The sequence below is a fragment of the Dactylosporangium sp. NPDC050588 genome (assembly GCF_040654975.1).
GTDB lineage: Bacteria > Actinomycetota > Actinomycetes > Mycobacteriales > Micromonosporaceae > Dactylosporangium > Dactylosporangium maewongense.
On the sequence record NZ_JBFAJA010000009.1, the window covers coordinates 1 to 57671 of the forward strand.

Below are 57671 nucleotides of genomic sequence, written 5' to 3' on the forward strand. Positions count from 1 at the left end.
GTAGAACGCCGCGGTGGCGCCGGGGACCCCGCCCGCGGTCGCGGCGCGGAAGCGCTCGCTGTCGGCGAGTTTCCCGCCGGTGCCGGCGGCGAACGTCTTCGTCCGCAGGACCACGTGCTCCTCGTGGACCTCGCACACCGTCCCGCCGGCCTTCAGCAGCGCGGCGAGGTCGGCCTGCAGCTGCTTGGCCGCGGCGGCGTCGGCGAGCCGCAGGTCGACCTGCAGCGGCTCGCCCAGCTCGTGCTCCTTGGGCTCCGGCCCGGCCACGGCGAACGTCACCGACGTCGCGGCGGCCATCGCCTTGTCCAGCGCCTGGATGGCCTTCTGGACCTCCTCCGAGCTGGGCTGGGTCGTTGTGACCGACCGCAGCACGGTGCCGTCGCCCAGCTCCGGGTGCTCCCGGAAGTACTTCTCGACCGCCGCCGGGTCGGTGAGGTCGACGCCCGGCGGGAGCATGATCACCTTCTTGGGATCGACGCCCGGCGGCGGGGGGAGGTCGGCCAGGTCGATGTCGTCGGCGAGGCCGGCGAACCGGGCGAGCGGGAACAGGGTCGAGGACAGGATCACGCCGGCGCCGCCGAGGAGCGACAGGTCGCCGAGCGGGCCGCCGGCCGCGCCTGCCGCGGTCGCGTCCGCCGGCAGCGCGCCCAGGAGGGCGAGCGCGTCGGTGCCGGCGGAGGTGGCGGTGAGCGGCAGGCCCGAGCCGCCCGACACGCGGGCCCGCAGCTCCAGACCGTCGTCACCGGCCTGGACGCCGACGACGAGCGTGCCCTTCAGCTCCGGCAGCGCGACCGGGGGGCCGGCGACCTCGGCGTCGGTCTCTTCGCCTTCTTCGCCTTCGACGTCGACGCCGAACGCGAGGAACTCCTGCGCCAGGTCGTCGGCGCGGGACAGGTCGGCCCACGCGAGGCCGGGCTGGCCGGCGGGGAGCTTCGCCACGGCGGCGGTGAACGCGGGATCCTTCGACAGCGGGGTCTTCGCCGCCGCGGCGGCCGCCGCGGTCGCGGCCTGCTGGAGGTCCTTGCCGTCGAACGCGAGCAGCACGTGTCCGTCGTCGACGACGAAGCCGAGGTCGTCGGTGCCGGCCTTCTGCTGGGCGGCGGTGAGCGCCTTGCGGGCCTTGGCGTCGTCGCGGGAGGAGGCGACGACGAGGGTGACGGCCTTGGCGCCCGGCTCCGGGGCGGCCCACGTGGCGACGCCGATCCGGTCGTCGAACCAGGAGGCCACGTCGTCGTAGCCGATGGGCGCCTCGAGGTCGGCGAAGACGTCGCGCTTCGTGTCGTCCAGGGTCTTCGGGCCGTTGCCGCCGGCCTTGCGCAGCAGCGCCTCGACCTTGACCCGCTGGCCGATGCCGGGGGAGAGGTCGATGCGGGCGAACGCGGCGACCGAGGCGGGCACGAGGTCCTCCGGCAGGGTGCCGGTCGGGCCGTTCCACATCCTGGCGAGCGCGAAGGCGCCGCCACCGAGCAGCACGGCGACCGCGACCGCCGCGGCGCTCAGGACCACGGCGAGCCGCCGCCGCGGCCGGATCGGCACCTCGGCGAGGTCGTCACCGGCCGCGAACGCCGGGGCGTCACCGTCGAGCGTCCGCGCGACGGTCTCAGGGTCCGCCTGGGACGCGTCGACGGTGACAGGGTCCGCCTGGGACGCGTCGGCGGTCTCAGCGTCCGCCTGGGAGGCGTCGACGGTGACAGGGTCCGCCTGGGACGCGTCGACGGTGATCTCCGTCCCGGCGTCCGCCGCCGGTAAGGGGTCCTGGGGCAGCAGGGAATCGTCGGATGATCGGGTGCTCTCGGACATGTGGCGTTCCTCCCCGTGGATGTCGTCGCGCATCGTAGCGGGAGGGCGGCGCCCGGGAGCACCCGATAAACCGGCTAGAACTGGGCGGCGATGCCCAGCAGCGCGGCGACCAGGACGATCAGGCCGAGCATGGCGGTCATGCAGCCGCCCCGCCCGCCGCTGCCGCCGCTCGGAGCCGGTGGCGCCGGCGCGGTCGGTGCGGTGGGGGTGTCGGGGCGCTGCGGGCCGTCCGGGGTCGGTGAGCCCGGCGCGTGCGACGGCCGGTCCGGGGCACCCGAGGGGGCGTGGCCGACGCCGGACCCCTCACCTTCCGGGGTGTCGGGTGCCTCGGAGAGGCCGTCGTCGATGGGCTCCGGGCTGGCGGGGGTGGACTCAGGCACGGGGGGCTCCTCAGTCAGACGGGCTCGATGTGCCGCAGGCTACAGGCCCCCGATGTGCCGCACGTTACAGGCCGGAGAGGCGCTGCCCGGCCCGCACCACGGCCATCGCGTGGCGGTCGCCGGGGCGCCGGCCGAGCCGCTCGATCGGGCCCGACACGCTGATCGCGGCGATGACCCGGCCGGTCCGGTCGCGGATCGGCGCGGAGACGCTGGCCACACCGGCCTCGCGCTCGGCGACGCTCTGCGCCCAGCCGCGGCGGCGGACCTCGGCGAGGGTGCGGCCGGTGAACTTGCAGCGCGGCAGCAGCGGCATCACCGCCTCCGGCGGCTCCCACGCGAGGAGCACCTGGGCGGCGGAGCCGGCGGTCATCGGCAGCACCGAGCCGATCGGCACCGTGTCGCGCAGCCCGCTGGCGCGCTCGGCGGCGGCCACGCAGAGCCGCTCGTCGGCGCGGCGGAGGTAGAGCTGCGCACTTTCGCCGGTCGCGTCGCGCAGCGCGGTGAGCATCGGCTCGGCCGCGGTCAGGAGAACGTCCGGTGCCGCGTTGGCGAGCTCGCCCAGACGCGGGCCCGGCCGCCAGCGTCCTTGCGCGTCACGAACAAGCAATCGGTGGATTTCCAGGGCCTGTGCGAGCCGGTGCGCCGTTGCCCGGGGAAGCTTGGTCCGGTCCACCAGTTCGGCAAGGCTGGCGCCGTCGACACAGGCGGCCAGAATGACCACCGCCTTGTCGAGCACGCCGACACCGCTCATACTGTGTCCCACAGACCGAAACATACCTCCCAAACTTTAGGATGTCCAGATGGTGGGAGAAGCACGACCGCGGACGCTCGCAGAGAAGGTGTGGGACGCACACGTCGTCCGTTCCGCCGCAGGCGAGCCGGATCTGCTGTACATCGACCTGCACCTGGTCCACGAGGTCACCAGCCCGCAGGCGTTCGACGGCCTGCGGATGAGCGGGCGGCAGGTGCGCCGTCCCGACCTGACGATCGCGACCGAGGACCACAACACGCCGACCGACAACCTGCTGACGATCAGCGACCCCGTGTCGCGCACCCAGATCGAGACGCTGCGGCGCAACTGCGACGAGTTCGGCGTGCGCCGGCACTCGCTCGGCGACGCACAGCAGGGCGTGGTCCACGTCATGGGACCGCAGCTGGGCCTGACCCAGCCGGGCATGACGATCGTGTGCGGCGACTCGCACACCTCCACGCACGGCGCGTTCGGCTCGATCGCGTTCGGCATCGGCACCAGCGAGGTCGAGCACGTCCTGGCGACCCAGACGCTGCCGCAGCCGCACCTCAAGACGATGGCGGTCAACGTCGTCGGTGAGCTCGCCCCCGGCGTCACGGCGAAGGACCTGGTGCTGGCGCTCATCACCCAGGTCGGCACCGGCGGCGGCCGCGGCCACGTGGTGGAGTACCGCGGGCCCGCGATCGAGAAGATGTCGATGGAGGGCCGGATGACGGTCTCCAACATGTCGATCGAGTGGGGCGCCAAGGCCGGCATGATCGCGCCGGACGAGACCACGTTCGCCTACGTCGAGGGCCGCGAGTACGCGCCGAAGGGCGAGGCGTGGGACCGCGCGAAGGCGTACTGGCAGACGCTGCGCACCGACGAGGGCGCGAAGTTCGACACCGAGGTGACGCTCGACATCACCCACCTCACCCCATTCGTCACCTGGGGCACCAACCCGGGCCAGGGGGCGCCGCTGGGCGCGAGCGTGCCGGACCCGGCCGACTTCGCCGAGGACGCCGACCGCGTCGCGGCGCAGAAGGCGCTGGAGTACATGGACCTGACGCCGGGCACGCCGCTGCGCGACGTCGCGGTGGACGTGGTCTTCCTCGGCTCGTGCACCAACGGCCGGCTCGAAGACCTGCGTGCCGCCGCCGACGTGCTGCGCGGGCGCAAGGTCGCCGACAGCGTGCGCATGCTCGTCGTGCCGGGGTCCGCGTCGGTCCGCGCCGCGGCCGAGGAAGAGGGCCTCGACGAGGTCTTCACCGCGGCCGGGGCCGAGTGGCGCTTCGCGGGCTGCTCGATGTGCCTGGGCATGAACCCGGACACGCTGAAGCCGGGCGAGCGCTCCGCCTCGACCTCCAACCGCAACTTCGAGGGCCGGCAGGGCCGTGGTGGGCGCACCCACCTGGTGTCGCCGCAGGTCGCCGCCGCAACCGCCGTCGTCGGCCGCCTGGCGGCCCCCGCGGACCTGAACTGACCGAGAAGACAGGCAGGAATCCGACATGGAGAAGTTCACCGTCCACACCGGCACGGCCGTCCCGCTGCGCCGGTCCAACGTGGACACCGACCAGATCATCCCCGCCGTCTACCTCAAGCGCGTCACCCGAACCGGGTTCGAAGACGGGTTGTTCAACGCGTGGCGCTCGGATCCCGCATTCGTGCTCAACAATCCCGCGTACACGGGCGCCTCGATCCTTGTCGCCGGGCCCGACTTCGGCACCGGATCGTCGCGCGAGCACGCCGTCTGGGCGCTGCAGAACTACGGCTTCAAGGCGGTCGTCGCGCCGCGTTTCGGCGACATCTTCCGGGGCAACGCGCTCAAGGCCGGGCTCCTGCCCGTCGAGCTGGACCTCAAACTCGTCGAGGAGCTGTGGGCCGCGATCGAAGCGGATCCGCAGTTGGCGGTAACGGTCGATCTGCAGGATCGGCAGTTGCGTGCGGGGGACCGTGAATGGGCCTTCCCGATCGACGATTTCAGCCGTTGGCGCCTGCTGGAAGGCCTGGACGACATCGGTCTGACGCTGCGCCACGAGGAGGCCATCACCGCCTTCGAACAAGGCCGTCCGGAGTGGACACCCGTCGTTCACTAGGCCCCGCCAGGGCGTCTCGATGAGCCACCGGCCGAATCCGTTGCTCCACAACGATTTCTTTTCCGTCTAATGTTTGTATTCTGTGAGCGTTGGGATACCTTGCCCACAGGGACTTCATTTCTGGTACGGGAGGAAACAACGTGAACAAGGCCGAGCTCATCGAGGCGCTCAGCGCTCGCCTGGGCGACAAGAAGTCGGCAAACGCGGCGCTGGACGCGGTGCTCGCCGAGATTCAGGCCGCCGTGACCAAGGGCGACAAGGTCGCCATCACCGGTTTCGGTGTCTTCGAGAAGCGCGTGCGTGGTGCGAGAACCGCGCGTAACCCGCGCACCGGTGAGGCCGTGAAGGTGAAGAAGACGTCGGTTCCCGCCTTCCGGGCCGGCGCCAGCTTCCGCGAGATGGTCGCCGCCGGCAAGGTGCCGAAGGCCGCGCCGGCAAAGAAGGCCGCCGCCGCCACGAAGACCGCCGCCGCGAAGGCGACGACCGCCAAGGCCACGACTGCCAAGGCCACCACCGCCAAGGCGACGACCGCCAAGGCCACGACGGCGAAGGCCACCACGGCGAAGGCCGCCCCGGCCAAGGCCGCCACCAAGGCGACCGCGACCAAGGCGGCGGCGAAGGCCGCTCCGGCCAAGGCCGCCGCGACCAAGGCCGCCCCCGCCAAGAAGGCCGCCGCGAAGACCACGCGCGCCGCCGCGTCGACGACCGCGCGCAAGACGGCCACCGCCACCACCACGACGGCCGCCAAGAAGGCGCCCGCCAAGAAGGCCGCCGCCAAGTGAGGTAAGGCAACGGAAAAGGGGCGGCGCCGCGAGTTCGCGGCGCCGCCCCTTCCGTATGTGCGTCAGACCCGCAGCGGGCGCACCGGATCCCAGCCGAGGAGCCGGTCACCGCTGAAGGTGAGCATCCAGCCGGTGCCCTTGCGGGTGTGGAAGTCCACATTGGTGCGTCCGGTCAATGCGGTCAGCAGCGGCGGCATCAGCTTGCCCTGGCTGCACACGACGCCCGCCCCGCCCCGCGCCGCGAGGGCCCGCAGCGCGGCCGCGGCCGCCTCGGGGGACCGGCCCTCGTCGAACGCGCCGTCCAGGTCGAACGGCAGCCCCAGCGGCTCCACCGTCTGCCGGCACCGCAAGGGGGTGGCCGACACCACCCACTCGGGGCGCAGGAGCCGCAGGAGGGCGCTCAGCGCCGCCGCGTGGCCCACGCCGGCCGTGTCCAGCGGGCGCTCCGCGTCCGGGCCGGCCCACTCCTTGCGCTTGCCGGCGTGCGCGTGGCGGACCAGGGCGACCACCGCCGTCACGGGCGGCAGGTCCAGGAACGCCTTCACCACACCCCGGTCGTGCGCGTAGCTCAGCAGCGCGGGCGCCTGCGCGACCGGCACCCAGCGCGCCTCCTCGATCTCGTCGTCCGCCGGCCGGTCCTGCCACAGCAGCGCCCGCATCGACCAGTAGTCGACGACCTTCTCCACGCCCGGCTCGCTGGTCAGGTAGCGGATCGAGGGCAGCCGGGCCTGCGGCACGCCCCGCACCAGCGTCTCCTCGTAGACCTCCCGCACCGCGGCGGCCAGCTCGTGCTCGCCGGGGTCGACCTTGCCCTTGGGCAGGGACCAGTCGTCGTACCGCGGGCGGTGCACCAGCACGATCTCGACACCGTCCCGCGCCGGGCGCCACACCACGCCACCCGCCGCGCGGACGACCGTGTTCACTTCAGCCATGCTGTGGTGTTCTCCTCGCAGACCGCGGCCCACACCGCCGGGAACGCGGCGCGTGCCCGGGTGACCGCGGCCCGCTCCCGCTCGAACAGTCTGCCCGCCGTGACGGCGAGACGGTGGTCGCCACGGTCGAGGAACCGCGCCACGAAGAGCCACGTGTCGGCCGCGGTCGCCGCGTCCTGGTGCTCGCCGAGCACCTTCTGCGCCTTCGCGACCCGCTTGGCGAGCACCGCGGCCTCGGGGCCGGGCACCCAGGAGAACGCGTACCGGGCCCGCTTGGCCAGCTTGCGCACCTCGTGCCAGTCGTCGTCGGGCAGCTCGGGGGTCAGCGCGTCAGCGCCGGCCACCAGCTGCCGCCACGGCTTGCGGACCAGACCCGGCAGCACCCGCCCGGCGGGTGCCCCGTGCCGGCCGACGAGCCTGGGCGGGCGGGTCAGCGCGCCGAGGAGCTGGACGTAGCGCGGCGAGCGCAGCGCCTCGTCCAGCGCAGACAGGGCCGTCTCCTGCCGCCCGGCGAGCGCGGCGTCGATCCGGCCCACCGACTCGGCGTCCACCGCCACGAGCGGGTCGGCGGCGGCGGTCACGTGCAGCCGGGCCCGCATCACCTCGATGTCGCGGGCACCGCCGAGCGCGCCGGCCAGCCGGCCCAGCTCCGCCCGCAGCGGCCGGCTCCAGGCCGGGTCGAGCAGCGCCTGGAACGTCTGCAGGTCGCTGCGCAGCCGCCGGGTGCCGACCCGCATCTGGTGCACGGGGGTGTCGCCGTTGGGCATCGTCTCGCGCAGCCGGGCGAACGCGTCGTGCCGCAGGATCCGCCCGACGCCGTCGCGCAGCGCCTCGGTGAGGACCGCGCCGGCGCTGCCGTCGGGCTCCGGCGGGGGCGCGGCGCCGTCCGGGTCGGGCACCGCGCCGGCCGCGGTCAGCGCGGCCGCGATGCGGGCCAGGTCCTCGGGCGTGCCGTCGACCGGCAGCACCTCGACCCGCCGGGGGCGGCGGCCCGTCCCGCGTTCGGACAGGAGGCGGACCTCAGCCAGTACACCACCCGCCGCCGAAGACACGTGCACGGCTGAGCGGACCGTCCTCACGGCGCCGAGGTCCGCGCCGCGGCGGAAGGCGGTCACCGCGTCGAGCAGGTCCGGCGGGACGACGCCGGCACCCGCGGCCTGGCTGTGCAGCTCCCGGCCCCGCCGGGGCAGCAGCAGCGTCCACGTGCCGTCGCGGTGCTGGCGCAGCGACACCCCGGCACGGGCGAGGGCGCCGTCCGGGGTGTCGTGGAAGGTGGCGTCGACGTCGCGGCCGTCCAGGTCGGGCAGCGTGAACCCGTCCTCGACAAGAAACCTCACGCCGCCGCCTCCGCTGCGCTCCGGCGCCGGCCTGAGCCACGCACTGTGCTGATGGTTCGCGGCCCTCCGCTGCGCTCCGGCCCGCTCACGCCGGCTCCACGCGGTCGACGATGCGGCGCAGCAGGGCCTCCTGCGGGTTCTTGCCCTGCCGGCGGTGCCAGGTGCCGTCCCCGGCCAGCTCGAACGCGCCGGTGTCGTCGCTCATCATCAGCTTCAGCACCCGGTCGAGCTCGCCGGCCGCGACCGGGTCGGTGACCTTGACCAGCGCCTCGACCCGGCGGTCGAGGTTGCGGTGCATGAGGTCCGCGGAGCCGATCCAGTACTCGGCGGAGGCGTCGCGGCCGAACCGGAACACCCGCGAGTGCTCCAGGAACCGGCCGAGCACCGACCGGACCCGGATGTTGTCCGACAGGCCCGGCACGCCCGGCCGCAGCGCGCAGATGCCGCGCACGATCAGGTCGACGCTCACCCCGGCCTGGCCGGCGCGGTAGAGCGAGTCGATGATCTCCTCGTCGACCAGCGAGTTGACCTTCAGCTGGATCAGGCCCTGCTCGCCGAGGGAGATCTCCCGGTCGATCCGGTCGATGATGCCGCGCCGGACGCCGTGCGGCGCGACCAGCAGACGGCGGTAGGAGGTCTGGCGGCTGTACCCGGTGAGCACGTTGAACAGGTCGGTGAGGTCGGCGCCGACCTCCGGGTCCGCGGTGAGCAGCCCGTAGTCCTCGTAGAGCCGGGCCGTCTTCGGGTGGTAGTTGCCGGTGCCGACGTGGCAGTACCGCCGGATGTGGTTGCCCTCCTGGCGCACCACGAGGGCCGTCTTCGTGTGGGTCTTGAGCCCGACGAGGCCGTAGACGACGTGGCAGCCGGCCCGCTCCAGCGTCCTCGCCCAGCCGATGTTGGCCTTCTCGTCGAACCTGGCCTTCACCTCGACCAGCACCACGACCTGCTTGCCGGCCTCGGCCGCGTCCACGAGCGCGTCCACGATCGGGGAGTCGCCGCTGGTCCGGTACAGCGTCAGCTTGATCGCCAGCACGTTGGGGTCGGCGGCGGCCTGCTCGACGAAGCGCTGCACGCTGGTCGAGAACGAGTGGTACGGGTGGTGCACCAGGATGTCGTGGTCGCGCAGCCGGGCGAAGACGCTGCGCGGGGTCTCGCCCTCGGCGAAGTGCGGGTGGGTCGCCGGCACGAACGGCTGGTCCTTCAGCGACGGCCGGTCCACGCCGTTGTAGATCTCCCACAGCGCGGTCAGGTCGAGCAGGCCCGGCACCCGAAGCACGTCGTGGGAGTCCATGTCGAGCTCGCGGACCAGCAGCTCCAGCACGTGGTCGGAGATCGAGGCGGCGACCTCCAGGCGCACCGGCGGACCGAAGCGGCGCCGCGCCAGCTCCCGCTCCAGGGCCTGCAGCAGGTCCTCGTCGCGGTCCTCGTCCAGCTCGACCTCGGCGTTGCGGGTCACCCGGAACAGGTGGTGCTCGACCACCTGCATCCCCGAGAACAGCTGCCCGAGGTGCGCGGCGATCAGCTCCTCCACCGGCAGGAACCGCACCGTGCGCACGCCGTCGCGGGTGGTCCGGTCCAGCGCGTAGAAGCGCGGCACGTTGTTGGGCACCTTGATCCGGGCGAACAGCTCGGGGCCGCCGTCGTGCTCCCGCACCACGACCGCCAGGTTGAGCGACAGGCCGGAGATGTAGGGGAACGGGTGCGCCGGGTCGACCGCCAGCGGCGTCAGCACCGGGAAGATCTGCTCGCGGAACGACGTGCGCATCCGCTCCCGCTCGGCCGGATCGAGGTCGCTCCACGGCACGATGTGGATGCGCTCCTCGGCCATCGCCGGTGCGATCTCCTCGGCGAAGACCCGCGACTGGCGCGCGACCAGCGCGGTGGTGCGCTCGGCGATCTGCTCCAGCTGCTCCGTCGGCGGCAGGAACCCGGGGCGGCGCACCGGGATGCCGGTCTGCAGCCGCCGCTTCAGGCCCGCGACCCGGACCATGTAGAACTCGTCGAGGTTGCTGGCGAAGATGGCGAGGAACTTCGCGCGCTCCAGCAGCGGGGTCGCGGGGTCCTCGGCCAGGGTCAGCACCCGGGCGTTGAAGTCCAGCCACGAGAGCTCCCGGTTGAGATACCGGTCCTCGGGCAGCGGTTTCTCGGATGGTACGACCAGCGCGTCGGACTCGGCGTGTGTCTCACCGGGGGACTTCTGGGTGGGGACCAGCGGGGGCTGCTCCGTCACCGTCTCGCTCATGGTGACCTCCTCGGGCTCGGCCTGATTCGCCTGCACGTCTTCACCGGGTGCTGGTGCCGCGGCCTTCGTCGCCCGCCGGACCCGTGGCGCGGTGCCGCCCGCCGGAGGGGCCGCCCGTCGCGGTGCCGCCTTGCGCGCGGCGGCCTTGGGAGGCGCGCTCTGCGGGTCGGTGCGTTGCGCTGCGTTACGGGGGCGGCTGCGACCGGTCGGCGTCTCGTCCACCGGATCATCATGGCCCGTTTGTGCCGGTCTGAACATGAACTTCCCGCTGCTTGGCCGCTACGGGAAGGTGGGCAGCGTGACCTTGACGACAGCCCCGGCGGCGTCCCGGTCGATGCGGACCCGCTGCCCCAGGCGGAGGTGGCGCAGGCCCGACGCGTCGAAGGCAGCAGCGGGGAATCGCAGCTCAGCACCGTCGTCGAGCAGCACCGTGCCGGTGCGGGTGTCGTCGTCGAACGTCGCCACGGTCCCCTGCATCAGTCCACGCTACCGCGCATCGATTTCCGGCGCGTGTCTCGCGTCACCGCGGCGCCGCCGCTGCCACCCGCGGCCTGCCTGCTCGACGGCACCGGGGTGCTCTTCGTCACTCACTGGTGCCGGGCCGTCCCGCGTCGGGGCGCCCGCCGGTCCTGCGCGGGGTGCCCTGCCGTCGTGCGGGGGGCGGCCATCGTGCGGGGTCGATCGTCAGGCGGGGATGGTCGTCAGGCGGGGATGGTCGTCAGGCGGGGATGGTCGTCAGGCGGGGGTGCAGAGGATCTCGCCGGTGTGGGGGCCGAGGCCGAGGCCGGTGGCGGCGTTGAGGTCGGCGGCGGTGTCGACGTCGCGGCGCAGGCTGGGCCAGTCGCCGTCGAGCCGGACCGCGCCCGAGCGCAGGTGCGCCGCCGCCGAGCCGGGCCCGAAGTGCGGGTCCAGGGCCACCCCGGCGGGCGCGGCGAGCAGCACGGTGCCGCTGCCCTCCAGGTCCGGCACGAACGCGCGGCGGCCCAGCGCCTCCGCCGCGGCCAGGGCGACCGCCAGGTCGGCGGGGCGCATCGCCGGCAGGTCGGCGGTCAGCGCGACGACAGGCGCGCCGCCCGCGGCCCGCGCCCCGAAGGCCAGCGCCGGGTTGAGTCCGGCGGCCGGGGTGTCGGGCAGGCAGGTGGCGCCGTCGGCGATGAGCTCCGCCCGCACCAGCGGGTCGTCGCAGACCGCGACGACCCCGGCCACCGACGGGCAGGCGAGCGCCGCCGCGACCGTGTCACGGGCCATGGCCAGCACCAGGCCGGGATGCGCGGGCCGCGGGACGGCGCCACGCAGCCGTGTCTTCGCCGCACCGAGCGGCTTGACAGGCACGACCGCCACCCAGGTGCTGAGCATGACCCATCCTGACACGGCGTCCCGGCGCCTGGCAGTGGCATGATTCGCAGCAGAACCGTGAGGGGAGGGTGAGATGAAGCGCCGGAGGCTCGGCTTCTGGCGGCGTTTCGCCGTCATGACCGTGAAGCCCACGATCCAGATGCTGACCCGCCGGACCTGGACGGGCATGGAGCACATCCCCGCCGATGGTGGGGTGATCATGGTCGTCAACCACATCTCCCATGCCGACCCGCTCGCAGTCGCGCACTACATCTACGACGCCGGTCGGTGGCCGTCGTTCCTGGCCAAGGCCAGCCTGTTCAAGGTGCCGGTGCTGGGTTACCTGCTGAGGGCCAACCACCAGATCCCGGTCCACCGCGGCACCACCGACGCCGTGAAGGCTCTGGAGGCCGCCCGGGCGGGCGTCCGCGGCGGCGAGGCCGTGGTGATCTACCCCGAGGGCACCACGACCCGCGAGCCCGACCTGTGGCCGATGCGGGGCAAGACCGGCGCCGCCCGCCTCTGGCTGGACACCCGCGCGCCGATGGTCCCGATCGTCATGTGGGGCCCCGAGCGGATCTACGACCCGCGCACCAGCAAGCTGAAGCTGCTGCCCCGCGCCGACGTGACGATCATCGCCGGCGCCCCGATCGACCTGTCCGCCTGGGACGAGGCGCAGCCGACCGCCCAGACGCTCAACGAGATCACCGACCACATCATGCTGCACCTCCGCGACATGCTCGTGGAGATCCGGGGCGGCACCCCGCCGCCGCTGTGGACACCGCGCAAGACGCTCGCATGAGCGCGCCGGAGCGCGGCGCACGATCGCACATGAGCATCACGGAGTGACGGAGGGCATATGAGCATTCGACGCGCCGCGGTGCTCGGGGCCGGGTCGTGGGGCACGGTGTTCGCCAAGCTGCTCGCCGACGCCGGCACCCCGGACGTCACCGTCTGGGCCCGCCGGCCCGCCGTGGCCGAGGCGATCCGCGAGCGGCACATGAACCCGGACTACCTGCCCGGCACGTGGCTGCCCGGCGCGATCACCGCGACCGACGACGCCGCCGAGGCCGTCGACGGCGCCGACCTGGTCGTGCTCGCCGTGCCGTCGCAGACGCTGCGCCACAACCTGGGCTCCTGGGCGGGCACGATCCGCTCCGACGCCACGCTCGTCAGCCTGATGAAGGGCATCGAGCTGGGCACGCTCAAGCGGATGAGCGAGGTGATCGTCGACTCCGCCGGCGTCGAGCCCGACCGCATCGCCGTCGTCACCGGGCCCAACCTCGCCCCCGAGATCGCCGCCGAGCAGCCCGCGGCCACCGTGGTGGCGTGCACCGACATCCGGCGCGCCGAGCTCGTCCAGCGCGCGATCAGCACGCGCTACCTCCGGCCGTACACCAACGACGACGTCATCGGGTGCGAGCTCGGCGGCGCCGTCAAGAACGCGATCGCGCTCGCCTACGGCATGGCCTCCGCGCTCGGCTTCGGCGACAACACCCGGGCGACGCTGATCACCCGCGGGCTCGCCGAGACCACCCGCCTCGGCGGGGCGCTCGGCGCCAACCTGATGACGTTCGCCGGGCTCGCCGGCCTCGGCGACCTCGTGGCGACGTGCTCCTCGCCGCTGTCGCGCAACCGCACGTTCGGCGAGCACCTCGGCCGCGGCGAGACCCTGGAGCAGGCGCAGGCAGCCACCCGGCAGACCGCCGAGGGTGTCAAGAGCTGCCTGTCGATCCGCGATCTGGCGCACAGCGTCGGTGTGGAGATGCCGATCACCGAGCAGGTCGAGCTGGTCTGCCACGAGGGCGTCGACCCGCTCAGGGCGCTCGCCGCGCTCATGTCCCGCGAGACCAAGCCCGAGCGGCCCGGCGTCCCGTCGACGGCGGAGCATCAGTAGGGTTTCCGCATGATCGGCATCGGGGGGCGTGGTCCCGACCCAGGGCGGTGCCGGAGCGCAGCGGAGGCGACGCGATGACTGGTGACGGCACGCGGGTCGTGCACGCCGGGGTGCCCGAGGCCGTGCCCGGCCGGCCCTTCCTGCCCGGTCCGGCCTTCGGCGCGCCGTACCACCTCGAGCCGGTGCTGGGGCCGCAGCCGGGCGTCGACGGTTACGGGCGCACCGACAACCCGACCTGGCGCGCGCTGGAAGGCGCGATCGGCGAGCTCGAGGGCGGCGAGTGTGTGACCTTCGCCTCGGGCATGGCCGCCATCAGCGCCGTGCTGCTGAGCGTGCTGCGCCCCGGCGACACCGTCGTCGTGCCCGCCGACGGCTACTACAAGACCAGGGCGTTCGCGGCGTCGTACCTCGGCGAACGCGGCGTCACCGTCGTCGAGGCGCCGACCGTGGGCCCTTACCCGGCCCTGGAGACCGTCCGGCTGCTGCTGGTGGAGACCCCCGCCAACCCGGGGCTCGACGTGTGCGACATCGCCGAGCTGGCCGCGCGCGTGCACGCCGGCGGCGGGCTGGTCGCCGTCGACAACACCGCGGCCACCCCGCTCGGGCAGCGCCCCCTCGACCTGGGCGCCGACATCTCCGTCGCGTCCGGCACCAAGGCCCTGACCGGCCACTCCGACATCCTGCTCGGCTACGCGTGCACCCGCGACCCGCAGCTCGCCGCGGCCCTCACCGGCTGGCGCGGCGCCACGGGCGCGGTGCCCGGCCCGTTCGAGGCGTGGCTCGCGCACCGCTCGATCGGCACCCTCGACCTGCGCCTGGCCCGCCAGACCGCCAACGCGGCCGCCGTCGCCGAGGTGCTCGCCGCGCACCCGGCGGTCGTCTCGGTGCGCTGGCCCGGCCGGCCCGAGGACCCCGCCCACGAGGTCGCGTCCCGGCAGATGCGCCGCGTCCCGGGCGTGGTCACGTTCACGCTCGCCGGCAAGGCCGCCGCCGACCAGTTCCTGCAGGCCGCGACCCTGGTGTTCGCCGCCACCTCGTTCGGCGGGCTGCACACCTCCGCCGACCGGCGGGCGCAGTGGGGCGACGACACCCCCGAGGGCCTGATCCGCCTCTCGTGCGGCGTCGAGGACACCGATGACCTGGTCGCCGATGTACGGAAGGCACTCGACGCGATCGGCGCCTGACGCAGCGTGGGATGCCGACCAGCCGGCAGCGCGAGCTTGACCTTGCGGTTAGGGTCGGCGGCGTGGAAACGCCAGAGAAGACCCGGGTCGCCGTCGTGTTCGGCGGCGGCAGCACCGAGCACGCCATGTCCAGCGTCGGCGCCGCCGACCTCCTCGACGCCCTCGACACCGACGAGTTCGAGATCGTGCCGATCGGGGTGACCCGGGAGGGTCGCTGGGTGCTCGGCGCGGCGGCGGGCTCCTCGCCGGCGTCCACGGATCTGGTGCCAGCCGGCGCCGCCGTCACCGTGGTCGACGCCCGCGACGGGGTGGCCCGGCTCGGCGGCGTCGACGTGGTGTTCCCCGTCCTGCAGGGCGTCTTCGGCGAGGAGGGCACGATCCAGGGCCTTCTCGAGATGGCGGACCTGCCCTACGTCGGCTCCGGCGTGCTCGCCGCGTCGGTGGCGATGGACCACGACTTCCTGCGCAAGCTGGCCGTGGCGTCGGGGCTGCCCGTCGCGCCCTACGTGGTGCTCAGGGACTCCTCGGACGTCGCCGGTGCCGACCGGGAGCGGCTCGGGCTGCCCGTCGTCGTCCGGCCCGCCCGCGGTGCCGGTGGCATGACGGAGATCACCGACTGGGCCGAGCTGCCCGCCGCGGTCGCCGCGGCCCGCGCCGTCGACGCGAAGGTGGTCGTCGCCGCCGCCCCCGCCGGCCGCAAGGTCACCGTCGGCGTCCTCGACACCTCGGGGCAGCCCGAGTCCAGCGTGCCCGGCGAGATCGTCGACGGCCGGGTGACCGCGCCGGCCGACCTCGACCGTGCCGTCGAGCGCCGCACCCGCGACCTCGCCGTGGAGGCGTTCGTCACCCTCGACTGCGCCGGGCTGGCCATGGTCGAGTGCACGGTCACCTCCGGCGGCGACGTCCTGTTCGACCGGATCGACACCATGCCCGGCTTCGACCCCGGAGCGGCGTTTCCCGTGGTGTGGCAGGCCAGCGGCGTCGCGTACACCACCCTGATCACGCAACTGGTCAAGGCGGCGGTGCGGCGTGGGACGGGCCTGCACTGACCTGAGTCGGGCGCTCAGCAGTGCGTCGTGCCCGGGTCCTCGTAGGGCACCGTCTCGGTGATCGGCGCCGACAGGTGTGACAGCCACGAACCGTCGGCCTTCTTCGGCACCACGACCCGCAGCGGGACCTGGCGGTCGATCGTCGTCCAGACGGTCTCCTGCTTGTGCTCCTCCGGATACCAGCAGACGCCGGAGACGCCCAGCAGCTGGGCGTCGCGCGGGACCGCCCGCTTACCGACCGTGCCGCAGGACAGCACGATCGCCGGGTCGCCGAAGGCCACGTGCTGCTCGGTGCCGGCGCTGACCGGACGCCGGTGCAGCCCGCCGAGGGTCTCCGGCATGCGTGCCACAAGCGCACGGCAGACCACCGTCGTGGCCTCGTCCATGGCCACGGCGTCGGTGCGGACGGTGCCGGTGGCCTCCGCCTTGGGGAAGCCGCCGAGCAGCCAGAACGCCAGGACGCCGACCAGCAGCGCGACGGGGATCGCGGCGACGGTGGCGATCCTGGCGGGGCTCTTCGCCGTCATCTATAAGTGCACCACCGAGCACGTCAGCGTGCGGGTGATGCCGGGCACCAACTGCACGTTGCTGACGATCAGTTTGCCCAGCTCGTCGACGCTGCGCGCCTCCGTGAGCACCACCACGTCATACGGCCCCGTGACCGCGTCCACCCGGACGACCCCGGTCAGCTCCTGGATGGCGGTCGCCACATCGCGTGCCTTGCCGACCTCTGTTTGGATCAGGATGTATGCCTGTACCACGACACGACTCCTTCCTGCGCCGCGCGAGCGCTGATCAGCGCTGAACCTACCGCACCATGGGATACAGCGGACCAGCAGCCGTGCGTGATCGTGCCACAACACGCTGCGTTACCCGCAACATCGCGCATTCAATGTTCAGCTTTCTGTTTGCTTTGGAGGACGGGTGACCGTTGCAACCGCCGGGGAGTTCGGGCTCATCTCACGGGTGACGGCCCGGCTCGGGGCGCCCTCGCCCGTGGTCCTGCTGGGGCCCGGCGACGACGCGGCCCTGGTCGCGGCGCCTGACGGCCGGGTCCTGGCCAGCACCGACGTGCTCGTGGACGGCCGGCACTTCCGCCGCGACTGGTCCTCCGCCCGCGACATCGGCCACCGCGCCGCCGCCGCCAACCTCGCCGACATCGCCGCCATGGGGGCCCGGCCGACGGCGCTGCTCGTCGCGCTCTGTACCCCTGCGAACCTGGAGATCACCTGGGCGGAGGAGCTCGCGGACGGTCTCGCCGCGGAGGCGGGCAAGGTCGGCGCGGTCGTCGTCGGCGGCGACATGTCCGCGAGCCCGACCCTGACCATCGCGGTGACGGCCCTGGGCCACCTGGAGGGCCGCGATCCCCTGGTGCGCACCGGCGCCCGCCCCGGCGACGTGGTCGCGGTGTGCGGCCGGATCGGGTACGCGGCAGCCGGGTACACCATCCTCTCCCGCGGCTTCCGCTCCCCGAAGCTGCTGGTGGAGGCGCACCGCCGGCCGCAGGTGCCGTACGCCGCCGGTCCGTCCGGCGCCCTCCTCGGCGCCACCTCCATGATCGACGTCTCCGACGGCCTGCTCGCCGACCTGGGCCACATCGCGACCGCCAGCGGCGTCGGGATCGACCTGCGCCGGTCCGCGTTCGTCGTGCCCGAGCAGATGCGTGACGCGGCGACGGCGCTCGGCGTCGACCCGTACGGCTGGATCCTCGCCGGCGGGGACGACCACGCGCTCGCCGCCACCTTCCCGTCGTCCGTGGAGCTTCCCGACGACTGGCGCGTCATCGGCGAGGTCCTACCGGCCAGCCTGTTCACCGCCGGTGACGGCGTGACCGTCGACGGTAGGCGGTACGCCGGTGGAGCCCCAGGCTGGGACCACTTCCGGTAACGAGTGATCGCTTCTATACCCTTTACGCGTGACTGAGCTCGACATTCGACTGACCCGCTACGGCTCGCGGGTCGCCACCGAACTCATCAGTGCCACGCTCGCCGACCTGAGCGTGCGCTACGGCGGATCGGGGGACACCACCCCCATCGAGCCCGGTGACTTCGACCCGCCGCTGGGCGGCTTCTTCGTCGCGTACGTCGACCACGCGCCGGCGGGGTGCTGCGGCTGGCGGACCTTCGCCGAGGACGAGAGCACCGCAGAGCTCAAGCGGCTCTACGTGGACCCGGCGTTCCGCGGGCTCGGCCTGGCCCGGCGGCTGATCACGGCGGTCGAGGACTCGGCCCGCGCGGCCGGGCGGAAGCGGGTCTGGCTGGAGACCGGCACGGCGCAGCCGGAGGCGATGGCCCTGTACGAGTCGGCCGGCTACGCGCTGATCCCCGACTTCGGGCACTACAAGGGCTATCCGAGCGTGCGGTCGTTCGGGCGGTCGCTGTAGCGCGTTGAAAAAGGCCCCGCCGATGGCGGGGCCTTTTTGCTGCTGGTGCTGTGCTTGTGGTGCTCTTGCTGCTGGTGCAGGCGATCAGCCGCGAACGACCTTGCCGGCCTTGAGGCAGGAGGTGCATGCCTGCACCTTCCGCGTGGTGCCGCCACCGGCCGGGGTGCGCACCGTCTGAATGTTGGGGTTCCAACGGCGGTTGGTCCGCCGGTGCGAGTGGGACACGTTGTGGCCGAAGCCCGGTCCCTTGCCGCAGACGTCGCACACGCTAGCCACGGGGATCTCCTGGGATTGATTGCGTCTCGGGCTGGACCCCTCCACCGGCCGGGCCGGGGGCGGGCTCCAGGTGTCGCCGACCGGTCGACCGGCGGGCAACCCCGCAAGGTTACCTGATGAGCCCCGCTGACTCCCAATCGGGCCTTGCCGGGGTCGCTTTCCTGGGGCTCGGGTGGTGAGCGGGGAAATTGTCGGTGGTCGCCGATAGGCTCGGCGCGTGCCAGTGAATGTCGATGCTGCTGCTGTTCGCCGGTGGTGTGCCGCCGGCCTCGACGCGCTGCGCCGGCACCGGTCCGAGATCGACGCCCTCAACGTCTATCCCGTGCCTGACGGCGACACGGGGACCAACCTGGCGTTGACCATGTCCGCCGCCACGGCTGCCGTGGAGGCCGCGCCCGGCTCCTCCAGCGCCGGGGAGCTGCTCGCGGTTGCGGCGAGGGGCGCGCTGCTGGGCGCCCGGGGCAATTCGGGCATCATCCTGGCCCAGCTGCTCAAGGGCCTCGCCACGTCCCTGGCCTCGACGCGGGCGATCGGGCCGGCCGAGCTGGCGGCGGCGCTGGAGCGGGCCGCGGCGTCGGCGTATGCGGCGGTGGCGGCCCCCGTGGAGGGCACGGTCCTGTCGGTGGCGTCGGCCGCGGCCCGGGCGGCTGCCGGCGCGTCGTCGCGGGTCTCGGCCGGCGGGTCGAGCGGTCCCGGCGGTGAGCCGTTGTCGGCCGGCGGTGAGCCGTCCGCGGCGGGTGGGTCGTCGCCTGGGGTCGGTGGCGGGTCGCCGGGGGCCGGGGGTGGGTCGCGGGGTTCCGGTGGATCATTGCGGGGTTCCGGGGGTGAGCTGGTGGGGTCCGGCGGGTTGTCGGCGCGGGTCGGTGGCGAGGCGGCGGGTTCCGGTGGGTCGTCGCGGGATTCCGGCGGTGAGCTGGTGGGCTCCGGGGCGTCGTCTGCGGGGTTCGGTGGTGAGCTGGGGAGCGTCGGCGGGTTGCCGGGGGGCGGTAGTGAGCCGGCGGGTTCCGGTGGGTCGTTGTCGGGGGTTGATGGTGAGGCGGCGGGTTCCGGTGGGTCGTTGTCGGGGGGCGGTGGTGAGGCGGCGGGCTCCGGTGGGTCGTCGGCGGGCTCCGCGGCCGGGGCGGCGTCGGTTGGTGCTGGCGGGGCGTTGTGGGAGCTCGGGGGCGGGGCGGGTCGGGGCGGAGTGGTGGAGGTGGCGCGGGCGGCGGCGGAAGGGGCCCGGGTGGCTCTCGCGCGCACGCCTGAGCAGCTGCCGGCGCTGGCCAGGGCGGGGGTGGTCGACGCCGGGGGGCGCGGGCTGGTGGTGCTGCTGGAGGCGTTCGTGACCTCGCTGACGGGGGAGACGCCGCCGGTTCCGGTCGACGTGCCGGCCCGGGTCGCCGATCCAGGTGGGGTGATGGAGCGTGAGGCGGGGTCGGTCGAGTTCGGCTATGAGGTGCAGTTCCTGCTGGACGCCCCGGCCGCCGCGATCGAGCCGCTGCGGGAGGTGCTGGGCGCCCTCGGTGACTCGCTGGTCGTCGTCGGTGACGAGCCGACCTGGCACGTGCACGTCCACGTCAACGACGTCGGGGCGGCGATCGAGGCCGGGATCGTGGCGGGGCGGCCCAGCAGGATCACCGTGACGCGGTTCGCCGAGCAGATCGCTGAGCGGCGGTCGGCCGACGCGGCAGCGCCGTCCGGTCCGGTGGGCGCGATCGGGTCGGAGGGCACCGTCCGTACGCCGGCCGCGACCGAAAACGAGAGTGCCGGCTCGGGGATCGTCGTCGTGTGCACCGGGCGAGGGCTCGCTGAGCTGCTCGCGGCCGAGGGGGCCACGGTGGTGACCGGGACGCCGTCGATGGCGGAGGTGCTCGCGGCGATCCGGGCGACGGGCGCGGGCAGGGTGGTCGTCCTGCCCAACGACGCCAACGTCCTCGCCGTCGCCACGGCGGCTGCGGCCGAGGCCAGGACGGCCGGGATCCGGGCGGGTGTCGTGCCGACCCGGTCGCCGGTGCAGGCGCTGGCGGCGATGGCGGTGCGGGACACCGGGCGCAGGTTCGAGGACGACGTGATCGCGATGGCGGAGGCCGCGGCCCGGTGCAGGTCGGCGGAGCTGACGGTCGCGGCCCGGGAGGCGCTCACCGTCGCCGGGCGGTGCCAGCTCGGTGACGTGCTCGCCATCGTCGACGGGGAGGTCAACCTCATCGGGCAGGACCTGGAGCGCACCGCGTGCCTGCTGCTCGACCGGATGCTGCTGGCCGGCGGGGAGCTGGTCACCCTCATCGCGGGGCAGGGGGCGCCGCCGGGGCTGGGGGAGACGCTGCGGCGGCATGTCGCGGGGGCGTGGCCGTTCGTCGAGGTGCAGTGCTATGAGGGAGACCAGCCGCACTATCCGCTGCTGGTCGGGGTGGAGTGAGACCGGTGACCGAGATCGACCTGACCACGCCGCTGCAGAAGGTGATCGGCAACGGCGCGAAGCTGCTCGCCGACAGCCTCAACCTGCACACCGTGGGTGACCTCGTGTATCACTTCCCGCGGCGGTACGAGGAACGCGGCGAGCACACCGACATCCGGTCCCTGGAGATGGACACCGAGGTCACGGTGTTCGGGCAGGTGAAGCGGGTGTCGTCGCGGACGTTCGTGCAGCAGCGGGGCAAGACCGCCGGCAAGCGCGGGTCGCTGCTGGAGGTCGTCGTCGGCGACGACAGCGGCGGCGAGCTGAGCGTGACGTTCTTCAACCAGCCGTGGCGGGAGTCGCAGCTGCGGCCCGGGCGGTGGGGGCTGTTCTCCGGCAAGGTCGGCCGGTTCCAGAGCAAGCTGCAGCTCAACCAGCCCGACTACATCCTGCTCGACGGCGCCGAGGGGGAGGAGAGCGTCGAGGAGTTCGCGGGCGCGATCATCCCGGTGTATCCGGCGACGGCGAAGGTGCCGACGTGGCGGATCGCGGCCGCCGTGCGCACCGTGCTGGACGTGCTGCCGCCCACGCCGGACCCCGTGCCGGCGACGGTGCGCGCCAAGCGGAAGCTCTCGTCCCTCGACAAGGCCCTCCGCGAGATCCACCGGCCGGAGTCCCGCGAGTCGCTGCACTTCGCCAGGCGCCGGCTGAAGTGGGACGAGGCGTTCGCGCTCCAGCTGACCCTGGTGCAGCGCAAGCACCGCGCCGCCGACTGGCCCGCCCGGGCCCGGCCGCTGCGCGACGACGGGCTGCTGGCGACGTTCGACGGGCTGTTGCCGTATGAGCTGACCCGCGGCCAGCGTGACGTCGGCAACGAGATCGCGGCCGACCTGGCCCGCCCCCATCCGATGCACCGGCTCCTGCAGGGCGAGGTCGGCTCCGGCAAGACCGTCTGCGCCCTGCGGGCCATGCTGCAGGTCGTCGACGCCGGCGGGCAGGCCGCGATGCTCGCCCCGACCGAGGTCCTCGCCGCCCAGCACCACCGCAACGTGATCAACCTGCTCGGCGGCATGGCCCGCGCCGGCGAGCTCGACGCCGCCCCCGACGCGACCCGGGTCGCGCTGCTGACCGGCTCGCTCGGCGCCGCCGCCAAGCGCAAGGTCCTGGAGGAGATCGGCTCCGGCGCCGCGGGCATCATCGTCGGCACGCACGCGCTGCTGTACGAGGGGGTCGCGTTCAAGGACCTGGGCCTCATCGTCGTCGACGAGCAGCACCGCTTCGGCGTCGAGCAGCGCGACGCGTTGCGCGCCAAGGCCGACCAGCCGCCGCACGTGCTGGTCATGACGGCGACGCCGATCCCGCGCACCGTGGCGATGACGGTCTTCGGCGACCTGGAGACCTCGGTGCTCAGCCAGCTGCCCAACGGCCGCTCCCCGATCGCCTCGCACGTCGTGCCGGCCACGGACAAGCCCGCGTTCCTGGACCGGGCGTGGCGCCGCATCCGCGAGGAGGTGGCGGCCGGCCACCAGGCGTATATCGTCTGCCCCCGCATCGGCGACGCCAAGTCCGACGGCGAGGACCTGGCCCTCGCACCCGGCGACGACGACCGCCGGGCGCCGCTGGCCGTGCTCGACGTCGCGCCGCAGCTGGCGGAGGGCCCGCTGCACGGCCTGCGGATCGGCATCCTGCACGGCCGCCTGCCCGCCGACGAGAAGGACGCGGTCATGCGCTCGTTCGCCGCCGGCGACCTGGACGTGCTGGTCGCCACCACGGTCATCGAGGTCGGCGTCGACGTCCCCAACTCGACCGTCATGATGATCCTCGACGCGGACCGCTTCGGCGTCTCCCAGCTGCACCAGCTCCGCGGCCGGGTCGGCCGGGGCAGCGCCGCCGGCCTGTGCCTCCTCGTCACCGAGTCCGTCGAGGGCACCCCGGCCCGCACCCGCCTGGACGCGGTGGCCTCCACGACGGACGGCTTCAAGCTCGCCGAGCTCGACCTCGAGCAACGCCGCGAGGGCGACGTCCTGGGCGCCACCCAGTCCGGCCGCCGCTCCCACCTGAAGCTCCTGTCGCTGCTCCGCGACGCCGAACTGATCGGCGACGCCCGCGCCGAGGCGTTCGAGCTGCTGGAGGACGACCGCGAGCTGACCCGCCACCCCGGCCTCGCCGCCACCGTCACCCAACTCGTCGACGAGGAGCGCGCCGAGTACCTCGAGAAGGGCTGACCCGCCCCTGCCCGCTCCCGCCGGAGCGGGGTGATCGGACGGTCGGGCCCGTGCCCCACCAGCCGACCACGCCGTCGCGAGCCTCCGGTGTCCGTGGCCGGCCCTCCGCTCGCGGTGTGGGTGGCGAGGTGTGCGTCCGGGGAGGGCGTGGCGGCGCGGTAGCTGTGGTGGTTGTGCCGGGGCGTTTGGGGCGTTTGGGGCGTTTGGGGCGTGGCGGGCTGTGGTTGTGGTCGGTGGCGTGCCTGCGATGTCCGTGGCGGGTGTGCTCGGGGGCGTGGTGGGGCTGCTCTGCAGTGCCCGAGCCGCCATGCGTCTGCGGTGTCTATGGCCGGCCTGCGCGTGCGGTGCTGGTGGCGGGGTGTCCGGGCAGGGATGACGGGGGCTGCGACTGCGATGCCCGGGCCGGTGCTGAGCCATGTGGTGTCGGCGAGGGCATCCGGGGTTGTGTCTGCGGTGCTCGTGGCCGGGCCTGTGCTTGCAGTAGCAGGGTGCGTCCGGGGACGGCGTGGCACAGGGGCGGGTCTGCCAGGGTCTGGATCTGCCGCCAGAATGGTCTGCCGAACGTGTGGGTGAGGCAGACGGTCGGGACCGCGCCGGTGGCGGTGCGGTGCTGTGGCCTCATCAGCGGCCATCCACATTGTGGTCCGGTACTTGGGCTCAGGTGGCCGCCGTGGACCGGGCCGGTCGGATCGGCGTGGTCGGGGTGGCTGTAGACGTTGGTCAATGCCCGGATCTGTGGCTTTTGGGAAATTGACGTTGCGCGATCCACCCACGAAATGATCTTCAAAGTGTGGGTGGATCGCGCGGTGTCTATGGAGGGAATGGGGCAATTCGGGGTATTGATCGACGTTTTTGTGGGGGCGGGTCAGGCGGCGTGGCGGCCGCGGTGGGGGCGGCGGCTGAGGAGGATCAGGCCGCCGCCGAACGCGATCATGAAGATGGCGGCGCCGCCGAGGACGGTGGCGTTGGAGCCGGTGACCGGGAGGCTGCTCGAGGTGGCGGGGGTGGTCGTGGTCGGGGTCACGGTGTTGCCGTTGCCGTTGCCGTTGCCGTTGCCGTTGCCGTTGCCGTTGGTGGGGGTGATCTCGGTGACGGTCTCGACCGGGTTGTTCGTCTGCGGGGCTGAGGTGGACGGGGATGCGGTCGGGAAGGTGGAGGTCGTCGCGGTGGGGGACGGTGTGGCCGGAGCGGTGGTGGTCTCGGACCCCGACGGTGAGGTGGGGGTCGACGTCGACGCGGAGGGTGTGGCGGTGGCCGGATCCGACGCGGTCGCCGAGGGGGCGACGGATGCCGGCGGAGAAGTGGGGATTGGAGCGGACGCCGACGGGGAGACGGACTCTGAGGTGGAAGGCGATGTGGTGGTCGGCTCGGAGGTGGACGGAGAGGTCGACGGGGAAGCGGAGGGGGAGGCGGACGGCGAGGTGGAGGGAGAGACGGACGGGGAGGTGGTGGGGGTGTCGCAGGAGGACGGGGCGGTCCAGGTGGCGGTCACCGTCTTGAACGTGTTGTCGCGGACCGTCACCTGCTTGGCGGCCACCGGCACGTCGCGGGTCGTGCCCGGGGCGACCCGGACGAGGCCGCCGGGGAGGTCGAAGACGGCGTCCACGTCGGCGGTGGGGGAGTTGGCGAGGTGGGCGGTCAGGGTGCCGTCGCAGTCGGCGGTGAAGGTCGCGGCCGGCTGGGGGGTGCAGGTCGTGGTGCCGCCGTTGTACCAGGCGCGCACGCCCGCCGAGCGGCTGCCGGGAGCGGCGGTGTCGCCGAGCTTCGTCGTGCCGTAGCGGGGGCCGCCGTCGACGATGGGGTTGATCACATTGGTGCCGAAGACGGTGTCGACCTGGGTGTAGCAGCCGGGGACGTCGACGCGGAGGGTGATCGACGGTGTGGTGGCGGTGATCGCGGCGGTGTCGGTGGCGTAGACGAACTGCGGGTTGCCGAAGGACTTCGACGGGGCGGTGTAGGAGACGAGCGTGAAGGCCTGCCGTTCGCCGGAGCACAGGGCAGCGGTCGAGGTGATCGTCGCGGTGCCGGCCGGGCCGTCGAACGTGTGCCGGTAGGTGGCCGAGGACGCCGGGGTGCAGGACGTGCCGGAGATGGCCGACGAGGCGAACGCGGTGCCGGCGAAGGCGCCGCCGAACAGCAGCGTGCTACCGAAAACGAGCAGGGTCTTACGCAAGACGTGCCCCCAACATCGCAATTCTGGGGGCGGTCTCACCACTGACTCCCCGGGCCGCAAAGCGGTGACCGATTGTGCTCGGCCCGGATCTACGTCTCCCCAATTCATGGGTAGTCGTGACGTTTTGTCGCGACTGCAATCAGCGTAAGATCAGCTACGCAACGCTGAAAAGCCCTGCTGGACGGCACATCACTCTCCGTGATCAAGCACGCAGAGTAGTCATGCCGGATTGAATCGCAGTACACAATGAAAAATCGGAAAAGTCCGAATTGGGAGTGGCGCGGGTCACGTCGACGGCGAGCCTAGGCTGGACGGCGTGACACGCATCGTGGCCGGCGCGCTCGGCGGCCGGCGCCTGACGGTCCCCGCGGGGCAGGGGACCCGGCCGACCTCCGACCGGGTCCGGGAGGCCCTCTTCAGCAGCCTGGAGGCCATGGTCGACCTCGACGGGTCCCGGTTCGCCGACCTGTACGCGGGATCCGGCGCCGTCGGGTTCGAGGCGTGCTCGCGCGGCGCCGCCCACGTGCTGCTCGCCGAGAGTGACGCCAAGGCCGCCAGGATCGTGCGGGCCAACATCGCCACCCTCGGCGTCGGCGGCACCGTGAAGCTGGTCGCGGACAAGGTCGAGCGGCTGCTCCAGCAGGAGCCCGACGAGCGCTACGACGTGGTGTTCGTCGACCCGCCGTACGCCGTGACCGACGAGAAGGTGGGTGCGGTCCTGGACGCGCTGGTCGCGCGATGGCTCGCTGCCAGCGCTGTCGTGGTGGTCGAGCGCAGCAGCCGCGGCGCCCCGATGCGCTGGCCCGAGGGCCTGCGGCAGCGCGCCGAGCGGCGCTACGGGGAGACGACGCTGTGGTATGCGGAACGCGAGCCGGGCACGTGAAGCGGGCGGCCGGGCGGCTTTGGTACGGTCCCCGCTCATGAGGCTTGGGCTGGTGCAATGAGGCGCGCGGTGTGTCCGGGTTCGTTCGATCCGGTGACCAACGGACATCTGGACATCGTCGGACGCGCGTCGAAGATGTTCGATGAGGTCGTCGTCGCCGTGCTGATCAATACGAGCAAGGCGGGGCTGTTCACGGTCGAGGAGCGGCAGGAGATGCTCGCGGAGGTGACGGCGCCGTACACCAACGTGCGGGTCGACGTCTTCCAAGGGCTGCTGGTCGACTTCTGCCGGGCCAACGACGTCAGCGCGATCGTCAAGGGCGTGCGGGTCGCCGGTGACTTCGACTACGAGCTGCAGATGGCCCAGATGAACTACGGGCTCGGCGCCATCGAGACGCTCTTCATGCCGACCAACCCGAAGTACTCATTCGTCTCGTCGAGCCTCATCAAAGAGGTCGCGAAATGGGGCGGCGACGTTTCGCCGCATGTGCCCGACCTTGTGGCAAACCGGCTGCGCGAGCGGCTCGCGAAACCCGGAAACTGAAAGCTTTCCGTGTGGCGATGGAGCGGCATCATGGTTTGGGCCGCATGATGGTGTCGTTGTTTGCCGTGGGGACAGGGAGTGACCGCAAGTGGATCCGCTCGAGAGCATCGACCAGATCATCGCGCTGGTCGAGGGTGCACGGTCGGCACCGATGTCGCGGAGCAACTTCGTGGCCGACCGCGCCGAGATGATCAACCTGCTCGACCAGCTGCGCGCCGACCTGCCGGGTGAGCTTCGGCGTGCCACCGCGCTGCTCGACGAGCGGGACAAGATCGTCGACGCGGGGCGCCGCGAGGCCGAGCGGATCATCACCGAGGCGGAGCAGGAGCACAACCGGCTCGTGTCGATCAACGAGATCGTCGTCTCCGCCGAGCACGAGGCGTCTCGCATGATCAACGAGGCGCGGGCCGAGACCCAGCGGCTCCGCGACGAGGTCGACGACTATGTCGACACGGCCCTCGCCAACTTCGAGCAGTTCCTCACCCGATCGCTCGCCTCGATCGAGCGTGGCCGCGACAAGATGCACGCGCTGCGCGAGATAGGCTCTTTCACACCGTCCGGCGACGACGACCGGCCGCTGCCTTTCTGACCCGACGGGCAGGGGCGATTCGACGGGAGATCTGCCGCTCGGGTAGCCTTGTCCGTCGGCCCTGCCTGGCCGGAGTCTGAAGATGCCACATCAACCGCACCCGCAACTGGATCCCCGGAAGCCGCTGGTCCTCGAGACGAGAGACCTGCCGCGACGACCGGGCGCTCTTCATGCGGTGTCGCGCCAAGTGCCGGCACCCGAGGACCTCGGTCTGGAGCTGATCGGCGTGCCTGCGGGCGCCGAGCTCGACCTCCAGCTGCGGATGGAGTCGGTGTCAGAAGGCGTTCTCGTCTCCGGCACCGTCACCGGCCCGCTGGTGGGCGAGTGCGGACGCTGCCTGCGCCCGATCAGCGACACGTTGGAAGTCCCGATCCAAGAGTTCTATGCCTATGAGCACAGCACCACGGACGAGACGACCGACGAGGACGAGGTCGGAAGGCTGCAGGGCGACCTGATCGACCTGGAGCCGGCACTGCGGGACGCGGTGGTGCTCTCCCTGACCGCCAATCCCGTGTGCCGTGAAGACTGCCCAGGGCTGTGCCCCGACTGCGGGGTGCCGCTGGATGAGTTGCCCGCCGGCCACGGCCACGAGCAGCTCGACCCGCGCTGGGCCGCCCTGACCCAGATCCAGCACTCAGAGGAGTAAGACCCGTGGCCGTTCCCAAGCGGAAGATGTCGCGCAGCAACACCCGGTCGCGCCGGAGCCAGTGGAAAGCCGTCGCGGTGCAGACGCAGCCGTGCCCGCAGTGCCGCTCTCCGAAGCTGCCTCACGCTGCGTGCTCGGTCTGCGGCACGTACAACGGCCGTCAGGTCATCGAGGTCTGATTTCCGGATCCGGGTGACGCGATCCGACAGGTCGCCGCACGGCGGGCAGCCCCCGTCCGGCACCGCGCGGATCGCCGTCGACCTCCTCGGCGGGGACAGTGCTCCCGCCGTCGTGGTTGACGGCGCTCTGCGCGCGTGCAGCGCCGATCCAGACCTGCATCTGCTCCTCGTAGGGCCGCGCGAGTCGGCCGACGAGGTCATCGGCGCGCTCGCGGTCCATGACCGCGAGCGCGTCAGCGTCAGCGTGGTCGACCGCACCGTCGGCATGGGCGACGCCCCGATGCGCCACGTCAGGCGGGAGTCCACCGTGCGCGCCGCGGCGGAGGCCGTCTACGCCGGCCGCGCCGACGCGATGGTCTCCGCCGGATCCAGCGGCGCCGCCGTCGCCGCGTCGGCCCACGTGCTGGGGCGGCTCCGCGGTGTACGACGCCCCGGCCTCGCCGCGCACGTGCCCACCCCGCACGGCCCGGTGCTGCTGCTCGACGTGGGCGTGACGATCGACGGCACGATGCTGGAGCTCGTCCAGCACGCGGTCCTCGGCGCCGCCTACGCCAAGGTGGCCCTCGGCGTGACCGACCCGCGCGTCGGGCTGCTGTCCATCGGCAGCGAGCCCGGAAAGGGCGACCGGCTCCGCCGGGCCGTCGCCGTCGCGCTGTCCGACACCGTCCTGCCCGCCGGCGGGCGCTACATCGGCCTCGTCGAGGGCCACGACGTGCCCCGCGGAGGCCCGGCCGACGTGATCGTCACCGACGGTTTCACCGGCAACATCCTGCTCAAGGGCATCGAAGGTGCGACGGCCGCCAGTACAGTCGCCGCACACCGCACAGAAGCGGTCGAAGCGCCACATGTGGCAGCCGCCAGCAAAGGCGCCGCACTGCTCGGCGTCGCCGGCGCCGTCGTGGTCTGCCACGGCTCCGCCGACGGTCCCGACATCGCCTCCGGCATCGCCCTCGCCGCGCGCCTGCACCGCGAGCGGATCATCCCCGCGGTCGCCGGGCTCGCCGACGAACTGCTGACCGAACTCTCCTCGGCCGGCGGCCTCACCATCCGTGACGCATTGGGAGAGCGCTCGTGAAAAACCCGACCCCACTCGAGTCCGCCTTCGAGGTGGATTTCGACCCCGACATGCTCCGCAGGGCGCTCACGCACCGCTCGTACGCCTACGAGAACGGCGGCCTGCCCACCAACGAGCGGCTCGAGTTCCTCGGCGACGCCGTGCTCGGCGTGGTGATCACCACCGCGCTGTTCAAGAACCACCCCGACCTCGCCGAGGGCCAGCTGGCGAAGCTGCGCGCGAGCGTGGTCAACATGCGTGCCCTCGCCGACGTCGCCCGCCGGCTCGGCCCCGAGGGCATCGGCCCGTTCCTGCTGCTCGGCAAGGGCGAGGAGGCGACCGGCGGGCGCAACAAGGCCAGCATCCTCGCCGACACGCTCGAGGCGCTCATCGGCGCGATCTACCTCCAGTACGGCCTGGACACCGCCGCCACGGTGATCCACAAGCTGTTCGACGAGCTGATGGCCGAGGCCGCGCTGCGCGGCGCCGGCCTTGACTGGAAGACCAGCCTCCAGGAGCTCACCGCCGGTCGCGGCCTCGGCGTCCCCGAGTACCGCATCGACGAGGAGGGCCCCGACCACGCCAAGCGGTTCACCGCCTGGGTGATCGTCGCCAAGCGCCGCTACGGCGGCGCGCAGGGCGGCAGCAAGAAGGAAGCTGAGCAGCGGGCCGCCGAGGCAGCCTGGCGGGAGCTGTCGGCGCGGCCCCCGGAGCCCCCCCGGGGCGCTGAAGGGTGACGATGACCGCGGTGACTGAGGTGGCGCGGCGGCCGAGAACACAGTTCCTGTGGGCTCTGCCGCTGGCGGTGTACGCGCTGAGCCGTCTTGTCCAGCTGCTGCTGGTCTGGTGGATGGCCGACAACGGCGAGGTCCGCAGCCGGTTGCTCGCGTGGGACGGCGGGCACTTCGTCCGGCTCGCCGAGGAGGGGTACCCGACCGGGTACAGCTACACCGCCGAGGGCCAGCTCACGGGCAACGGCCTGGCGTTCTTCCCCGGCTACCCGATGCTGGTCCGCATCGTGCACCTGGTGACCGGCCTCGAGGTCGGCACCGCCGCGATCACGGTCGCGTGGATCGCCGGCGCGTTCGCCGCGATCCTCGTGTGCGCGCTGGGCACCCGCCTCTACGACGAGCGGGTCGGCGTGGCCCTGACCGCGCTCTTCTGCACCCAGCCGATGTCGATGGCGCTGTCCATGGCGTACTCGGAGGCGCTGTTCGTCGCGATGGTCGCCGGCATGTTCCTGTTCGCGCACCGCGGCGATTGGCTCTTCGCCGGCCTCTTCGGCCTCGGTGCGGCGCTGTCCCGGCCGACCGGTGCCGCCGCCGCGCTCGGCCTGGCGGTCGCCGCCGCGATGGCCGTGTACCGGATCCACAAGTCTGACAAATCGGATTTGTCGGATAATCCTCCTATCTGGCATCCGGTGCTCGCGGCCGCTGTCGCCCTCGCGGGGGTGCCCGGCTACCTGCTGTGGGTCGGCATGCGGGTCGGCGACCTCGGCGCGTGGTTCGACATCCAGACCGCTGGCTGGGGCACCACGTTCGACTACGGCACGTCCACCTTCAACTTCGTGCGCGACGCGTTGCGTACCGGCGAGGGCTGGATCCAGGTGAGCATCGCCTGGATGGTCATCGGGGTCGTCGCGCTGGCCGCCATCGCGGTGGCGCAGAGGGTGTGGCCGCCGCTGCTCGTGTACGGCCTGATCGCGCTGGTCCTGGTCCTCGGCCAGGGCGGCTACTACCACTCGAAGCCGCGGCTGCTGGTCCCCGTGCTGGTGATCCTGGTCCCGCCGGCGATCGCACTCGGACGGGCGAAGCCGCGGACGGCGGCGCTAGTGTTGTCGGGCTGCGCGGCGTTCGGGCTGTGGTACGGGTCCTACCTGATCACCGTCTGGCACTACGCCATCTGATCTTTCTTGTTGCCCCTTGGGGCTTTCGTCGCATTGGAGCATGATGCCCGAGTTGCCCGAGGTCGAGACCGTCCGTCGCGGCCTCGACAAGTGGGTCTCCGGCCGGCGCATCGCCACCGTCGAGGTGCTGCACCCGCGCGCGATCCGCCGCCACCTGCCCGGCGCCGTCCACTTCGCCGACGTCCTCGCCGGCCGCCGCGTCGGCGCGGTCCAGCGCCGCGGCAAGTACCTCTGGCTGCCGCTCGACGACGAGGACGCGCTCGTCGGCCACCTCGGCATGTCGGGCCAGCTGCTCATGCAGCCGGTCGAGGCACCCGCGGAGGTGCACCTGCGGGTCCGGTTCACGTTCGACGACGACGGCCCCGAGCTGCGCTTCGTCGACCAGCGCACCTTCGGCGGCCTCGCGGTCTCCGCCGGCGGCGCGGTGCTACCCGTGGAGCTCACCCACATCGCGCTCGACCCGGTCGACCCGTCCTTCTCCGACGAGGCGTTCGTGGAGAACCTGCGCCGCCGCCGTACCGACGTCAAGCGCGCGCTGCTCGACCAGACCCTGATCTCCGGCGTCGGCAACATCTACGCCGACGAGGCACTCTGGCGCGCGAAGCTGCACGGCGCCCGCCCGACCGACCAGATCTCCCGCCCCGCCGTACGCCGCCTGCTCGGCCACGTCCGCGACGTCCTCAACGAGGCGATCGTCCAGGGCGGCACCAGCTTCGACGCGCTCTACGTCAACGTCAACGGCGAGAGCGGCTACTTCGACCGCTCCCTCAACGCATACGGCCGCGAGGGCCTGCCCTGCCCCCGCTGCGGCACCCCGATCCGCCGCGAGTCGTTCATGAACCGCTCGTCCTTCTCCTGTCCCCGCTGCCAGCCCCGCCCCCGTGCCGTCGCGTCAGCGCTCACGGCGCTGACCCTGCGTCAGCGTTCACCCCGCTCACCGCGCTGACCCTGCGTCAGCGTTCACCCCGCTCACCGCGCTGACCCTGCGTCAGCGTTCACCCCGCTCGCCGCGCCGACCCCGCGTCAGCGCGCACCCTGGCTGACGACGTGTCAGTGCTCACGCCGCTCGCCGCGCCGACCCCGCGTCAGCGCGCACCCTGGCTGACGACGCGTCAGCGCGCACCCTGGCTGACGACGCGTCAGCGTTCACTCCGCTCGCCGCGCCGACGCCGCGTCAGCGCTCACCCCGGCTGACGACGTTTCAGCGCTCACCCCGCGTCCGCGTCCGCGTTCGCTCCGCTGACCCCGCGTCAGCGTTCACTCCGCTAACCACGTGTCGGATCTTGGTCCCTGGCTGGAACTCGGCGGCCCGGGTTGCGGTGCTGGCCTGACCGCGTTCGTTGCGTGCCGTGCCGTGCCTTGCCGCGTGGTGCCGCGTCGGACGGCGACCTGCGGTTACCGCGCGCCACGGCAGGTGGGTGGCGGTCGCGGGTGCGCGAAGGGCTTGATCAATTCCGTCGACGAGGCCGGGGAAGGGTCGGTCGCTGGTGGAGGGCAGCGGGGGAGGCCTGTGCCGTGCCTGGCAGTTCTCACTGCACCTTACATCGGCCGATCTAATTGATCATGGAACTATCGCTCTGCGTAGCCTAGCCCGTGCGGCCTGTTCTGGCGGCCGCGGTGGTGGCAGTGGTGGCAGTGGCGGTGTTGGTGAGGCGGTGCGGGCGGGGTCGGCGGGGGAGCGGGGTCGGCGGGTTGAGGTCGGCGAGGCCGGGGACCTGGCCGCACCAGGCGGGCAGGTCGGAGTACGGGTCAGGGGAGCCCAGGTCGGTCACCATGCCGAAGCCGGCGCCGCGGGCGACCTGCAGGCGGGCGGCCTCGTCGAGCTCCCACGGCGGCACCGCGTGGACGAGGTGGCCGTCGCCGGGGAGGGCGCCGGCGCCGTTCCAGCGGCGGTAGTCGCGCCAGCTGCCGTCGAAGACGCAGATGGGCAGGCCGAGGTCGCGGTAGGTCTGGTCGGGCGGGCCGCCCGGGTTGAGGACCACGTCGGGCAGGTCGGCGCGCTGGGCGAACCGGGCGGCGATGGCGACAGGGCCGATCGAGTGTGGGCTGACCGGCACCCTGTCGAGGAAGACGCCGCGGACCGGATAGCCGGCCCAGCGGTACACGTCGGCGCGGATCTGTTCGATCGGCCTGGTGGACAGGTCGACGTCGACGTAGCCGAGCAGCCGGACGCCGGCCGCGGCGAGCCTGCTCATGGCGGCCGTGTAGACGGGGTCGCGCCCGCTGCCGGGGCCGCCCGCCACGTCGACGACGACGGTGAACGCGGAACCGTGTCCCGCGACGATCTCCCATGCGTGTGGCCGGGCGAGGGGATGCGCCCGCAGTGGCAGGAGCGTCGGAACCCGGTCCACGACCGGACTAACGATGCTGGGCCCCCTCAAGCACGGCCGGTGTCCACGGTCCAGTAGGGCGTCTTGCCGCGCATGGCGGCGCCGACGCCGATCGACTTCGTGGCGCAGTCCAGCAGGATCTCGCGGTCGCTCTTGTCGCGCAGCCAGCCCTTGACGACGTCACCGGGGTCGCCGCCCTTGGCGACCAGCTCGCCGGCGAAGGCGTTGTAGCCGGCCTGGCGGGCGCGGTCGGCCGGGGAGCTGCCGTCGCTGCCCTGTGACCGGCTGAAGTCGTGGGTGAACATGTCGGCGCTGTGTGCCCTGGCCGCGGTACGCAGCTGCGGGTGCATCCGCAGCGCCTCACACCTGGCCTTGCGGCGCTCGCCGTTGACGAGTTGCACGACCCGGTCCTCGTAGCCGCTGTTGAAGCTGGCGTTGAGGGTCGGGGTGGCCTTCGCCGAGGTGGGGGCGGCGGAGGTCGGGGCGGCGCTGGTGGCGGCGTCCGTGGGTGAGGAGGTGTCCGCCGCGGGGGCGGGGGGCGCGGGCTGGGCGGCCGCGGCGGCGGCCGAGGGCTCGCTCCCGCCGTCGGTCAGCGCGGGCACGATCATCGCGCCGATGCCGAAGAGGATCAGGACGGCCGTGACGGCCGCGGCGATGCCGGTGGGTCCGAGCCGGGCCAGCAAGCCAGGCTGCGGCGCGGTCATCGGGGATCTCCTTCAGGTGGGGGCCGAGCAGTGCGGAGCGCCGGACGCGGGTGAGGCGGAGCGAGTGATCTGAAACGGGTGAGGCGGAATTTCTTCGACACGACGCTACTTTGCAGTGGCGCTTGCGAGCAACTGGTGGCACACTGCCACGATCGGCTTCAGGGGTGTGATCACGCACCCGGGTGAGTGAGAACACCCTGGCCAGGACGTTTGGCGTGCCGGTTGGCTTGACGAAGTCGCCGACCGGGGGCGAACATAGAGGTGTCGCCAGTCGCGCCCAATCATGCCCTAGTGCTTCGGTCGCGGGTGCTGGGCGCGCGTTTGCCGGAATCCGACCGGCTGCGCTTATCAAGGAGACGATATGGCTAAGGCCCTCTTCGGCCACGTGGGCGGCGCGCCCGATCGGCGCCTCGTAGACGAGGTCACCCAGCTGCGTGCCAAGGTTCGGGCGCTCGAGTTCGAGGTTGTCCGGCTGCGCGCCGAGAATGACCGGCTCGCAGCGGCGGCCGCAGAGACGGACCACCTGGTCCGGCTCGTCGAGCCGGCGATGGCCTGACCCAAGGCCTTCGCAACCACGTAAGGAACGCCGGAGAAATCCGGCGCTCTGCACTGGAACCTACGCAGAACTGAACAGTAAACCCGCGCGCCGATCATCCTCTGGGTATCGGCGCGCAGTCATGTCATCACGCACCGCAAAGCAACGCCAAGAAAGCAGCAACATCAAGAAAGCGCCGTGCAGTCGTGTAACGACGCAGCGTCGACAATGGTTGCGAATGACTTCCGGGTGACATTTTCGCGGGTGCGCAGCAGCGCATTATGGTGTGCGGCACTGCCGGATTGGGTATCCTGCCGGGCGATAGTCTGCCCAGTACAGCCCGAGACAAGCCCGAGACAAGCCCGAGCGACGAACCCCGAGCGACGGCCAACCCAAACCCGTGGAGATCCGTGCATCTCAAGAGCCTGACGGTCAAGGGCTTCAAGTCCTTCGCGTCCGCGACCACGCTGCGTCTCGAGCCGGGCATCACCTGCGTCGTCGGCCCCAACGGGTCGGGCAAGTCCAACGTGGTGGACGCGATCTCCTGGGTTCTGGGCGAGCAGGGCGCCAAGGCACTGCGCGGCGGCAAGATGGAAGACGTGATCTTCGCCGGGACCGCCGGCCGGGCGCCGCTGGGCCGGGCCGAGGTCACGCTCACGATCGACAACACCGACGGCGCGTTGCCGATCGACTACACCGAGGTCTCGATCACCCGCCGGATGTTCCGCTCCGGTGAGAGCGAGTACGAGATCAACGGCAACCAGTGCCGGCTGCTCGACATCCAGGAGCTGCTGTCGGACTCCGGCATCGGCCGCGAAATGCACGTGATCGTCGGCCAGGGCCGGCTCGACGGCGTGCTGCACGCCCGCCCGGAGGACCGCCGCTCGTTCATCGAGGAGGCCGCCGGCGTCCTGAAGCACCGCAAGCGCAAAGAGAAGGCGATCCGCAAGCTCGACGCGATGGCGGCCAACCTCAACCGCCTCGGTGACCTCACCACAGAGCTGCGCCGCCAGCTCAAGCCGCTCGGCCGGCAGGCCGAGGTCGCCCGCCGGGCCGCCGGCATCCAGGCCGACCTGCGCGACGCCCGGCTGCGCCTGCTCGCCGACGACCTCGCCACGCTGCGCACGACCCTCGACAAGGAGATCGCGGACGAGACCGCGCTGCGGGCCCGCCGCGAGGAGGTCGAGGCCGAGGTCGAGTCGATCAACGAGCGGCTGGCGACTCTGGAGGCCGAGCACGCCGCCGACGCGCCGGTGCTCGCCGAGGCGCAGGAGACCTGGTTCCAGCTGTCGACGCTGCAGGAGCGGTACCGCTCGCTGCACCAGCTGGCCTCGGAGCGGCACCGCAACCTGTCCGCCGCCCCCGTCGACGAGCGGCCCGGCCGCGACCCCGACCAGCTGACGGCCGAGGCGGAGAAGGTACGGGAGCAGGAGGACGAGCTGCGGGCGGCCCTGGAGGCCAGCCAGGAGCGGCTCGCCGAGGCCGTCGACCGGCGGCAGGACCTGGAGCGGCGGCTCGCGTTCGCGGAGAGGGCGATCGTCGCCGCGCACAAGGCCATCGCCGACCGCCGCGAGGGCCTGGCGAAGCTCGCCGGCCAGGTCGAGTCCGCGCGCAGCCGCGCGACGGCCGCCGCCGACGAGATCGAGCGGCTGTCGGTGCAGCTCGCCGAGGCCGAGACGCGCTCCGAGCACGCCCACGCGCTGTACGAGGAGGCGAGCGCCGGCGCGAGCGTCGCCGACCACGCCAACGCCGACCTGGAGATCCGTCACCAGGAGGCGACCCGCGAGCTCGATGCGATCAACAACGAGGTCAAGCAGCACAGCGACGCCGAGCGGGCGGCCGAGAAGGACGCCGCGCAGTGGAAGGCCCGCGAGGAGGCCCTGGCGACCGGCCTGCGCCGCAAGGACGGTGCCGGCACGCTGCTCGCCCGCGCCGACCGGATCCCGGGCATGCTCGGCAGCGTCGCCGCGCTGCTGTCGGTGCAGGCCGGGCACGAGGCGGCCCTCGCCGCCGCGCTCGGCGCGCTCGCCGACGCCGTCGCGGTCGCCAACATCGACGGCGCCACCGCGTCCGTGGAGATGCTCAAGCAGGACGACGCCGGCCGGGCCGCGCTGCTGATCGCGTCCGCGCCGACGCACAGCGCGCCGCCGGTCGAGCGGGTCCCGCTGCCGCCCGGCGCCGCCTGGGCCCTGGACCTCGTCCGCGCGCCCGACGAGCTGCGCCCCGCCCTCGAACGGGCGATCGGCGACGTGGTCTTCGCGCCGGACCTCACGGTCGCGAAGCGGATCGTGTCGTACGCGCCCAACCTGCGCGCCGTCACGCCCGAGGGTGACGTCCTCGGCGCGTACGCGGCCGCGGGCGGGTCGGGCAAGCAGCACAGCTACATCGAGGTGCAGGCCGCCGTCGAGGAGGCCCGCCAGCAGAAGGTCGACGCGGAGCGTCGCGTCGCCGAGGCGCGCGAGCTGCTCGCCCTGGCCCGGCACGCCGCGACCGGCGCCAAGCAGCAGGTCGCGGAGGCCGCCGCGGCGAAGAAGGAGGCCGACAGCGCGCGGAACGCCGCCGCCCGCCGCCTCGCCGAGTTCGGCGCCGCCGCCAAGTCCGCGAAGGCCGAGGTCGAGCGGCACGCCGCCGCCCGCGCGAAGGCGGAGACGGCCCGCGAGTCCGGCGTGACCAGCCTCGCCGAGCTGGAGGAGCGTCTGGCCCTCGCCGAGGAGACGCCGATCGACGAGGACCCCTCGACGATGGAGCGCGACGACCTCGCCGCCGAGGTGCCCGTCGCCCGCCAGCAGGAGATGGAGGTCCGGCTCGCCGTCCGCACCGCCGAGGAGCGCGTCGGCGCCCTCGCCGGCCGGGCCGACGCGCTGCTGCGCCAGGCCGCCCAGGAGCGGGCCGCCCGCGAGCGGGCCGCCGCCCGCAAGGCCACCCGCGCCCGCGGCGCCAGGGTCGCCGAGACCGTGGTCGGCGCCGCCCAGCTGGCGCTGGACAATCTCGCCGAGTCGATCGCCGAGGCGCAGGAGACCCGCGACGCGCTCGCCGAGACCCGCGCCGAGCGCGAGTCGACGCTGACCGAGGTCCGGGGCCGCGCGAAGCAGTTCACCGCCGAGCTGGACCGGCTCACCAACGCCGTGCACCGCGACGAGGTCGCCCGGGCCGAGCAGCGGATGCGCATCGAGCAGCTGGAGGCGCGCTCCGCCGAGGAGTTCGGCCTCGACGCCGACACGCTCGTCGCCGAGTACGGCCCGCACCTGGAGGTGCCGCCCACCGCGCCCGAGGTCGCCGCCGCGGAGGCCGAGGGCAAGCCGGCGCCCGCGCCGGTGCCCTTCGACCGGGCCACGCAGGAGAAGCGCGCCGCGAAGGCCGAGCGCGAGCTCAACCTGCTGGGCAAGGTCAACCCCCTCGCCCTGGAGGAGTTCGCGGCGATGGAGGAGCGTTACAAGTTCCTCTCCGACCAGCTCGAGGACCTCAAGGCGACCCGCCGTGACCTGCTCACCGTCGTGAAGGACGTCGACGACCGCATCCTCGAGGTCTTCACCAGCGCATACCACGACACGGCGCGCGAGTTCGAGCAGGTCTTCTCGGTGCTGTTCCCCGGCGGCGAGGGCCGCCTGGTGCTCACCGACCCCGACGACATGCTCACCACCGGCATCGAGGTCGAGGCCCGCCCGCCGGGCAAGAAGATCAAGCGGCTGTCGCTGCTGTCGGGTGGCGAGCGGTCGCTGACCGCGGTCGCGCTGCTGTGCGCGATCTTCCGGGCCCGCCCCTCGCCGTTCTACATCATGGACGAGGTCGAGGCCGCCCTCGACGACGTCAACCTCGGCCGCCTGATCACGCTCTTCGAGCAGCTCCGCGAGAAGAGCCAGCTGATCATCATCACCCACCAGAAGCGCACGATGGAGGTCGCCGACGCCCTCTACGGCGTCACCATGCGCCAGGGTGTGACCGAAGTCATCTCTCAGCGCCTCCGCACGGAAGAAGCCGCATGACGACTCGCCCCACCGCTCTGTTGATCGATTTCGACGGTGTACTGCGCCGCCACGACCCGGCGATCGCCGAGCTGGTCGAGCTGCGGCACGGCCTGGAGCCCGGCGCGATCCTGGCCGCCGGGCTCGAATGGGACCGGCAGCTGCCGGCGATCACCGGGCAGATCAAGCGCGACGAGTGGCTCGAGAGCATCGCCGAGGCCCTGGGCGTCGACGGGTCCGTCGTGCAGGAGTGGGACGCGTACAAGGGCGAGATCGTGCCCGAGGTGCTGCGCTTCGTGAAGGACGTCAGGGCCGCGGGCATGAAGGTCGGCCTGGCGACCAACGCCATGGACGACCTCGGTGACGTCCTTGCGCTGCACGGGCTCACGAAGCAGTTCGACGCGGTCGCCAACTCCTCGGAGATCAGCGTGCACAAGCCGGCGCCGGGCTTCTTCCGCGCCGCGTGCGCGCTCATCGGCGCGCACCCGAAGCAGTGCCTGTTCATCGACGACATCGACCGCAACATTCGCGCGGCGCGAGCGGCAGGCCTCTCGGCCTACCGCTACACGCCCGGCGACGACCTGAGCTACGCGAGGAAGGCTCTGGGGATCTAGAGCGCGGTCTCGATCGCCTTCACGACGAGATCGGACTTGGGCGTGTCCCGCGGCGAGAAGCGGGCCGCGACCGTGCCGTCGGGGGCGATCAGGAACTTCTCGAAGTTCCACCGGATGTCCCCGGTGTAGCCCTCGGCGTCCGGGACGTCGACCAGGTGCTGGTAGAGCGGGTGCCGGCCGTCGCCGTTCACCTCGACCTTCTCCGTCATCGGGAAGGTCACGCCGTAGGTCGTGCTGCAGAACTCGGCGATCTCCTCCGTGGTGCCCGGCTCCTGCCCGCCGAACTGGTTGCACGGCACGCCGAGCACGGTGAACCCGCGGTCGCCGTACTCCTTCTGCAGCGCCTCCAGCTCGGTGTACTGCGGCGTGAGCCCGCACTTCGAGGCGACATTGACGACCAGCACGGGGTGCCCGCGGAACTGGCCGAGGTCCAGCGGATCGCCCTGCAGCCCGGCGATCTCGACGTCGTAGATGCTCATGGGGTGATCGTATGCCGACCTTGACTTCGGGGGTTCGTTCGGTACATTAACAAAGACCGATCCCGGTGAGCCCACCCTCACTCACCGCGGTCTCGCCCGTGATCCTCGCCGGACGGCGCCGGCGGACCTGCCCTTGCGCGCATTGCGTGAGAGGCACGCCCGCGACCGCCGTACCCCCGAGGAGGGCCCAGCCATCATGGCCGTTGTCACCGTGCGCAATCCCGGCACCGGCGAAGTGCTGGGGGAGGTGCCCGAGACCGGCGCGGCGCAGGTCGCCGCGACCGTCGAGCGGGCCGGCAAAGCCCAGCGGGCGATGGCCGCCGCCCCCGCACACGAGCGCGCCGCGCTGCTGCGCCGCGTCGCCGACCTGATCGAGGCCGAGCTCGAAGGCCTCGCCCGGCTCCTCGCCGCCGAGAACGGCAAGCCGATCCAGCAGACCCGCGGCGAGGTCGAGGCCGCGATCCGCATCTTCCGCGCGACCGCGGGGGAGGCGACCAGGCTCTTCGGCCGGCAGATCCCGCTGGACGCCGTGCCGGGCCTGGAGCGGCACCTCGCGGTCACCATCCGCGAGCCGCTCGGCGTCGTCGCCGCGCTCGTGCCGTTCAACTATCCGGTCGAGCTGTACGCGCACAAGGCCGCCGCCGCCCTCGCCGCCGGCAACGCGGTCGTCGTGCAGCCCCCCGCCCGCTGCCCCCTGGCGGTGCTGCGGATCGCCGAGCTGGTGGAGCAGGCGGGAGCACCCCGCGACGCGCACCAGGTCGTCATCGGCGGTGCCGAGGTCAGCCGGCAGCTCGCCGAGATGAGCGGGATCGCCGCCGTCACCCTGACCGGCAGCACCGCCGCCGGCCGCGAGATCGCCCGCCTGGCCGCGGGCACGCTCAAGCAGGTCCACCTGGAGCTCGGCGGCAACGACGCGCTGATCGTCTGCGCCGACGCCGACGTGGAGGAGGCCGCCCGCGCCGTCGTGCTGGGCCGGCTCGCCCGGGGCAACGGGCAGATCTGCTGCGCGGTCAAGCGGGTGTACGTCCAGACGGCGGTCCACGACGCGTTCGTCGACGCCCTGGTCGCGCAGACCGCGAAGCTGACCGTCGGCGACCAGCTGCTGGAGTCCACCGACGTCGGCCCGCTCATCGCCGAGGAGGCCGCCGGGCGGGTGCTCGACGCCGTCCGGACGCTCGTTGCCGACGGCGCCCGGCTCGTCGCCGGCGGGGTCCGCACGCGGGCCTTCATGGACCCGACCGTGCTGGTCGACGTGCCCGCCGCCAGCCCGGCGTTCGCCGAGGAGATCTTCGGGCCGGTGGCGCCCGTGGCCCGCTTCGACGACCCGGCGGAGGCGGTCCGGCTCGCCAACGACTCCCCGTACGGCCTGCACGCCGCCGTCTTCACCCGGGACATCTCCCGCGCGCTGAGCATCGCCAAGCAGCTGGACGTCGGCGGCGTCGTCGTCAACGGCTCGACCGCGCTGCGGGCGGAGAACCTGCCGTTCGGCGGCACCAAGGACACCGGCGGCTACCGCGAGGGCGTCCACGACACGGTCCTCGACCTGACCCGGCAGAAGACGGTCGTCGTCATGGACGCCTTCCGATGACGCTGCGGCTGCGCGACGTCCACAAGTCCTACGCCGGCGTCGAGGTCCTGCACGGGGTGACGCTGCACGGCGAGCCCGGCGAGGTCCTCGCGATCGTGGGCGCCAACGGCGCCGGCAAGTCCACCCTGATCAAGGTGCTCGCCGGAGTCGTACCGATGAGCTCCGGCACCCTCTCGTGGGACGACGCTGAGCTGACCCTGCGCACCCCGCACGACGCGCACGCCGCCGGCATCCGCACCGTGCACCAGGAGCTCTCCCTGGTGCCCGAGCTGTCGGTCACGGAGAACCTGCTGATGGGCGACTTCCCGCGCCGGTTCGGCCTGATCGACTGGCCGGCCGCGCACCGGCGGGCCGGCCGGCTGCTGGAGGAGATCGGCTTCGGCGGCATCGACCCGCGGCTGAAGGCGGCCACGCTGTCCGTGGCCCGGCAGCAGATGGTCGAGATCGCCAAGGCCCTCGTCAGCGAGCCCCGCGTCCTCGTCCTCGACGAGCCGTCCGCGGTCCTCGCCGGCGCGGACCTCGACGCGTTGTTCGCCGTGATCCGGCGGCTGCAGGAGCGCGGGGTGCTGGTGGTGTACGTGTCGCACCGCCTCGCCGAGGTCCTGGAGCTGGCCACCCGCATCGTCGTGGTCAAGGACGGCCACGTCGTGGCGACCACCACCCCGGACGCCACCGACGAGGGCACCCTCATCCGGCTCATGGCGGGCCGGACCGTGGACCGGATCTACCCGGAGCGCCGGCCCGTCCTGGAAGCGCTGCCGGGGGAGCCGCTGCTGACCGTCGACGGGCTCGGCAGGACGGGGGAGTTCGAAGACGTGTCGTTCACGCTGCGGTCCGGCGAGATCGTGGGGCTCTTCGGCCTCGTCGGGTCGGGCCGCAGCGAACTGGCCGCGTGTCTGTTCGGGGCCGCCCGCCCGGCCGCGGGCGCGGCGTTCCGCAGCCCGAAGGAGGCGATCCGGGCGGGCGTCGCGATGGTGACCGAGGACCGGGCCGGCAGCGGCCTGGTGCTCGGCATGACCGTCCGGGACAACATCGGCCTCACCACCTGGCGGTCGACCGCCCGCGGCCCGTTCATCGACCGCACCCGGCAGCAGGCTTCCGTGCACGGCATGATCGAGCGGCTCGGCATCCGCCCCGACCGGTGCGCGGGCATGCCGGTCGTACACCTGAGCGGCGGCAACCAGCAGAAGGTCGTGCTCGCCAAGTGGCTGCTCACCGGCCCCCGCGTGCTGATTCTCGACGAGCCGACCCGCGGGGTCGACATGGCCACCCGGGTCGAGATCTACCGCACCGTGGACGGGCTCGCCCGCGCGGGAATGGGCGTGCTCCTCATCTCCTCCGACCTGACCGAGGTGCTCGGCGCCACCGACCGGGTCCTCGTCATGCGGCAGGGCCGGCTCGCCGGTGAGCTGCCGTCCGAAGGCACCACCGAGGAACAGGTCCTGGAGAGGGCGATCGAGTGACAACGTTGGCACTTCGGATCCGCAACCGGGACGTGACCGTCGAGGCGGCCTTCGCGCTGCTGATCGCGGCGCTGATCGTCGTCGCGGCCACCACGTCGGACAGCTTTCTCAGCGGCACCAACATCACCAACCTCCTCAAGCAGATGGTCACGACGGGGCTGCTCGCCTTCGGCATGCTCGTCGTGATCCTCACCGGCGGGATCGACCTGTCCGTCGGGTCGGTCGTCGCGTTCGCCGGGATCGTGACCGCGGGCCTGGCCGCGGACCTGCCGATCCCGCTGGCGATGGCGGCCGGCGTCCTGTGCGGGCTCGCGTTCGGCGCGGTCAACGGCGTCCTGGTGGCCCGGTTCGAGCTCGCGCCGTTCGTGGTCACCCTCGCGGCGCTCACCACGGTCCGCGGGCTCGCGTTCGTCTACTCGGAGGTGCCGATCGCACCGGCCGACCCCGCGTTCCTCACGCTGGGCTCGGCCATGGTCGGCCCCGTCCCCCTGATCACGCTGATCATGCTGGCCGTCTTCGCGATCGGTGGCGTGTTCCTGGCCCGGACGCCACCCGGGCGCTCGATCATCGCCATCGGCGGCAACGCGGAGACGGTCCGCCTGGCGGGCATCGACGTGCGACGGCACATCGTGCTCGCCTACTGCGTCAGCGGCTTCTGTGCCGGACTCGCCGGGGTCATCCTGACCAGCCGGGTCGGCATCGCACAACCCAGCGTCGGGGTCGCCTTCGAGCTCGACGCGATCGCGGCCTGCGTCATCGGCGGCGCGAGCCTGTCCGGAGGCCGGGGTTCGGCGAAGGGTGCCTTCGGCGGGGTGCTCGTCCTGGTCCTGATCAACAACCTGCTGAACCTGTACGGCGTGCAGTCGTTCTGGCAGCAGGTGCTCAAGGGACTGATCATCATCGCGGTCATCCTCGTGCAGCGCTCGAGGCGGCCGCGCTCCGTCGCGAAGGGACGCGCATGAGAAGAGCCTTATCCCTGCTTCTGGTGGCGGCGCTGGGCCTCACCGCCTGCTCCGACGACCCCGCGGGGAAGGACGAGTACACCGTCGGCGTCGCGAACTTCCTGCTCAGCGGGCCGTACTTCAGCGGCATGGACGCCGCGATCGCCGCGCAGGCCAAGACCAAGGGCAACGTGAAGATCGTCAGCACCGACGCCGGGGGCGACGCCGCCAAGCTCGCCGCCAACGTCGAGGACCTGCTCAGCAAGAACGTCGACGCGATCATCATCTCGGGCGGCCCGCTCGAGTCGGCGCCGGCCGCCCTGAACGCGATCAAGGCGGCGGGCAAGCCCGTCGTGCTGGTCGACCGGAAGTTCGCCACCGGCGAGTACACCAGCTGGATCGGGCCCGACAACGAGGCCATCGGCAAGCAGGACGGCGAGTTCCTGGCGGGCCGCGTCAAGGGCAAGGTCGCGATCATCAAGGGCGGGCCGGCGGACAACTCGATCGGTCTGGCCCGCACCAACGGGTTGAAGTCGGTGCTCGGTACCAAGGCCGACATCACCCTCGTCGAGGCCCCCGACTTCGGCAACTGGGGCTCCGACGGCGGGCTCACCGTCATGGAGGGGCTGCTCGCCAAGCACCCCGATCTCGTCGCCGTCTTCTGCGAGAACGACGCGATGTGCCTCGGCGCGCAGCGGGCGATCGCCGCCGCGGGCAAGGCCGGGCAGATCGTGCTCGCCGGCGTCGACGGGCAGGCCGAGGCGCTCAAGGCGATCCTCGACGGCACCAACTACGTCGTCACCGGCCTCAACAGCCCGAAGGTGATCGGCTCGCTCGCCCTGGACCGCACGGTCGAGGTCCTCGGCGGCGCCAAGGTCGAGAAGGACACCGTCGTGCCCTCGCCGCAGATCACCAAGGACAACGCGTCCCAATACCTCTAGGAGCGTCCACATGAGACGACTGCTCGTAGGTGCCCTGGTCGCCGGTTCGCTGGTCGCGATCCCGGCCGCCCCCGCCGCGGCGGCACCGACCTGGCGGCTGCTCTACTCCGAGAACTTCGCCCAGCCCATCAACACGGGCAACGCGCCGTGGGTCCGCGAGACCTACGCCAACCCGTTCGACACCATCACCGACGACGCCGGGCAGTGGTACCGCAACGACTACGGGCCCGCCTGGACGACGCAGTTCAACTCGTTCGACACGTACCGCAAGGAGTTCACCGTCGGGCAGAACGGCTGGCTCACCGCCTCGCTGTCGGCCCGCGACTTCAACAAGGACGGCGTGCTGGAGGCGCCGCCGTCGATCACCACCGCCACGGTCGGCGGGTCCAGCGCCGCGGTCCTCAACGTGCCCGAGAGCACCGGCGGCGCGATCTTCCGCCCGACGCAGGCGCTGCCCGACCAGTACCGCATCGAGTACAAGCTCAAGACGATCGACTTCGGCGGCAAGCGCAACGGCACCATCAACTACAACGGCCGGGTCAACGGCTACTCCACCGCGGGCTGCAAGACCCAGCACCCGTGGGGCGAGGGCTCCAACAGCCCTGGCTGGAGCGGCGACGCGTCGGTGCCCTACTGCGAGTGGCAGGACGTGCGGGCCGGACCCTACGGGTACAACGGCTTCCACTTCCTGTCCATCGTCGACTTCGCCAACCCCGCGCCGCGCAACAACCACTTCTGGCACTACCACCGCAAGGTGCTGATGGACTCGTTCTCCCAGCACCCCGACCGGGTCGGGTCCGGCACCGGCGGCCGGGTGTGCAACGCCGCGAACAACACGTACTACAACTACCGCGACGGCAACTTCAACACCGTCAACATGTGGATCTCCGGCATGCCCAACTGGAACCCGGGTGCCGGCGGCCTGCCCGGCAACTCCCAGTGGTTCATGACCAGCTGCTCCGGCGGCGCCGCGGAGAACCAGCTGTCCAGCGCCGCGGAGCTGCAGCCGGAGCTCATGCCCAACGAGTACTACACGTTCGCGATCGAGCGCGACGCGACCGGCTACACGCTCGAGGCGAGCGGCAACTTCGCCCGCTCCGGGCAGCGGACGCTGCGCTTCCACCGCGACTTCGTCGTCAACAACGTGCCGATCTGGCACTACAACACCACGGCCGTCGGGTACAACGGCCAGTTCAACGGCAACCTGGTGCAGAACGACGACTTCGGCAGCACCACGTGGCCCAACCAGTGGCCGTCCGGCTCGGCCTACCCCGACTCGTTCGTGATCGGTGACCTCTACACCAACGTGTACGAGGGATCCGCCAGCCTCACCGACATCAAGCTCTTCGTGCCCGACACCGCGCCCGCGCCCAACCTGGCCCTGAACAAGGCGGCCACGGCGTCGTCGCAGTGCGCGGCGGCCGAGGCGCCGGCGAAGGCGGTCAACGGCAGCTGGACCGGCGGCCTGTCGGACAAGTGGTGCGCGCTGGGCACGAACAAGTGGCTGCGCGTCGACCTGGGCTCCAACCAGCAGGTCGGCAGGATCGTCCTGCGGCACTCGGGGGCGGGCGGCGAGAAGGCCAGCTGGAACACGAAGGACTTCGACCTGCAGACCAGCCTGGACGGCACCACCTGGACGACCGTCGCCCAGGTGCGGGGCAACACCGCGAACACCACCACGCACACGTTCACCCCGCGGACGGCACGACATCTCCGCCTGAACGTGATCACCCCGACGAACGACAGCGACACCGCCGCCCGGATCTTCGAGCTGGAGGCGTACGCGGCCTGACCGGCGGCCCCTGGGCGAGGCTCAGCTGAGCCTCAGCGACGCGACCTCGCCCAGGGTCTTGTCGGGCCGGGTGCCCTCGACCGTGACGTGGGCGGAGCGGCCGTCGAGCACCAGGACGCCGACCGCGTTGCCGAAGTACGGGTCGGCGGTCTTGTCCCAGCGGACCGGCGGTGGGGGCAGGCCCACGGAGCGGGCGAGGGCCCGCATGAGCTTCGCGGCGGGCGGGTTCCAGCCGAACTTCATCGCCGGTCGGATGTATTTCGGCATGTCGTTGTGCACCGGCGAGCAGGTGAGCTGGTGCACCGGGGTGACGACGGACGGGCCGAGGTGTGCCCGGGCCGCATAGGAGTGGTGAACGTCACCCGACAGCACACTGATCGTCGCCGGGGGCGGCGAGACCCCGCCCTCACCCGCGCCGACCTTGCTCAGCAGGGCGGTGAAGTCGTCGAACGAGCGGGTGAACGCCGCCCAGTGCTCCAGGTCGACCGCCTGGCGGAGCTTCTCGCCGAACTTCGACACCCAGTCGCGCGGCGACTCGGCGATCCGCTCGGTGGCGGCCTCCAGGTGGTGGATGGCCGGCGGCAGCAGCCACGGCAGCGAGGAGCCGATCAGCAGGTGGTCGTAGTCGCCGGGGATCCGCTCGGTGAGCCACCGCCACTCCGACTCCCGCAGCATCGCCCGGTGGCCGCGCTCCAGCACGCGGGCGGCGCGGTTGTCGACCACGATCAGCCGGGTCCGGTCGATGTCGATGGCGTAGCTCCACCGGTACTCGGCGGGCTCGTGGTCCGCGCGCGTGCCGAACGCGTCCAGGACCTCGGTGGCGTCCCCGCCGGCCTGAACGACCGCCGTGTACATCTTGTCGTCCTCGAGGGCGCTGGGCGCGATGTTGCCCAGGTGCTGGTAGACCCAGTAGGAGGAGAGACCGGCCTGGATGCGCTCCTCCCACCAGGACAGGTCGGCCATCTTGGCGCGCCACCGGTCGGAGGTGTTCCAGTCGTCGATGATCTCGTGGTCGTCGAAGATCATGACACTCGGGACGGTGGACAGCAGCCAGCGGATCTCCGGGTCGCCCCACGAGTCGAGGTAGAGCTTCGTGTACTCGTGGAAGTCCACCACCTGCTTCTTCGGCGCGTCGGCGCGGCGCTTGCGGCGGCGGAGCCATTTCTGGATCTTCTCCGGGGTCTCGTCCGCGTAGACCTGGTCGCCGAGCAGCACGAGCATGTCAGGCCACTCGGTGGGCGCGTCGGCGTTGATCGACTCGATCAGCCGGCCCGCGTAGGCGTCCAGGGCGTCCGGCGGGAAGCGGGTCACGCTCAGCGGGCTCGACTCGCGGCAGGAGCCGAAGATCAACCGCACGGGTACGCCGGCCGGTCTCGTGCGGATCGCCGAGGGTGGCGAGGTCGAGTCCGGCGGCGGCCAGACCTCGGCGCCGTCGATGCGCACGGTGTACGGCGTGACCGCCTCCTCCGGCAGCCCGGACACCACGACCAGGGCGTAGTGGTGCCCGTGGACGGTGAACGTGCGGGCGGAGCCGCCGGCGGGGGAGGCGTCGACCTCGACCGTCGCGGGGTGCGAGGTCTCCACCCAGATCGTCGCCCGGTCGCCCTCGACGCGGCGCAGGACGGGGCCCAGGAGCAGCGGGCCGTGGTCTTCGTCGAGCGACCGGGGCGAGTCGTCCTCCGGCATGTCATGGACCTCCAAGACGGTGGCAGGACGTGAGGGGGTGCACTGAAGATGATCCTGCGTGGGCCGACCTGGCGCCACTGCAGGCCCCGGAGCGCGTCGTCTGGGAGGATTCCTGCCATGGAGTCGTACATCGTCTTCGGCCTGGTGCTGCTCGTCGTGGTGATCGGGGCGACCCTCGCGCTGGTAGCGCCCCGTTTCCGCAAGCCACCGACCCTCCCGCCGGCGCAGAAGCCGACCGTCGCCCCTCCCACCAAGCAGGTGCCGCCCGCTCCGCCGAAGGCGCCGCCGGTGAAGACCGTGCCGCCGCCGGTGAAGGCCCCGCCGCCCGTCGTGGAGGCGCCGCCGCCGACCGTGGAGGCGCCGCCGCCGGTGGTCGAGGCCCCGCCGCCCGTCGAGGTCCCGCCGGTCGAGGTGCCCGAGCCGACCGCCGGGCGGCTGGTGCGGCTGCGGGCCAGGCTGTCGCGCTCGCAGAACGTGTTCGGCAAGGGGCTGCTCGCGCTGCTGTCGCGGGACAGGCTCGACGACGACACCTGGGACGAGGTCGAGGAGACCCTGATCGGCGCCGACGTCGGCGTCGCCGCGACCACGGAGATCGTCGGGAAGCTGCGCGAGCGGGCCCGGGTGCACGGCACCGCGACCGCCTCGGAGCTGCGCGGGATGCTCGCCGACGAGCTGGTCGCCGCCCTCCAGCCGGAGATGGACCGCAGCCTCGCCGCCACCGCCCGCGACGGGCGCCCGGCGGTGCTGCTCGTCGTCGGCGTCAACGGCGCCGGCAAGACCACCACCTGCGGCAAGATCGCGCGGGTGCTGATCGCCGACGGTCACACGGTGCTGCTGGGCGCGGCCGACACGTTCCGCGCCGCCGCCACCGAGCAGCTCGCGACCTGGGGCAGCCGGGTGGGCGCCGAGGTGGTCCGGGGCCCGGAGGGTGCGGATCCGGCGTCGGTGGCGTTCGACGCGGTCAAACGGGGTATCGATACGAGTGTGGACACCGTGCTGATCGACACCGCCGGCCGGCTGCAGAACAAGGTCGGTCTGATGGACGAGCTGGGCAAGGTCAAGCGCGTCGTGGAGAAGCACGGGCCGGTCGACGAGACCCTGCTGATCCTCGACGCCACCACCGGGCAGAACGGGCTGGAGCAGGCGCGGGTGTTCACCGAGGTGGTCGACGTCACGGGCGTGGTGCTCACCAAGCTCGACGGCACCGCCAAGGGCGGGATCGTCATCGCCGTCCAGCGCAAACTGGGCATCCCGGTGAAGCTGGTCGGCCTCGGCGAGGGCCCCGACGATCTGGCGCCCTTCGATGCCCGGCAGTTCGTCGACGCACTCGTTGGCACGGACGCGTAACCTCGACGGGAAGCACCAGTCGGAAAGCAAGGCACGCGAAGCTCGATCGGGACGCGAAGGACGACACGTGACGCAGCAGGAGATCCCCCTCCACGGCGGAAACACCTCCGTCGTGGTGCGCTCGGGAGACACCGTGCGCCGCAACGCCGGACCCTGGACGCCGGCGGTGCATGCGCTGTTGCGGCACCTGGAGTATGTCGGGTTCACCGGCGCGCCTCGGGCGTTCGGTATCGACGAGCGGGGCCGCGAGGTCCTGTCCTACCTGGAGGGCGAGCCGGGTAGCTATCCGCTCGCCCCGCACTGGGTGACCGACGAGGCGATGGTCACCGTGGCGACCATGCTGCGGATGTTCCACGACGCGCAGGCCGGGTTCCGCCCGCCGCCCAACGCGGTGTGGCGCTCCTTCGGCCCGCCGCCGCCGGACACCGAGGTCATCTGCCACCACGACGCGGCGCCGCACAACGTGATCTGGCGGCCCGACGGGACGCTGTCGCTGATCGACTTCGACCTCGCCTCGCCGGGCGCCAGGATCTACGACGTCGCCTATGCCGCGTGGACCTGGGTGCCGCTCTTCTCCGACCGCGACTCCTACACGCTCGGCTGGAAGCGGCCGAACCGGCCGCGGCGGCTGCGCATGTTCGCCGACGCGTATGGGCTGACCCCGCGTGACCGGCACCGCCTCGTGCGCGTCATCCGGAAACGGATTGTTGATCACATCGAGGGAATTCGACGCATGGCGGCCGCGGGAGACCCCGCTTTCGTGCGGATCGTGCACAAGGGACATCTCCGTCGTCCGGTCCGTGACCTGCGGCTCATCGACTATGAGCGGCACACGCTCGAATACGCCCTTCGATAGGGCTATTTGTGTGTGAGCGTTTCTTCACACGCTGGAAACATGACGTGACGCCTTAGAAATCGCTCAGCGCCGGTGCGCGAAACGTGAGCCCTGGAAGCTCTCGCGCAACCGGCTGGAAGGGCGACGCTGCTTCTTCAGGTCGGGAGGGAGGATCTCGACTACTAGGAGGCCAGCGTGCCTGAAGCGACCATCGATACCGGCAACACCGCTTGGTTGCTGGTTTCGACAGCGCTTGTGCTGCTCATGACGCCGGGTCTGGCACTGTTCTACGGTGGCCTGAACCGTTCCAAGGGCGTCCTCAACATGATGATGATGAGCTTCTCGACCATCGGGCTCGTCAGCATTCTCTGGCTGTTCTACGGCTTCTCGGCCTCGTTCGGCACGGACAGCCTGGGTGGCTTCATCGGTAACCTCGGCGACTACATGGGCTCCAAGACCTACACGGACCTGTTCTGGGGTGCCACGGACGAGAACCCGTCAGGCATCGGCATCCCGACCTACGTCTTCATGGTCTTCCAGATGACGTTCGCCGTCATCACGGTCGCCCTGATCAGCGGCGCGATCGCCGACCGGGCCAAGTTCGCCGGCTGGCTGCTGTTCGCGTTCGGCTGGGCCACGCTCGTCTACTTCCCCGTCGCCCACAACGTGTGGGGCGGCGGCTGGATCTTCCAGAAGCTGCACCCGCTCGACTTCGCCGGTGGCACCGCCGTCCACATCAACGCCGGTGCGGCAGCGCTCGGCGTGGCGCTGGTCCTCGGCAAGCGCATCGGCTGGCCGCGGGAGAGCATGAAGCCGCACAACGTGCCGTTCGTCGCCCTCGGCGCCGGTCTGCTGTGGTTCGGCTGGTTCGGTTTCAACGCGGGCTCCGAGCTCACGGTCGACGGCGTGACCGGCCTCGCGTTCGTCAACACCCAGGTCGCGACCGCCGCCGCGGTGCTCGGCTGGGTCATCGTCGAGTGGATCCGTGACCGGAAGCCGACCCTGGTCGGTGCCTCCTCCGGCGCCATCGCCGGTCTGGTCGCGATCACCCCCGCCTGTGGCTTCATCGACTCGTGGGCCGCGGTCCTGCTCGGCCTGGCCGCCGGTATCGTCTGCGCCCTCGCGGTGAGCCTCAAGTACCGCTTCGGGTTCGACGACTCGCTCGACGTCGTGGGCGTCCACTTCGTCGGCGGCTGGCTCGGCTCCCTGGCGCTGGGCTTCTTCGCCAACTCGGACATCAACTCGGCGATCACCGACGTCGTCGGCGCCAAGGACGGCCTGTTCTTCGGCGGCGGCGCGGCCCAGCTCGGCGCGCAGGCCGCGGCGAGCGCCATCGTGACGGTCTACTCCTTCGCGATCGCCTTCGTCCTCGCCTTCATCATCGAGAAGACGATCGGGTTCCGGGTCAGCGCGGAGGCCGAGGTCGAGGGCATCGACATCTCGGAGCACGCGGAGAGTGGTTACGATCTCCACAACCCGGGTGGTGGCGGCGGCTCGACCGGTGCCTTCGCCCTGGCGGGGATCGGTGGTTCGGCAAGCGCATCAGCACCGGCGGCGCCGGCGCCGGTGGAAAAAGTCGTCGGTTAGCGTCGAGGGATGACGGAGGGAATGGGCATGAAGCTGGTGACCGCGGTCATCAAGCCGTACCAGCTCGACGCGGTGAAAGAGGCCCTGCACGCGCTTGGCGTGGCCGGCCTGACCGTGAGCGAGGTTCAGGGATACGGGCGTCAGAAGGGCCACACCGAGGTCTACCGCGGTGCGGAGTACACGGTGGAGTTCGTCCCGAAGATCCGCGTCGAGATCGTCACCGACGAGCTGGACTTCGAGAAGGTCGTGGACGCCATCGTCACCGCCGCCCGCACCGGCAAGATCGGTGACGGCAAGGTCTGGGTCACCTCGGTCGACGAGGTCATCCGGGTCCGCACCGGCGAGCGCGGCCTCGACGCGCTGTAGCCGGCACACGTGACGCAACTTCCGGCGCCCGCCCCGGTGCTTTCCACCGGGGCGGGCGCCGCCGCGCGAGCCTCGCGCTCGGCGGCCCTCGACTCCTGGCTCGTGGATGTCTACACGTCGGCGGGCGGTGCCGCTGAGGGCGCCGCGCTGGTCGCCGTCGGCGGTCTCGGCCGCCGCGAATGCGCCCCGCGCAGCGACCTCGATCTCGTCCTGCTCCACTCCGCCGGGGCCGCCGACGCCGCGGACGAGGTCGGCACGCGGATGTGGTACCAGATCTGGGACGCCAAGTTCGCGCTCGACCACTCCACCCGGACCCCCGAGCAGGCCCTGGAGCTGGCCCAGAAGGACCTGAAGGTGGCGCTCGGGCTGCTCGACGCCCGGCTCGTCGCCGGCGACGGCCGCCTGCTGGACCGCCTGCACGCCGACGCCGTCGCGCAGTGGCGGCGCGAGGCCCGGCACCTGCTGCCCGCGCTGCGCGCGCTCACCCAGGCCCGCTGGGAGGCCCACGGCGAGCTGGCCTTCCTGCTCGAAGGCGACGTCAAGGAGTCCCGGGGCGGCCTGCGCGACGTGGGCGTGCTGCGCGGCATCGGCTTCGCCGGCGTCGCCGACGGTCCCCGGCCGGCGGTTCGCGGCGCGTACCGCACCCTCCTCGACGTCCGCGACGCGCTGCACGCCGTGCGTGGGCGCCGCGTCGACCGGCTGCTCGCCCAGGACCGCGACGAGGTCGCCGAGCTGCTCGACCTCGGCGACCGCGACGAGGTGCTGCGACGCATCGCGGAAGCCGCCCGCACCATCGCCTACGCCAGCGACGACGCCTGGCGCGCGGTCGAGCGCTGGTCCTCGCCGGCCACCCGCGGCCACGCCGGGCGCCGGCCCCTCGCCCGTGACGTCGTCGAGCAGCACGGCGAGGTCGTCCTCGCGCGGGCGGCCGTGACGCCGCGGCCCGACCCGTCGCTGCCGCTGCGCGTCGCCGCCGCCGCGGCCCGCGCCGACCTGCCGATCGCGCACGCGACGCTGGAGTGGCTCGGCCAGTTCGCCGCGCCGATGCCGCAGCCGTGGCCGACGCCGGCCCGCGACGCCCTGCTCACGCTCCTGGGCAGCGGCCCGTCGATGATCTCGATCTGGGAGGCGTGCGACCGGTACGGGCTGGTCGTGAACTGGCTGCCCGAGTGGGCCCGGATCCGCAGCCTGCCCCAGCACAACCCGGTGCACCTGTTCACCGTCGACCGGCACCTGGTCGAGACCGCCCGGCACGCCGCGAAGCTGTCCCGCGACGTCGACCGCCCCGACCTGCTGGTGCTCTGCGGCCTGCTGCACGACATCGGCAAGGGCCTGCCCGGCGACCACAGCACCGTCGGCGCGCCGATCGCCGCCGACATCGCCGCCCGCCTCGGCCTGCCGCCCATCGACGTCGACCTGGTCGAGAGGGCCGTCCGGCTGCACCTGCTGCTGCCGGACACGGCGACCCGCCGCGACCTCAGCGACCCGCGGACGATCGCCGGGGTCGCCGGCGCCGTCGGCGACCACTCGACCCTGGCCGTGCTGCACGCGCTCGCCCGCGCCGACGCCGCCGCGACCGGGCCCGCCGCCTGGTCCGACTGGAAGGGCCGGCTCATCACCGAGCTGGTCCGGCACGTCGAGCGGGCTCTGGACACCGGGGTGGTCGCGCCGCCGCCGTCGCCGGCCGCCGCGCTGCCCGTCGCCGGGAAGCTGCCCGCGGTGCACGTCGACACCGACGTCGTGTCGGTGACCGCGCAGGACCGGCGCGGGCTGCTCGCCGCGGTGGCCGGCTGCCTGTCGCTGCACCGCCTCGACGTGGTGGCCGCCGACACGGTCAGCACGGGTGACCTGGCCAGGATGGTCTGCGCCGTCCAGCCGCGGTACGGCGGGGAGGTCGACCGGGAGGCGGTCGCAAGCGACCTGCGCCGCGCCGTGCTGGGCGAGCTGCCCGTCGCCGAGCGGCTCGCGGCCCGGGAGCGCTCCGCCAGGCAGCGCAACACCGTCCCGCCGCGCGTGGTGTGGCAGCCGGCGAGCGCCGCCACCGCCGCCACCGTCCTTGAGCTGCGCGCCTCCGACACGCCGGGGCTGCTCTTCCGGGTCGCGTACGCCCTGGAGGACGTCGGCGCCGACGTGCGCTCGGCCCGCATCTCGACCCTCGGCGGCGAGGTCGTCGACGCCTTCTACCTGGCCGGGGAGCTGTCCGCGGACGACCGCGCCAGGGTGGCGGACGCGGTGCTGCAGGCGGCGACGCCCGGGTAGCGTCGGTTACCCTTTGCAGCAGCGCCTACCTCGAGGACGGATTCGTCGTGTTTGACACCCTGAGTGATCGGCTCTCCGGCATCTTCACGAAGCTGAAGGGCAAGGGTCGGCTCACCGAGGCGGATGTCGACGCCACCGCGCGGGAGATCCGCCTCGCGCTGCTCGAGGCCGACGTCGCACTGCCGGTGGTGAAGGACTTCATCGCCCGGCTCAAGGAGCGCGCCCGCGGCGCCGAGGTGTCCAAGGCCCTCAACCCGGCCCAGCAGGTCATCAAGATCGTCCACGAGGAGCTGGTCGCGACGCTCGGCGGCGAGGCGCGCCGGCTGCAGTTCGCCAAGACCGCACCGACCGTGATCATGCTCGCCGGCCTCCAGGGCTCCGGCAAGACCACCCTGGCGGGCAAGCTCGCCCGCTGGCTCAAGGCACAGGGCCACCAGCCGCTGCTCGTCGCCTGTGACCTCCAGCGCCCCAATGCCGTCAACCAGCTGCAGGTCCTCGGCGGCCGGGCCGGCGTCGAGGTCTATGCGCCGCAGCCGGGCAACGGCGTCGGCGACCCGGTCAGCGTCGCCCGCGAGTCGATCGAGCACGCCCGCCGCCAGATGCGCGACATCGTGATCGTCGACACCGCCGGCCGGCTCGGCATCGACGCCGAGATGATGCAGCAGGCCGCCGACATCCGCGACGCCGTCGACCCCGACGAGGTCATCTTCGTCATCGACGCGATGATCGGTCAGGACGCGGTCACCACCGCCCAGGCCTTCCGTGACGGCGTCGGCATCACCGGTGTCGTCCTGTCGAAGCTCGACGGCGACGCCCGCGGTGGTGCGGCGCTCTCCGTCCGCCACGTCACCGGCCAGCCGATCATGTTCGCGTCGACCGGTGAGAAGCTCGAGGACTTCGACGTCTTCCACCCCGACCGGATGGCCTCGCGCATCCTCGGCATGGGCGACGTGCTCACGCTCATCGAGCAGGCCGAGGCCGCCTTCGAGGACGACCAGAAGGAGCGGATGGCCGCCAAGCTCATGGGCGGCGAGACGTTCACCCTGGAGGACTTCCTCGAGCAGCTGCAGGCCGTGCGGCGGATGGGCCCGATCGCCAACGTGCTGGCCATGATGCCGGGCATGGGGCAGATGAAGGACCAGATCGCCGAGATCGACGACAAGCACTTCGACAAGGTCACGGCGATCATCCGCTCGATGACCCCCGGCGAGCGCACCAACCCCAAGATCCTCAACGCGTCGCGCCGGGTGCGCATCGCCAACGGCTCCGGCGTCACCGTCACCGACGTCAACCAGCTGCTCAACCGCTTCGCCGACGCGCAGAAGATGATGAAGCAGATGAGCGGCATGATGGGCATGCCCGGCATGCGGCGCAAGGCCACCAAGTCGCCGAAGAACAAGCGCAAGGGCGGCAAGAGCGGCGGTGGCGGTGCCCGCCAGCCCCGGCTCGGCGGCGTGCCGCAGCTGCCGCCCGGCTTCGACCCGGCGGCCATGGACCCGAATGCGGCGGGCCTGCCGGCCGGCTTCAAGCTGCCGAAGCTCGACTTCTCGAAGCTGCAGAAGCGTGACGGACAGTCCTGAGACGCTGCACGTCCGGGGCGTTCTCCTCCCGGACGACACGCAGACCGACATCTGGCTCGTCGGCGACCGGGTGACGCTGTCACCCGTGCCGGGTGCCGTGACCGTCGCCGACGGCGGCTTCGTCCTGCCGGGGCTCGTCGACGCGCACTGCCACCTGGGCATCGCACAGGGCGGGCACCCGTCCGCCGGCGTCGACGCCGCCCGGGAGCTGGCGCTGGTCGACCGTGCCGCGGGCGTGCTCGCGATCCGTGACGCGGGGTCGCCCATTCCGTACCCGATGCTCGACGACGACCCGGAGATGCCCCGGCTGGCCAGGGCGGGCCGGCACGTGGCGCCGCCGAAGCGCTACCTGCGCGACATCGGCGTCGAGGTCGGCGCGGCATCGCTCGCCGAGGAGGTCACCCGGCAGGCCGGTCTCGGCAACGGCTGGGTGAAGCTCGTCGGTGACTGGATCGACCGGGGCGTCGGCGACCTCGCGCCCGCGTGGGACCTGGACGCGATGGCCGGCGCGGTCGCCGCCGCGCACGCCGCCGGGGCCCGTGTGGCCGTCCACACGTTCGCCGAGGAGTCCGTCGCGGCGCTGGTCCGCGCGGGCGTCGACTCCGTCGAGCACGGCACGGGCCTGTCGCTCGACGACATCGATCTCATGGCCCGGCAGCGGACCGCGCTCGTCCCGACGATGATCAACATTGCGACCTTCGGCGGGATCGCCGCGACCGCCTCCGCCAAGTTCCCGGCGTATGCCCAGCACATGCTGGACCTGAGGGACCGTTTCCCATCGGTGGTGCGGGCGGCGCACGAGGCGGGAGTGCCGATCTACGTCGGCAGTGACGCCGGTGGCGGCATCGCGCACGGGCTCGCCGCCCAGGAGATGCTGCTGCTGCACCGCGAGGCCGGCATGCCGGCGCTCGACGTGCTGCGGGCCGGCTCCTGGGGCGCCCGCGAGTGGCTGGGCTTCCCGGGCCTCGTCGAGGGCGGCCTCGCCGACCTGGTCGTCTACGACGGCGACCCCCGCGCGGACCTCACGGAGCTGCTCCGGCCCCGCCGGATCGTCCTCAAAGGCCGGGTCGTCAGGTGACACTGAGCCCCGGACGGGCCGTGCTGCACCGGCATTTCGCCCGTGACACGCTCGTCTGGGCGCCCCTGGCCAGGGTCGTCGCCGACGACGAGCTCGGGCTGCGTCTGTGGATGGCGACCGGCAGCCCGCTCATCCGTGAAGTCACCACCGACGGCCGGGGGCCGCGGGACATGCCCTTCGCCGAGTGGGTGCTCGCGCCGAAGAAGATCATCCAGGATGTGTACCGAGGACCGAGCACGCTCAAGTTCAACCCGCGCGGCGCCGCGTACTCGGTGTGGTGGCTGTTCGACCCCGCCGGTCGCTTCCGGGCCTGGTACGTCAACCTGGAGGAGCCGTCCGTCACGTGGGACGACGGTGCCGTGGCCGGCGTCGACCTGACCGACCAGGACCTGGACATCTGGGTCTGGCCCGACCGGCGCTGGGACTGGAAGGACGAGGACGAGCTCAACGAGCGCCTCGCCTTCCCCGAGCACTACTGGGTGGGCGACGCCGAGGCGGTCTGGGAGCAGGGACGGCGGGTCGTGCCGGCGATCGAGGCCGGCGCGTGGCCCTTCGACGGCACCTGGACCGACTTCCGGCCGCCGGCCGG

51 protein-coding genes and 1 pseudogene (1 of these 52 running past the window's edge) are annotated in these 57671 nt (G+C 72.3%); 36 read left to right on the forward strand and 16 right to left on the reverse strand.

The window, feature by feature from the left end; genetic code table 11:
- The 3 genes from AB0I21_RS07690 to AB0I21_RS07700 form a co-directional block, all read right to left on the reverse strand.
- The coding region (locus AB0I21_RS07690; RefSeq protein WP_360559590.1) for a hypothetical protein at positions 1–1800 on the reverse strand (1800 nt) is incomplete at its 3' end.
- Positions 1801–1874: 74 nt separating this feature from the next.
- The gene (locus AB0I21_RS07695) at positions 1875–2180 is read right to left on the reverse strand and encodes a hypothetical protein (protein ID WP_360559591.1); all 306 of its coding nucleotides are present in this window, start codon (positions 2178–2180) and stop codon (positions 1875–1877) included.
- A 64-nt stretch (positions 2181–2244) separates the two neighbouring features.
- A complete protein-coding gene (locus AB0I21_RS07700) occupies positions 2245–2931 on the reverse strand; it encodes an IclR family transcriptional regulator (protein WP_033357786.1) in 687 nt (228 codons plus the stop codon).
- 49 nt (positions 2932–2980) lie between these two features.
- Between AB0I21_RS07700 and leuC the strand changes: the two genes are divergently transcribed.
- The 3 genes from leuC (at position 2981) to AB0I21_RS07715 (ending at position 5788) form a co-directional block, all read left to right on the forward strand.
- Positions 2981–4393 carry a 3-isopropylmalate dehydratase large subunit gene (gene leuC, locus AB0I21_RS07705; protein ID WP_360559592.1) on the forward strand — a complete coding sequence of 471 codons (1413 nt, stop codon included), beginning with the start codon at positions 2981–2983 and terminating at the stop codon, positions 4391–4393.
- A 25-nt stretch (positions 4394–4418) separates the two neighbouring features.
- Entirely contained in the window at positions 4419–5006 is a 588-nt protein-coding gene (gene leuD, locus AB0I21_RS07710) for a 3-isopropylmalate dehydratase small subunit (protein ID WP_354888817.1), read from the forward strand.
- Between the two features lie 140 nt (positions 5007–5146).
- Positions 5147–5788 (forward strand): HU family DNA-binding protein, encoded by a 642-nt coding sequence (locus AB0I21_RS07715; protein WP_360559593.1) that lies wholly within the window; start codon positions 5147–5149, stop codon positions 5786–5788.
- 62 nt (positions 5789–5850) lie between these two features.
- On the opposite strand, the gene AB0I21_RS07720 is transcribed toward AB0I21_RS07715, so the two are convergent.
- From AB0I21_RS07720 to cofC, 5 genes and pseudogenes are all read right to left on the reverse strand, one after another.
- Positions 5851–6720, reverse strand: coding sequence for an NUDIX hydrolase (locus AB0I21_RS07720; protein WP_360559594.1), 870 nt, complete (start codon positions 6718–6720; stop codon positions 5851–5853).
- Complete coding sequence (locus AB0I21_RS07725) at positions 6708–8057, reverse strand: CHAD domain-containing protein (protein ID WP_360559595.1); 1350 nt, start codon at positions 8055–8057, stop codon at positions 6708–6710. Before AB0I21_RS07725 ends, AB0I21_RS07720 begins: the two co-directional genes overlap by 13 nt.
- Positions 8058–8142: 85 nt before the next feature.
- A pseudogene (locus AB0I21_RS07730) lies at positions 8143–10425 on the reverse strand (RNA degradosome polyphosphate kinase); the annotation flags it as partial.
- A gap of 153 nt (positions 10426–10578) precedes the next feature.
- On the reverse strand, positions 10579–10776 hold the full coding sequence (locus AB0I21_RS07735) for a cold-shock protein (RefSeq protein ID WP_344508022.1): 198 nt from the start codon (positions 10774–10776) through the stop codon (positions 10579–10581).
- A 258-nt stretch (positions 10777–11034) separates the two neighbouring features.
- Positions 11035–11655: a 2-phospho-L-lactate guanylyltransferase gene (gene cofC, locus AB0I21_RS07740; protein ID WP_360559596.1), complete on the reverse strand. Its 621-nt coding sequence runs from the start codon at positions 11653–11655 to the stop codon at positions 11035–11037.
- Positions 11656–11728: 73 nt separating this feature from the next.
- On the opposite strand from cofC, the gene AB0I21_RS07745 reads away from it, so the two are divergent.
- The 4 genes from AB0I21_RS07745 (at position 11729) to AB0I21_RS07760 (ending at position 15764) form a co-directional block, all read left to right on the forward strand.
- Entirely contained in the window at positions 11729–12436 is a 708-nt protein-coding gene (locus tag AB0I21_RS07745) for a lysophospholipid acyltransferase family protein (protein ID WP_360559597.1), read from the forward strand.
- A gap of 57 nt (positions 12437–12493) precedes the next feature.
- Positions 12494–13531 (forward strand): NAD(P)H-dependent glycerol-3-phosphate dehydrogenase, encoded by a 1038-nt coding sequence (locus AB0I21_RS07750; protein ID WP_360559598.1) that lies wholly within the window; start codon positions 12494–12496, stop codon positions 13529–13531.
- 74 nt (positions 13532–13605) lie between these two features.
- Complete coding sequence (locus AB0I21_RS07755) at positions 13606–14715, forward strand: cystathionine gamma-lyase (RefSeq protein WP_360559599.1); 1110 nt, start codon at positions 13606–13608, stop codon at positions 14713–14715.
- 62 nt (positions 14716–14777) lie between these two features.
- On the forward strand, positions 14778–15764 hold the full coding sequence (locus AB0I21_RS07760) for a D-alanine--D-alanine ligase (protein WP_360559600.1): 987 nt from the start codon (positions 14778–14780) through the stop codon (positions 15762–15764).
- A 14-nt stretch (positions 15765–15778) separates the two neighbouring features.
- Here the strand turns inward: AB0I21_RS07760 and AB0I21_RS07765 are convergent, their stop codons facing one another.
- Entirely contained in the window at positions 15779–16291 is a 513-nt protein-coding gene (locus AB0I21_RS07765; protein ID WP_344508012.1) for a DUF3515 domain-containing protein, read from the reverse strand.
- Positions 16292–16525, reverse strand: a complete 234-nt coding sequence (locus tag AB0I21_RS07770) for an Lrp/AsnC ligand binding domain-containing protein (RefSeq protein WP_203846267.1) — start codon at positions 16523–16525, stop codon at positions 16292–16294.
- Between the two features lie 163 nt (positions 16526–16688).
- Between AB0I21_RS07770 and AB0I21_RS07775 the strand changes: the two genes are divergently transcribed.
- Positions 16689–17651 (forward strand): thiamine-phosphate kinase, encoded by a 963-nt coding sequence (locus AB0I21_RS07775; RefSeq protein ID WP_360559601.1) that lies wholly within the window; start codon positions 16689–16691, stop codon positions 17649–17651.
- A gap of 28 nt (positions 17652–17679) precedes the next feature.
- A complete protein-coding gene (locus AB0I21_RS07780; protein WP_360559602.1) occupies positions 17680–18147 on the forward strand; it encodes a GNAT family N-acetyltransferase in 468 nt (155 codons plus the stop codon).
- Positions 18148–18231: 84 nt separating this feature from the next.
- Here AB0I21_RS07780 and rpmB read toward each other — a convergent pair whose 3' ends face one another.
- On the reverse strand, positions 18232–18423 hold the full coding sequence (gene rpmB, locus AB0I21_RS07785; RefSeq protein ID WP_033357799.1) for a 50S ribosomal protein L28: 192 nt from the start codon (positions 18421–18423) through the stop codon (positions 18232–18234).
- A 217-nt stretch (positions 18424–18640) separates the two neighbouring features.
- Here rpmB and AB0I21_RS07790 point away from each other — a divergent pair, with 217 nt between their 5' ends.
- Positions 18641–20818, forward strand: a complete 2178-nt coding sequence (locus AB0I21_RS07790; protein WP_360559603.1) for a DAK2 domain-containing protein — start codon at positions 18641–18643, stop codon at positions 20816–20818.
- Positions 20819–20823: 5 nt separating this feature from the next.
- A complete protein-coding gene (gene recG, locus AB0I21_RS07795) occupies positions 20824–23022 on the forward strand; it encodes an ATP-dependent DNA helicase RecG (RefSeq protein ID WP_360559604.1) in 2199 nt (732 codons plus the stop codon).
- An 865-nt stretch (positions 23023–23887) separates the two neighbouring features.
- Here recG and AB0I21_RS07800 read toward each other — a convergent pair.
- On the reverse strand, positions 23888–25195 hold the full coding sequence (locus tag AB0I21_RS07800) for a hypothetical protein (protein ID WP_360559605.1): 1308 nt from the start codon (positions 25193–25195) through the stop codon (positions 23888–23890).
- A 316-nt stretch (positions 25196–25511) separates the two neighbouring features.
- Here AB0I21_RS07800 and rsmD point away from each other — a divergent pair, with 316 nt between their 5' ends.
- The 9 genes from rsmD (at position 25512) to mutM (ending at position 31941) form a co-directional block, all read left to right on the forward strand.
- Positions 25512–26078: a 16S rRNA (guanine(966)-N(2))-methyltransferase RsmD gene (rsmD, locus tag AB0I21_RS07805; protein ID WP_360559606.1), complete on the forward strand. Its 567-nt coding sequence runs from the start codon at positions 25512–25514 to the stop codon at positions 26076–26078.
- 57 nt (positions 26079–26135) lie between these two features.
- A complete protein-coding gene (coaD, locus tag AB0I21_RS07810) occupies positions 26136–26621 on the forward strand; it encodes a pantetheine-phosphate adenylyltransferase (protein ID WP_344507994.1) in 486 nt (161 codons plus the stop codon).
- 88 nt (positions 26622–26709) lie between these two features.
- Positions 26710–27210, forward strand: a complete 501-nt coding sequence (locus AB0I21_RS07815; protein WP_344507992.1) for a hypothetical protein — start codon at positions 26710–26712, stop codon at positions 27208–27210.
- A gap of 82 nt (positions 27211–27292) precedes the next feature.
- Complete coding sequence (locus AB0I21_RS07820) at positions 27293–27856, forward strand: DUF177 domain-containing protein (RefSeq protein ID WP_360559607.1); 564 nt, start codon at positions 27293–27295, stop codon at positions 27854–27856.
- 5 nt (positions 27857–27861) lie between these two features.
- Positions 27862–28035, forward strand: a complete 174-nt coding sequence (rpmF, locus tag AB0I21_RS07825) for a 50S ribosomal protein L32 (RefSeq protein WP_033357807.1) — start codon at positions 27862–27864, stop codon at positions 28033–28035.
- Between the two features lie 13 nt (positions 28036–28048).
- A complete protein-coding gene (locus tag AB0I21_RS07830; RefSeq protein ID WP_360559608.1) occupies positions 28049–29110 on the forward strand; it encodes a phosphate acyltransferase PlsX in 1062 nt (353 codons plus the stop codon).
- Positions 29107–29826 (forward strand): ribonuclease III, encoded by a 720-nt coding sequence (gene rnc / locus AB0I21_RS07835; protein WP_360559609.1) that lies wholly within the window; start codon positions 29107–29109, stop codon positions 29824–29826. The genes AB0I21_RS07830 and rnc overlap by 4 nt, the downstream gene beginning before the upstream one ends.
- An 11-nt stretch (positions 29827–29837) precedes the next feature.
- Entirely contained in the window at positions 29838–30995 is a 1158-nt protein-coding gene (locus AB0I21_RS07840; RefSeq protein WP_360559610.1) for a mannosyltransferase family protein, read from the forward strand.
- Between the two features lie 43 nt (positions 30996–31038).
- Complete coding sequence (gene mutM, locus AB0I21_RS07845) at positions 31039–31941, forward strand: bifunctional DNA-formamidopyrimidine glycosylase/DNA-(apurinic or apyrimidinic site) lyase (protein ID WP_360559713.1); 903 nt, start codon at positions 31039–31041, stop codon at positions 31939–31941.
- 640 nt (positions 31942–32581) lie between these two features.
- Here the strand turns inward: mutM and AB0I21_RS07850 are convergent.
- Positions 32582–33346 carry a spherulation-specific family 4 protein gene (locus AB0I21_RS07850; RefSeq protein WP_344507980.1) on the reverse strand — a complete coding sequence of 255 codons (765 nt, stop codon included), beginning with the start codon at positions 33344–33346 and terminating at the stop codon, positions 32582–32584.
- A 26-nt stretch (positions 33347–33372) separates the two neighbouring features.
- Positions 33373–34029: a CAP domain-containing protein gene (locus AB0I21_RS07855; protein ID WP_360559611.1), complete on the reverse strand. Its 657-nt coding sequence runs from the start codon at positions 34027–34029 to the stop codon at positions 33373–33375.
- Between the two features lie 361 nt (positions 34030–34390).
- Between AB0I21_RS07855 and AB0I21_RS07860 the strand changes: the two genes are divergently transcribed.
- The 3 genes from AB0I21_RS07860 (at position 34391) to AB0I21_RS07870 (ending at position 39140) form a co-directional block, all read left to right on the forward strand.
- Entirely contained in the window at positions 34391–34585 is a 195-nt protein-coding gene (locus tag AB0I21_RS07860) for a hypothetical protein (RefSeq protein WP_033357811.1), read from the forward strand.
- A gap of 389 nt (positions 34586–34974) precedes the next feature.
- Positions 34975–38547, forward strand: coding sequence for a chromosome segregation protein SMC (gene smc / locus AB0I21_RS07865; RefSeq protein WP_360559612.1), 3573 nt, complete (start codon positions 34975–34977; stop codon positions 38545–38547).
- Positions 38544–39140: an HAD-IA family hydrolase gene (locus tag AB0I21_RS07870; RefSeq protein WP_360559613.1), complete on the forward strand. Its 597-nt coding sequence runs from the start codon at positions 38544–38546 to the stop codon at positions 39138–39140. The genes smc and AB0I21_RS07870 overlap by 4 nt, the downstream gene beginning before the upstream one ends.
- Here AB0I21_RS07870 and AB0I21_RS07875 read toward each other — a convergent pair.
- Complete coding sequence (locus AB0I21_RS07875) at positions 39137–39619, reverse strand: glutathione peroxidase (protein ID WP_360559614.1); 483 nt, start codon at positions 39617–39619, stop codon at positions 39137–39139. The genes AB0I21_RS07870 and AB0I21_RS07875 overlap by 4 nt on opposite strands.
- Before the next feature lie 196 nt (positions 39620–39815).
- On the opposite strand from AB0I21_RS07875, the gene AB0I21_RS07880 reads away from it, so the two are divergent.
- The 5 genes from AB0I21_RS07880 to AB0I21_RS07900 are packed head-to-tail and all read left to right on the forward strand — an operon-like array spanning position 39816 to position 46344.
- On the forward strand, positions 39816–41207 hold the full coding sequence (locus AB0I21_RS07880) for an aldehyde dehydrogenase family protein (protein WP_360559615.1): 1392 nt from the start codon (positions 39816–39818) through the stop codon (positions 41205–41207).
- Complete coding sequence (locus tag AB0I21_RS07885) at positions 41204–42670, forward strand: sugar ABC transporter ATP-binding protein (protein WP_360559616.1); 1467 nt, start codon at positions 41204–41206, stop codon at positions 42668–42670. Before AB0I21_RS07880 ends, AB0I21_RS07885 begins: the two co-directional genes overlap by 4 nt.
- A 5-nt stretch (positions 42671–42675) precedes the next feature.
- Complete coding sequence (locus AB0I21_RS07890; protein WP_360559617.1) at positions 42676–43632, forward strand: ABC transporter permease; 957 nt, start codon at positions 42676–42678, stop codon at positions 43630–43632.
- Positions 43629–44552: a substrate-binding domain-containing protein gene (locus AB0I21_RS07895; RefSeq protein WP_360559618.1), complete on the forward strand. Its 924-nt coding sequence runs from the start codon at positions 43629–43631 to the stop codon at positions 44550–44552. The genes AB0I21_RS07890 and AB0I21_RS07895 overlap by 4 nt, the downstream gene beginning before the upstream one ends.
- Before the next feature lie 10 nt (positions 44553–44562).
- A complete protein-coding gene (locus tag AB0I21_RS07900) occupies positions 44563–46344 on the forward strand; it encodes a discoidin domain-containing protein (RefSeq protein WP_360559619.1) in 1782 nt (593 codons plus the stop codon).
- A gap of 21 nt (positions 46345–46365) precedes the next feature.
- Here the strand turns inward: AB0I21_RS07900 and AB0I21_RS07905 are convergent, their stop codons facing one another.
- A complete protein-coding gene (locus AB0I21_RS07905) occupies positions 46366–48030 on the reverse strand; it encodes an alkaline phosphatase D family protein (RefSeq protein WP_360559620.1) in 1665 nt (554 codons plus the stop codon).
- A 117-nt stretch (positions 48031–48147) separates the two neighbouring features.
- On the opposite strand from AB0I21_RS07905, the gene ftsY reads away from it, so the two are divergent.
- From ftsY to AB0I21_RS07945, 8 genes are all read left to right on the forward strand, one after another.
- The gene (gene ftsY / locus AB0I21_RS07910) at positions 48148–49377 is read left to right on the forward strand and encodes a signal recognition particle-docking protein FtsY (protein ID WP_360559621.1); all 1230 of its coding nucleotides are present in this window, start codon (positions 48148–48150) and stop codon (positions 49375–49377) included.
- A gap of 67 nt (positions 49378–49444) precedes the next feature.
- Positions 49445–50233 (forward strand): aminoglycoside phosphotransferase family protein, encoded by a 789-nt coding sequence (locus AB0I21_RS07915; RefSeq protein WP_360559622.1) that lies wholly within the window; start codon positions 49445–49447, stop codon positions 50231–50233.
- Positions 50234–50407: 174 nt separating this feature from the next.
- Entirely contained in the window at positions 50408–51799 is a 1392-nt protein-coding gene (locus AB0I21_RS07920) for an ammonium transporter (RefSeq protein ID WP_360559623.1), read from the forward strand.
- A gap of 27 nt (positions 51800–51826) precedes the next feature.
- Positions 51827–52165: a P-II family nitrogen regulator gene (locus AB0I21_RS07925; protein ID WP_033358035.1), complete on the forward strand. Its 339-nt coding sequence runs from the start codon at positions 51827–51829 to the stop codon at positions 52163–52165.
- Positions 52166–52174: 9 nt separating this feature from the next.
- Complete coding sequence (locus AB0I21_RS07930; RefSeq protein WP_360559624.1) at positions 52175–54424, forward strand: [protein-PII] uridylyltransferase; 2250 nt, start codon at positions 52175–52177, stop codon at positions 54422–54424.
- A gap of 47 nt (positions 54425–54471) precedes the next feature.
- Positions 54472–56004 (forward strand): signal recognition particle protein, encoded by a 1533-nt coding sequence (ffh, locus tag AB0I21_RS07935; RefSeq protein WP_360559625.1) that lies wholly within the window; start codon positions 54472–54474, stop codon positions 56002–56004.
- The gene (locus AB0I21_RS07940; RefSeq protein WP_360559626.1) at positions 55988–57082 is read left to right on the forward strand and encodes an amidohydrolase family protein; all 1095 of its coding nucleotides are present in this window, start codon (positions 55988–55990) and stop codon (positions 57080–57082) included. The genes ffh and AB0I21_RS07940 overlap by 17 nt, the downstream gene beginning before the upstream one ends.
- Positions 57079–57671, forward strand: the 5' portion of a protein-coding gene (locus AB0I21_RS07945; protein WP_360559627.1) for a DUF402 domain-containing protein. It continues 58 nt past the right edge of the window; the window shows 593 of its 651 coding nt (coding positions 1–593); its start codon is at positions 57079–57081; its stop codon lies beyond the right edge, outside the window. Before AB0I21_RS07940 ends, AB0I21_RS07945 begins: the two co-directional genes overlap by 4 nt.

Bases quoted from the DNA above. Each gene is read 5' to 3' on its own strand.
- AB0I21_RS07700 (WP_033357786.1), bottom strand. From the start codon at position 2,931: ATGAGCGGTGTCGGCGTGCTCGACAAGGCGGTGGTCATTCTGGCCGCC.
- leuC (WP_360559592.1), top strand. From the start codon at position 2,981: ATGGTGGGAGAAGCACGACCGCGGACGCTCGCAGAGAAGGTGTGGGAC.
- leuD (WP_354888817.1), top strand. From the start codon at position 4,419: ATGGAGAAGTTCACCGTCCACACCGGCACGGCCGTCCCGCTGCGCCGG.
- AB0I21_RS07720 (WP_360559594.1), bottom strand. From the start codon at position 6,720: ATGGCTGAAGTGAACACGGTCGTCCGCGCGGCGGGTGGCGTGGTGTGG.
- AB0I21_RS07735 (WP_344508022.1), bottom strand. From the start codon at position 10,776: ATGCAGGGGACCGTGGCGACGTTCGACGACGACACCCGCACCGGCACG.
- cofC (WP_360559596.1), bottom strand. From the start codon at position 11,655: ATGCTCAGCACCTGGGTGGCGGTCGTGCCTGTCAAGCCGCTCGGTGCG.
- AB0I21_RS07745 (WP_360559597.1), top strand. From the start codon at position 11,729: ATGAAGCGCCGGAGGCTCGGCTTCTGGCGGCGTTTCGCCGTCATGACC.
- AB0I21_RS07750 (WP_360559598.1), top strand. From the start codon at position 12,494: ATGAGCATTCGACGCGCCGCGGTGCTCGGGGCCGGGTCGTGGGGCACG.
- AB0I21_RS07755 (WP_360559599.1), top strand. From the start codon at position 13,606: ATGACTGGTGACGGCACGCGGGTCGTGCACGCCGGGGTGCCCGAGGCC.
- AB0I21_RS07765 (WP_344508012.1), bottom strand. From the start codon at position 16,291: ATGACGGCGAAGAGCCCCGCCAGGATCGCCACCGTCGCCGCGATCCCC.
- coaD (WP_344507994.1), top strand. From the start codon at position 26,136: ATGAGGCGCGCGGTGTGTCCGGGTTCGTTCGATCCGGTGACCAACGGA.
- AB0I21_RS07820 (WP_360559607.1), top strand. From the start codon at position 27,293: ATGCCACATCAACCGCACCCGCAACTGGATCCCCGGAAGCCGCTGGTC.
- mutM (WP_360559713.1), top strand. From the start codon at position 31,039: ATGCCCGAGTTGCCCGAGGTCGAGACCGTCCGTCGCGGCCTCGACAAG.
- AB0I21_RS07855 (WP_360559611.1), bottom strand. From the start codon at position 34,029: ATGACCGCGCCGCAGCCTGGCTTGCTGGCCCGGCTCGGACCCACCGGC.
- AB0I21_RS07860 (WP_033357811.1), top strand. From the start codon at position 34,391: ATGGCTAAGGCCCTCTTCGGCCACGTGGGCGGCGCGCCCGATCGGCGC.
- AB0I21_RS07870 (WP_360559613.1), top strand. From the start codon at position 38,544: ATGACGACTCGCCCCACCGCTCTGTTGATCGATTTCGACGGTGTACTG.
- AB0I21_RS07875 (WP_360559614.1), bottom strand. From the start codon at position 39,619: ATGAGCATCTACGACGTCGAGATCGCCGGGCTGCAGGGCGATCCGCTG.
- AB0I21_RS07880 (WP_360559615.1), top strand. From the start codon at position 39,816: ATGGCCGTTGTCACCGTGCGCAATCCCGGCACCGGCGAAGTGCTGGGG.
- AB0I21_RS07885 (WP_360559616.1), top strand. From the start codon at position 41,204: ATGACGCTGCGGCTGCGCGACGTCCACAAGTCCTACGCCGGCGTCGAG.
- AB0I21_RS07895 (WP_360559618.1), top strand. From the start codon at position 43,629: ATGAGAAGAGCCTTATCCCTGCTTCTGGTGGCGGCGCTGGGCCTCACC.
- AB0I21_RS07900 (WP_360559619.1), top strand. From the start codon at position 44,563: ATGAGACGACTGCTCGTAGGTGCCCTGGTCGCCGGTTCGCTGGTCGCG.
- AB0I21_RS07905 (WP_360559620.1), bottom strand. From the start codon at position 48,030: ATGCCGGAGGACGACTCGCCCCGGTCGCTCGACGAAGACCACGGCCCG.
- ftsY (WP_360559621.1), top strand. From the start codon at position 48,148: ATGGAGTCGTACATCGTCTTCGGCCTGGTGCTGCTCGTCGTGGTGATC.
- AB0I21_RS07925 (WP_033358035.1), top strand. From the start codon at position 51,827: ATGAAGCTGGTGACCGCGGTCATCAAGCCGTACCAGCTCGACGCGGTG.